Source organism: Croceicoccus ponticola (assembly GCF_004004515.1).
GTDB classification, from domain to species: Bacteria; Pseudomonadota; Alphaproteobacteria; order Sphingomonadales; family Sphingomonadaceae; genus Croceicoccus; species Croceicoccus ponticola.
The window spans coordinates 55682-113352 of sequence record NZ_RXOL01000003.1; the positions used below are offsets into that span (position 1 = coordinate 55682).

The 57671-nt window shown below is 62.2% G+C and carries 52 protein-coding genes and 1 tRNA gene (2 of these 53 running past the window's edge); 28 read left to right on the forward strand and 25 right to left on the reverse strand.

Annotation, left to right across the window (positions count from 1 at the left end; all coding sequences use genetic code 11):
- Together yghU and EKN06_RS08285 are read left to right on the forward strand one after the other, a co-directional pair.
- Positions 1-797, forward strand: partial view of a glutathione-dependent disulfide-bond oxidoreductase gene (gene yghU / locus EKN06_RS08280; protein WP_127612448.1) — the 3' portion only. Its footprint begins 37 nt before the window's first position; the window shows 797 of its 834 coding nt (coding positions 38-834); its start codon lies beyond the left edge, outside the window; its stop codon occupies positions 795-797.
- Between the two features lie 105 nt (positions 798-902).
- The gene (locus tag EKN06_RS08285; RefSeq protein ID WP_127612449.1) at positions 903-2228 is read left to right on the forward strand and encodes a GntP family permease; all 1326 of its coding nucleotides are present in this window, start codon (positions 903-905) and stop codon (positions 2226-2228) included.
- A 16-nt stretch (positions 2229-2244) separates the two neighbouring features.
- Here the strand turns inward: EKN06_RS08285 and dcd are convergent, their stop codons facing one another.
- The 4 genes from dcd to mobA form a co-directional block, all read right to left on the reverse strand.
- A complete protein-coding gene (gene dcd, locus EKN06_RS08290) occupies positions 2245-2799 on the reverse strand; it encodes a dCTP deaminase (protein WP_127612450.1) in 555 nt (184 codons plus the stop codon).
- Between the two features lie 83 nt (positions 2800-2882).
- A complete protein-coding gene (locus EKN06_RS08295) occupies positions 2883-3578 on the reverse strand; it encodes a glycoside hydrolase family 25 protein (RefSeq protein WP_127612451.1) in 696 nt (231 codons plus the stop codon).
- 4 nt (positions 3579-3582) lie between these two features.
- Positions 3583-4065 (reverse strand): UPF0262 family protein, encoded by a 483-nt coding sequence (locus EKN06_RS08300; RefSeq protein ID WP_127612452.1) that lies wholly within the window; start codon positions 4063-4065, stop codon positions 3583-3585.
- Positions 4066-4117: 52 nt separating this feature from the next.
- Positions 4118-4681, reverse strand: a complete 564-nt coding sequence (gene mobA / locus EKN06_RS08305) for a molybdenum cofactor guanylyltransferase (protein WP_240654692.1) — start codon at positions 4679-4681, stop codon at positions 4118-4120.
- Between the two features lie 141 nt (positions 4682-4822).
- Here mobA and EKN06_RS08310 point away from each other — a divergent pair, with 141 nt between their 5' ends.
- Positions 4823-5494: a glutathione S-transferase family protein gene (locus EKN06_RS08310; protein ID WP_127612453.1), complete on the forward strand. Its 672-nt coding sequence runs from the start codon at positions 4823-4825 to the stop codon at positions 5492-5494.
- Positions 5495-5550: 56 nt separating this feature from the next.
- Here the strand turns inward: EKN06_RS08310 and EKN06_RS08315 are convergent, their stop codons facing one another.
- Positions 5551-6498: a complex I NDUFA9 subunit family protein gene (locus tag EKN06_RS08315; RefSeq protein ID WP_127612454.1), complete on the reverse strand. Its 948-nt coding sequence runs from the start codon at positions 6496-6498 to the stop codon at positions 5551-5553.
- Positions 6499-6709: 211 nt separating this feature from the next.
- Between EKN06_RS08315 and EKN06_RS08320 the strand changes: the two genes are divergently transcribed.
- From EKN06_RS08320 to EKN06_RS08335, 4 genes are all read left to right on the forward strand, one after another.
- Positions 6710-6796, forward strand: a tRNA-Leu gene (locus EKN06_RS08320).
- Between the two features lie 224 nt (positions 6797-7020).
- Positions 7021-8577, forward strand: coding sequence for a tyrosine-type recombinase/integrase (locus EKN06_RS08325; protein ID WP_164843998.1), 1557 nt, complete (start codon positions 7021-7023; stop codon positions 8575-8577).
- 258 nt (positions 8578-8835) lie between these two features.
- On the forward strand, positions 8836-12882 hold the full coding sequence (locus tag EKN06_RS08330) for an Eco57I restriction-modification methylase domain-containing protein (protein ID WP_127612456.1): 4047 nt from the start codon (positions 8836-8838) through the stop codon (positions 12880-12882).
- 3 nt (positions 12883-12885) lie between these two features.
- Positions 12886-16266, forward strand: a complete 3381-nt coding sequence (locus tag EKN06_RS08335) for a helicase-related protein (protein WP_127612457.1) — start codon at positions 12886-12888, stop codon at positions 16264-16266.
- 270 nt (positions 16267-16536) lie between these two features.
- Here EKN06_RS08335 and EKN06_RS08340 read toward each other — a convergent pair whose 3' ends face one another.
- The 4 genes from EKN06_RS08340 to EKN06_RS08355 all read right to left on the reverse strand — a co-directional run bounded on the left by EKN06_RS08340 (position 16537) and on the right by EKN06_RS08355 (position 20855).
- On the reverse strand, positions 16537-17763 hold the full coding sequence (locus EKN06_RS08340; protein ID WP_127612458.1) for a hypothetical protein: 1227 nt from the start codon (positions 17761-17763) through the stop codon (positions 16537-16539).
- 339 nt (positions 17764-18102) lie between these two features.
- A complete protein-coding gene (locus tag EKN06_RS08345; protein WP_127612459.1) occupies positions 18103-18648 on the reverse strand; it encodes a recombinase family protein in 546 nt (181 codons plus the stop codon).
- A 494-nt stretch (positions 18649-19142) separates the two neighbouring features.
- Positions 19143-20267: a DUF262 domain-containing protein gene (locus EKN06_RS08350; RefSeq protein WP_127612460.1), complete on the reverse strand. Its 1125-nt coding sequence runs from the start codon at positions 20265-20267 to the stop codon at positions 19143-19145.
- A gap of 6 nt (positions 20268-20273) precedes the next feature.
- Positions 20274-20855, reverse strand: a complete 582-nt coding sequence (locus tag EKN06_RS08355; protein WP_127612461.1) for a hypothetical protein — start codon at positions 20853-20855, stop codon at positions 20274-20276.
- A 605-nt stretch (positions 20856-21460) separates the two neighbouring features.
- Between EKN06_RS08355 and EKN06_RS08360 the strand changes: the two genes are divergently transcribed.
- From EKN06_RS08360 to EKN06_RS08370, 3 genes are all read left to right on the forward strand, one after another.
- Positions 21461-21628 (forward strand): Arm DNA-binding domain-containing protein, encoded by a 168-nt coding sequence (locus tag EKN06_RS08360; RefSeq protein WP_127612462.1) that lies wholly within the window; start codon positions 21461-21463, stop codon positions 21626-21628.
- 345 nt (positions 21629-21973) lie between these two features.
- The gene (locus tag EKN06_RS08365; protein WP_127612463.1) at positions 21974-22933 is read left to right on the forward strand and encodes a TIR domain-containing protein; all 960 of its coding nucleotides are present in this window, start codon (positions 21974-21976) and stop codon (positions 22931-22933) included.
- 14 nt (positions 22934-22947) lie between these two features.
- Positions 22948-24726: a hypothetical protein gene (locus tag EKN06_RS08370; protein ID WP_127612464.1), complete on the forward strand. Its 1779-nt coding sequence runs from the start codon at positions 22948-22950 to the stop codon at positions 24724-24726.
- Here EKN06_RS08370 and EKN06_RS08375 read toward each other — a convergent pair.
- Together EKN06_RS08375 and EKN06_RS08380 are read right to left on the reverse strand one after the other, a co-directional pair.
- Positions 24723-25208: a potassium channel family protein gene (locus tag EKN06_RS08375; protein ID WP_240654693.1), complete on the reverse strand. Its 486-nt coding sequence runs from the start codon at positions 25206-25208 to the stop codon at positions 24723-24725. The genes EKN06_RS08370 and EKN06_RS08375 overlap by 4 nt on opposite strands.
- A 13-nt stretch (positions 25209-25221) precedes the next feature.
- Positions 25222-27585, reverse strand: coding sequence for a serine/threonine protein kinase (locus EKN06_RS08380; RefSeq protein ID WP_127612465.1), 2364 nt, complete (start codon positions 27583-27585; stop codon positions 25222-25224).
- A 90-nt stretch (positions 27586-27675) separates the two neighbouring features.
- Between EKN06_RS08380 and EKN06_RS08385 the strand changes: the two genes are divergently transcribed.
- On the forward strand, positions 27676-28395 hold the full coding sequence (locus EKN06_RS08385) for a PP2C family protein-serine/threonine phosphatase (RefSeq protein WP_127612466.1): 720 nt from the start codon (positions 27676-27678) through the stop codon (positions 28393-28395).
- 122 nt (positions 28396-28517) lie between these two features.
- On the opposite strand, the gene EKN06_RS08390 is transcribed toward EKN06_RS08385, so the two are convergent.
- On the reverse strand, positions 28518-28805 hold the full coding sequence (locus tag EKN06_RS08390) for a DUF2312 domain-containing protein (RefSeq protein WP_240654694.1): 288 nt from the start codon (positions 28803-28805) through the stop codon (positions 28518-28520).
- A gap of 144 nt (positions 28806-28949) precedes the next feature.
- Positions 28950-29297, reverse strand: coding sequence for a DUF1244 domain-containing protein (locus tag EKN06_RS08395; protein ID WP_127612709.1), 348 nt, complete (start codon positions 29295-29297; stop codon positions 28950-28952).
- Positions 29298-29399: 102 nt separating this feature from the next.
- Here EKN06_RS08395 and pyk point away from each other — a divergent pair, with 102 nt between their 5' ends.
- The 3 genes from pyk (at position 29400) to EKN06_RS08410 (ending at position 32866) form a co-directional block, all read left to right on the forward strand.
- On the forward strand, positions 29400-30866 hold the full coding sequence (pyk, locus tag EKN06_RS08400) for a pyruvate kinase (RefSeq protein WP_240654695.1): 1467 nt from the start codon (positions 29400-29402) through the stop codon (positions 30864-30866).
- Between the two features lie 84 nt (positions 30867-30950).
- Positions 30951-31952 (forward strand): threonine aldolase family protein, encoded by a 1002-nt coding sequence (locus EKN06_RS08405; RefSeq protein ID WP_127612468.1) that lies wholly within the window; start codon positions 30951-30953, stop codon positions 31950-31952.
- On the forward strand, positions 31949-32866 hold the full coding sequence (locus EKN06_RS08410) for a DMT family transporter (RefSeq protein WP_127612469.1): 918 nt from the start codon (positions 31949-31951) through the stop codon (positions 32864-32866). Before EKN06_RS08405 ends, EKN06_RS08410 begins: the two co-directional genes overlap by 4 nt.
- Here the strand turns inward: EKN06_RS08410 and EKN06_RS08415 are convergent.
- On the reverse strand, positions 32828-33637 hold the full coding sequence (locus EKN06_RS08415; RefSeq protein WP_205693854.1) for a Rossmann-fold NAD(P)-binding domain-containing protein: 810 nt from the start codon (positions 33635-33637) through the stop codon (positions 32828-32830). The genes EKN06_RS08410 and EKN06_RS08415 overlap by 39 nt on opposite strands.
- 115 nt (positions 33638-33752) lie before the next feature.
- On the opposite strand from EKN06_RS08415, the gene pepN reads away from it, so the two are divergent.
- The 3 genes from pepN to EKN06_RS08430 are packed head-to-tail and all read left to right on the forward strand — an operon-like array spanning position 33753 to position 37604.
- Positions 33753-36404, forward strand: a complete 2652-nt coding sequence (pepN, locus tag EKN06_RS08420; RefSeq protein WP_127612471.1) for an aminopeptidase N — start codon at positions 33753-33755, stop codon at positions 36402-36404.
- Positions 36397-37158, forward strand: a complete 762-nt coding sequence (gene pgeF / locus EKN06_RS08425) for a peptidoglycan editing factor PgeF (RefSeq protein WP_127612472.1) — start codon at positions 36397-36399, stop codon at positions 37156-37158. The genes pepN and pgeF overlap by 8 nt, the downstream gene beginning before the upstream one ends.
- The gene (locus tag EKN06_RS08430) at positions 37155-37604 is read left to right on the forward strand and encodes a protein tyrosine phosphatase family protein (RefSeq protein WP_127612473.1); all 450 of its coding nucleotides are present in this window, start codon (positions 37155-37157) and stop codon (positions 37602-37604) included. The genes pgeF and EKN06_RS08430 overlap by 4 nt, the downstream gene beginning before the upstream one ends.
- Positions 37605-37634: 30 nt before the next feature.
- On the opposite strand, the gene EKN06_RS08435 is transcribed toward EKN06_RS08430, so the two are convergent.
- The 5 genes from EKN06_RS08435 to EKN06_RS08455 all read right to left on the reverse strand — a co-directional run bounded on the left by EKN06_RS08435 (position 37635) and on the right by EKN06_RS08455 (position 40830).
- Positions 37635-37832, reverse strand: a complete 198-nt coding sequence (locus EKN06_RS08435) for a hypothetical protein (RefSeq protein ID WP_127612474.1) — start codon at positions 37830-37832, stop codon at positions 37635-37637.
- Positions 37833-37934: 102 nt separating this feature from the next.
- Entirely contained in the window at positions 37935-38861 is a 927-nt protein-coding gene (locus EKN06_RS08440) for a dienelactone hydrolase family protein (protein WP_127612475.1), read from the reverse strand.
- Between the two features lie 103 nt (positions 38862-38964).
- On the reverse strand, positions 38965-39300 hold the full coding sequence (locus EKN06_RS08445; protein ID WP_205693855.1) for an SMR family transporter: 336 nt from the start codon (positions 39298-39300) through the stop codon (positions 38965-38967).
- Positions 39301-39409: 109 nt separating this feature from the next.
- Complete coding sequence (locus tag EKN06_RS08450; protein ID WP_127612477.1) at positions 39410-39811, reverse strand: VOC family protein; 402 nt, start codon at positions 39809-39811, stop codon at positions 39410-39412.
- 8 nt (positions 39812-39819) lie between these two features.
- Entirely contained in the window at positions 39820-40830 is a 1011-nt protein-coding gene (locus EKN06_RS08455) for an NAD(P)H-dependent flavin oxidoreductase (RefSeq protein WP_127612478.1), read from the reverse strand.
- 210 nt (positions 40831-41040) lie between these two features.
- Between EKN06_RS08455 and katG the strand changes: the two genes are divergently transcribed.
- From katG to EKN06_RS08465, 3 genes are all read left to right on the forward strand, one after another.
- Positions 41041-43236 (forward strand): catalase/peroxidase HPI, encoded by a 2196-nt coding sequence (gene katG / locus EKN06_RS08460; protein WP_127612479.1) that lies wholly within the window; start codon positions 41041-41043, stop codon positions 43234-43236.
- Positions 43237-43376: 140 nt separating this feature from the next.
- The gene (locus EKN06_RS15650) at positions 43377-43547 is read left to right on the forward strand and encodes a hypothetical protein (protein ID WP_164844002.1); all 171 of its coding nucleotides are present in this window, start codon (positions 43377-43379) and stop codon (positions 43545-43547) included.
- Positions 43548-43665: 118 nt separating this feature from the next.
- Complete coding sequence (locus EKN06_RS08465; RefSeq protein WP_127612480.1) at positions 43666-45810, forward strand: TonB-dependent receptor; 2145 nt, start codon at positions 43666-43668, stop codon at positions 45808-45810.
- 59 nt (positions 45811-45869) lie between these two features.
- Here EKN06_RS08465 and EKN06_RS08470 read toward each other — a convergent pair whose 3' ends face one another.
- Positions 45870-47138: an aspartate kinase gene (locus EKN06_RS08470; RefSeq protein ID WP_127612710.1), complete on the reverse strand. Its 1269-nt coding sequence runs from the start codon at positions 47136-47138 to the stop codon at positions 45870-45872.
- 55 nt (positions 47139-47193) lie between these two features.
- Here EKN06_RS08470 and ubiG point away from each other — a divergent pair, with 55 nt between their 5' ends.
- The gene (ubiG, locus tag EKN06_RS08475; RefSeq protein ID WP_127612481.1) at positions 47194-47958 is read left to right on the forward strand and encodes a bifunctional 2-polyprenyl-6-hydroxyphenol methylase/3-demethylubiquinol 3-O-methyltransferase UbiG; all 765 of its coding nucleotides are present in this window, start codon (positions 47194-47196) and stop codon (positions 47956-47958) included.
- A gap of 25 nt (positions 47959-47983) precedes the next feature.
- Here ubiG and EKN06_RS08480 read toward each other — a convergent pair whose 3' ends face one another.
- Positions 47984-48448, reverse strand: coding sequence for a hypothetical protein (locus EKN06_RS08480; protein ID WP_127612482.1), 465 nt, complete (start codon positions 48446-48448; stop codon positions 47984-47986).
- Between the two features lie 110 nt (positions 48449-48558).
- The gene (locus EKN06_RS08485; protein ID WP_127612483.1) at positions 48559-48906 is read right to left on the reverse strand and encodes an ArsC family reductase; all 348 of its coding nucleotides are present in this window, start codon (positions 48904-48906) and stop codon (positions 48559-48561) included.
- 92 nt (positions 48907-48998) lie between these two features.
- Here EKN06_RS08485 and aroC point away from each other — a divergent pair, with 92 nt between their 5' ends.
- The 5 genes from aroC (at position 48999) to EKN06_RS08510 (ending at position 53777) form a co-directional block, all read left to right on the forward strand.
- A complete protein-coding gene (gene aroC / locus EKN06_RS08490) occupies positions 48999-50087 on the forward strand; it encodes a chorismate synthase (protein WP_127612484.1) in 1089 nt (362 codons plus the stop codon).
- A complete protein-coding gene (locus EKN06_RS08495) occupies positions 50078-50593 on the forward strand; it encodes a GNAT family N-acetyltransferase (RefSeq protein ID WP_127612485.1) in 516 nt (171 codons plus the stop codon). The genes aroC and EKN06_RS08495 overlap by 10 nt, the downstream gene beginning before the upstream one ends.
- A 185-nt stretch (positions 50594-50778) precedes the next feature.
- The gene (gene ahpC / locus EKN06_RS08500; protein WP_127612486.1) at positions 50779-51345 is read left to right on the forward strand and encodes an alkyl hydroperoxide reductase subunit C; all 567 of its coding nucleotides are present in this window, start codon (positions 50779-50781) and stop codon (positions 51343-51345) included.
- A 104-nt stretch (positions 51346-51449) separates the two neighbouring features.
- The gene (gene ahpF, locus EKN06_RS08505; protein ID WP_127612487.1) at positions 51450-53063 is read left to right on the forward strand and encodes an alkyl hydroperoxide reductase subunit F; all 1614 of its coding nucleotides are present in this window, start codon (positions 51450-51452) and stop codon (positions 53061-53063) included.
- A gap of 111 nt (positions 53064-53174) precedes the next feature.
- Entirely contained in the window at positions 53175-53777 is a 603-nt protein-coding gene (locus tag EKN06_RS08510; protein WP_127612488.1) for a Pr6Pr family membrane protein, read from the forward strand.
- On the opposite strand, the gene EKN06_RS08515 is transcribed toward EKN06_RS08510, so the two are convergent.
- Genes EKN06_RS08515 through EKN06_RS08525 form a run of 3 tightly spaced genes read right to left on the reverse strand, consistent with a single transcriptional unit; the run spans position 53774 to position 56184 of the window.
- The gene (locus tag EKN06_RS08515; protein WP_127612489.1) at positions 53774-54358 is read right to left on the reverse strand and encodes a Smr/MutS family protein; all 585 of its coding nucleotides are present in this window, start codon (positions 54356-54358) and stop codon (positions 53774-53776) included. The two genes, EKN06_RS08510 and EKN06_RS08515, sit on opposite strands and share 4 nt — an antisense overlap.
- Entirely contained in the window at positions 54355-55497 is a 1143-nt protein-coding gene (gene mltA, locus EKN06_RS08520) for a murein transglycosylase A (protein ID WP_127612490.1), read from the reverse strand. The genes EKN06_RS08515 and mltA overlap by 4 nt, the downstream gene beginning before the upstream one ends.
- A 9-nt stretch (positions 55498-55506) precedes the next feature.
- A complete protein-coding gene (locus tag EKN06_RS08525) occupies positions 55507-56184 on the reverse strand; it encodes a Tim44/TimA family putative adaptor protein (protein ID WP_127612491.1) in 678 nt (225 codons plus the stop codon).
- A 291-nt stretch (positions 56185-56475) separates the two neighbouring features.
- On the opposite strand from EKN06_RS08525, the gene secB reads away from it, so the two are divergent.
- The gene (gene secB / locus EKN06_RS08530; RefSeq protein ID WP_127612492.1) at positions 56476-57006 is read left to right on the forward strand and encodes a protein-export chaperone SecB; all 531 of its coding nucleotides are present in this window, start codon (positions 56476-56478) and stop codon (positions 57004-57006) included.
- 31 nt (positions 57007-57037) lie between these two features.
- Positions 57038-57671 carry the 5' portion of a murein biosynthesis integral membrane protein MurJ gene (murJ, locus tag EKN06_RS08535; RefSeq protein ID WP_127612493.1) on the forward strand. Its footprint extends 962 nt past the window's final position, so 634 of the gene's 1596 nt are visible here — the first part of the coding sequence; the start codon lies at positions 57038-57040; its stop codon lies off the right edge, out of view.

Consider the following 57671-nt stretch of genomic DNA (forward strand, 5'->3'; position numbering starts at 1 on the left):
GGGACGATCAGGATGGGGGTGAATGGACTTCGATCAACCGGCCCTTTGCGGGCGCACGGACTGAAAAGACGATGCCGGTGGGGGACCATCCGTTCCAGCTCTATTCGCTGGGCACGCCCAACGGGCAGAAGGTGACGATCCTGTTCGAGGAACTGCTCGCCGCTGGGCACGACGCCGAATACGACGCGTGGAAGATCGATATTGGAGAGTTGGATCAGTTTTCGTCGGGTTTTGTCGAGATCAATCCGAACTCCAAGATCCCGGCGCTGGTCGATCGCAGCGGGTCCGAACCGTTCCGTGTATTCGAATCGGGGGCGATCCTGATGCACCTGGCTGAAAAGTTCGGCGCGTTCCTGCCGTCGTCTAGTCCCGCGCGGGCCGAATGCCTCAGCTGGCTGATGTGGCAAATGGGCAGCGCGCCATTCCTTGGCGGCGGGTTCGGGCATTTCTTCTCTTATGCCCCCTATCCCATGGAATATCCGATCGACCGGTACGCAATGGAAGTGAAGCGCCAGCTCGACGTGCTGGACAAGCAGCTGGCGACCCGCGAATTCGTCGCGGGCGACGATTACACCATCGCCGATATCGCCATCTGGCCGTGGTATGGCAGGCTTGCGCTCGACCAGTCCTATGCCAATGCGGGCACGTTCCTTCAGGTCAAGGACTACGGCAAACTGCAACGCTGGGCACAAACCGTGGGCAAGCGCCCGGCGGTATTGCGCGGGACAAAAGTGAACGCGCGCGACGGCATCCCCGAACGTCACAGCGCAGAGGATGTCGACGCGTTCTTTGCGTGATCCTGTCCGAATAGGCAGGTCCCGAAAGCCTGGATTTGACCCGAAGGGCCCGGCTCGTCATGAAGTCGGCAAGGACTTTGGGTCGGGGCGCTTTCGGGGATTGCGATGCTAAGCTGGATCGGGCTGATCGGTGGCCTTGCGCTGCTGATCTGGATGACTGTCAGGGGGATCAACATCCTCATCGCCGGGCCGGTGGCCGCTTTGGTCGTGGCGCTGACCGCCGGGCTCCCGCTGTTGCCGCCGCTCGCTGCGATGCTGCCTGACGGGACGGCCGCGCCCGATTTCGCCACCAGCTACATGGCGGGATTCTCCTCGTTTCTCGCCGACTGGTTCCTGATGTTCCTGTTGGGCGCGATATTCGGCGAGGTCATGGCCGCATCGGGCGCGGCCGCGTCGGTTGCGCGGTTCATCACGCAAAAGCTGGGCAGCAAATACGCGCTTGCCGCCACGGTATTGGCCTGCGCGGTGCTGACTTATGGCGGGGTCAGCGTCTTCATCGTTGCGTTTTCGGTCTATGGCCTCGCCGTCGAACTTTTCCGCGAAGCGAACCTGCCCCGGCGGTTCATTCCCGGCGCGCTGGCGTTCGGTTCGGTCACCTTCACGATGACGAGCGCCGGATCGCCCGAGATCCAGAACCTCATCCCCATGCCCTATCTTGGCACTACGGCCTATGCCGCGTGGGAGGTGAGCATGGTCGTGGCGCTGTTCATGGCGACATTGGGCTACATCTTCATTTCGCGGATGGTGAAAAACGCGGTGCTGGCCGGCGAAGGGTTCGACACGCGCGAATCGGACGAACGGTTCGAAATCGACACCACCTTGCCCTCGCCATTGCTGGCGATATCGCCGCTGGCGGGTGTGCTCGGCGTGTTCCTCGTGTCGCAGTCGCTGGGCAAATGGGCACTGGTGCTGGCGCTGGGTTCGGGCGTGGCACTGGCCTGCATGGTGGGGTGGAGTGAGCGGGGAAGGTTTGCCGCGACGTTTTCGCGCGGGGCGACTGGCGCGGTCGTGGCGATCACGAACACCTGTGCGGTCGTCGGGTTCGGTTCGGTGGCGAAGCTTTCGCCCGCCTTCATGCAGGCTCTCGACGCAGTGCAGGCCATTCCCGGCAGCCCGCTGATCGGCGCGGCCATCGCGGTGACGGTGATCGCGGGGCTGACCGGCAGCGCTTCGGGTGGGCAGACGATCGCCTTGCCGCTGATCGCGCCGCACTATCTCGATGCTGGCGCCGATCCGCAGGAACTGCACCGCATCGTCGCCATCGCGTCCGGCGCGCTCGATAGCCTGCCGCACAACGGCTATGTCGTCACCACAATCCGCGCGGTGTGCGGCGAAACCCACCAGGCCGCGTACAAGGCGGTGGCGGCAACGACGGTGGTCGTGCCGGCGCTGGGCACGATCTTGGCGCTGGTGCTGTTCTCGATCTTCTAGCGACGGCAGGCCACCGTTACAGCCGCGGCAGCGTGACCCCGCGCTGCCCCATGTACTTGCCCGCGCGATCGGCATAAGTCGTCTCGCACGGTTCGTTGCCTTTGAGGAACAGGAACTGGCACGCGCCTTCGTTGGCATAGATGCGCGCCGGAAGCGGGGTGGTGTTCGAAAATTCCAGCGTAACATGCCCTTCCCAGCCGGGTTCGAGCGGGGTGACGTTCACGATGATGCCGCACCGGGCATATGTGCTCTTGCCAAGGCAGATGACCAGCACGTCATTGGGCACGCGGAAGTATTCGACCGTGCGGGCCAGCGCGAAACTGTTGGGCGGGATGATGCAACAGTCGGTCTTGCGATCGACGAACGAATTAGCCGCGAAATCCTTCGGATCGACGATAGCGCTGTCGACGTTAGTGAAAATCTTGAATTCGTCGGCAACCCGCGCGTCATAGCCATAGGACGACAGGCCATAGGATATGCACCCGTCGCGGCGCTGCGCCTCTACGAAAGGCTCGATCATCGCTTCGGTCTGCGCCTTTTCGCGAATCCACTTGTCCGAAAGAATCGCCATAACCGCCCTCGTCTCCTCAACAGCGTGGTCCTTGCCCGTTCGCGGCGTCGTCCGGCAAGGGGCGAACGGTAACCGCCGGTGGATTAAGGGCGCACGGCGATCCACGCGACAGGCCCTGCGACAGGGGCGATGCGCAGGGCCGAATTGGCCGTCCACATCTCCCACGGCCGTCCGGCATAGTCCGGCTGAAGCCAGTCCCGCGCCAGCCACAGCCGCCGTTCCGACCGCGCGCCGAAATGATAGGCATCCTCGAACGCCGCCGACGGGGCGAGTATCGCGCGCTTGCCCGCGTGCATCTCGATCTGGTTCAGAAAAACGACCAGTTCGGATTCCAGCTCCTCGGCTCGGACGCGCGGTCGGCAATTCTCGCCCGATCCGCGCAAGATCACGGCCGGGGCCAGCAGGTCGCCATCCCTTGGCACCATCGTGACGAAATTGGCCGACTGGCGATCCGCGCCGATGCAGGGATCGTAAACATGCACCGCGCCCGCCTGCATCCCGGCTGCGCGCGCGCGCTCCACCGTGTCGACGAAGCGCGCGTTGTGCCCCTTCGCCCCGATGCTGGCGGTGACATAGGCAAAGCTTGCGCCATCGCCCGGCAGTTCGGAGATGGACACCGCGCTTTCGTCCCCAGTCAGCCAGACGCCCTGCACCGGCATTTCGGTGCGATCGGGGCGCCAGTGCGACAGTTTCCACCACAGCCCGCCCGCGATGCCCAGAACCAGCACCAAGGCCACCAGCCACAGACCGGGCCTGTGCTTGAACAAGTCGCGCAACATCGGTTCAGCCCCGGATGTGGAGGACGCAGATCAGCGTGAACAGCCGACGGGCGGTGGCGAAATCGGTGTCGACCTTGCCTTCCAGCCGTTCGAGCAGCAGTTCCGCCGCGTTGTTGTGCACTCCGCGCCGAGCCATATCGATCGTCTCGATCTCCTGCGGGCTCGCCTTGCGGATGGCCTGGTAATAGCTGTCGCAGATCGCGAAATACTCGCGAATCGGGCGGCGGAACCGCGCAAGGCCCAGCACCAGCACTTCGAGCGGGGCGCCGTGCTCGTCGGCGATCTCGATCGACAGCCTGCCGTCCACCACCGACAGGCGCAGTTTGTACGGTCCTTCGTTGCCGGCTTCGAACGAGCGAAGCGGCTTGAACGTGTTTTCCTCGATCAGGTCGAAGATCGCGATCCGCCGCTCCTGCTCGATATCGGGATTGCGCCACAGTATCGTCGCATCGTCCAGCGAGATGTCCATGATGCGGGGATCGGTCATTGCACGGCCAGCCATCGCAAATGCCGCGCTGCGGCACAAGCGGGCATTGGTCTCAATCGCGTTTGCCCGGGCCGAGCACTAGTCGGGCAAGGTCGGCGGGCGTGTTGACGTTCGCAGGCGGTATGGCGAGTTCGACCAGCCGCGCACCGGTCCGTTCGGCGAAATGCAGCATCGAACGCCGCTCTCCGCCGGTCAGGATCGTTTCGATCACTGGCAGAGCCGCAACCGGCCACAAGCCGACGACCGGCTGCGCGGCAAGGCACGCAGGCGCGGGCGACAGAATGACCCGCAGGTCATCGGGCAGCCCTATGCTGTCGACGCCGATGGCAAGGACAGCCGCAAAGCCGCCATCGCGCGCATGGCGCAACGCCCCCGCCAGTCCGCCGAGCGGGCCGAGCCCCGGTTCCGGCCAGTCGGCGACACCGGATGCGCCATCATCGCCCCGCCCTGCCACGACGACGGCGGCACAATGCCGAGCCAGAACTCCGACAGCACGGGACAGCAGGGTCTCCCCGTCCAGCAGCGCCAGCGCCTTGTCGCTGCCGAACCGCCGCGATTCGCCACCCGCCAACACGCAGCCCAGCAGCGGTCCATCCGTGGTCAATGTTCCGTTCACCGTCTTAATCCCTCGAATATTGCGGGTTTGCAGTGATCGCGTGTTGACGCGGGGGGCGCGCTTGCGTCAATCGGGTTCAGGCGTCGATCCGGGGGGAACCGATGCGGGGGATCACCATAGAAAGGTAGCGTTCCAAAGGCCATGTGGCGGCTATACCAGTTCCCGCTCTGCCCGTTCAGTCGCAAGCTTCGCCTGTTGCTTGCGGAAAAAGGCGTGCCTTTCGAACTCGTGCGTGAAAACCCGTGGGAAATGCGCGACGAATTCTTCCTGATGAACCCGACCGGCCGCACGCCCGCGATGCGCGAACCGGACAAGAACATCACCCTGTCGGACAGCCGCGCCATCGCCGAATATTTTGAAGAGACGGTGCCGAAAAACCCGATGATCAATGGGACGGCATCGAACCGGGCGGAAATTCGCCGGCTGGTGGCGCTGTTCGACGAAAACTTCTTTGGCGACGTGACCGGGCCGCTGCTGATGGAACGCTATACCAAGCGCGTCGTCACGCGTCAGGCTCCCAACTCTCAGGTGCTGCGCAGCGCCATGCGGTTGGCGGACGATCATCTCGACTACATCGACTATCTGATCGACCATCGCCCGTGGCTGGCGGGGTCGACGATGACGCTGGCCGACCTGACCGCCGCGGCGCAGATTTCGGTGGCAGACTACCTTGGCGGCATCAACTGGCAGGGCCACGAACAGGCGCGCGGCTGGTATTCGGTGTTCAAAAGCCGTCCCAGCTTCCAGCCTTTGCTGGCAGACCGGATGGAGGGCGTTGCACCGCCCAAACATTACGCCGACGTCAACGCCTGACGCCCCCAATCCGCGCCCCCATGAATTACGCGGACGGATTGGGCGCGGATTTTCGTTCAGGCACGCTTTTCGTGAAACCGCCCATGTTTGCGATACTGCACCATCCAGTCGTCGAGGAACAAGCCGATGGGCTTTGCCGCGATGCCAAGCTGCGCGAGCCCGGCATACTGGCCGCTGGCGACGTTTCCTTGAGATAGCATCGCGTACTGGTCCCCGGTGATCGGCGCACCCGGCAGCCAGCCGGTGAATGATGCAATGGCACGCCCCAGGAAGTCGGGCAACGGCAGGAACGCGCGGTTGCGATCCTGCGCCGCGGCGATACGCTCGTTCAGTTCCAGCATCGTGACCGTTTCCGGCCCGGCCAGTTCGTAAGTCTTGCCCGCCAGCGCACTGTTTTCGAGCACGGCGACGATCGCGGCCGAAACGTCATCGACGAAAACCGGTTGCAACTTCGCGGTGGGCGCAAACACCGGCAATGCGGGCAACATCGAAATCAGGCGGCCGAACATGTTCAGGAACTCGTCCTCTTCGCCAAAGATTATCGATGGCCGCAGGATGGTCGCGCCGGGAAATGCCTTGGCCACGGCGATTTCGCCTGCGCCTTTGCTGCGCTGATAGGCGACTTCGGATTCAGGGTTCGCGCCGATCGCGGATACGTGCACGAAAGCGGTCGCCCCGGCCTGCTTGGCCAGTTCCGCCACGCGCCCGGCACCCCTGCCCTGCACCGCATCAAGATCGCCGTCGAACGCCCCGACCAGATTCACGACCGCATCCGCACCAGCGACGGCAGCCGCGACGCTGCCAGGCTTGCGAACGTCGGTCCGCACAAATTGCAACTGGCCCAGGTTGGCGAGCGGCTTCAGATGCCAGCTCTTGTCCGGATTACGGCTCGCCACGCGAAGCCGCGCGCCGCGCGCCAGCAATTCCTGCGCGACGTGGGTACCAAGAAACCCGCTCCCGCCGATGAGAGTGACAAGCTTTCCGGCCAATGCAGAGGACGCCATGTCCTGCCCTTTCTTCAAACCCAAACCCGGTTCCCGGGCGCCCGTAAAGGCGGCCTGCGCTTTGGCACGCCGCCTGCGATCCTGCAACCTGTCGAATGGCCCGGCTTTTGGCGCGTCTCGCGGACCTGAAACGCCATTGACACCATCCAGTCCCCCGTCTAGTGGCGCCCACCTACCCGCAACGGCGAAACACTGTCGCCGCTGCTCCGGTGCCCAGATGGCGGAATTGGTAGACGCACCAGCTTCAGGTGCTGGCGCTCGCAAGGGCGTGGAGGTTCGAGTCCTCTTCTGGGCACCATACACTCCCTAAGCCCCTGAAATAAGAAAAGTTTCAGGTTTTCAGCCATTTGTAAACGCTCTTGTCGTACACACACTCGTACACAGGATCGACAAATGGAAGTGGTATTGATGTTCCTTCAGTGTGACATAAAGAGTGGCATATTGAGCTATCGACGACGGTTCCCAACGGACCTCGTAAGGCACATTCCGAGCAAAAGTCCCGATGGGCGAGGGCGTACCGAATTGAAGGTCTCGCTGCGCGTTTCGGACATGAACTCCCCAGGCGCGATGGACAGCTATCAGGCCATCGAGCGCGAATATGAAGACATCGTCCGCGCTGCACGCAAGCTGGCAACTGGAACCTATGACCGGCTGGATGAGCCGATGATCGCCTTCCTGGCTGAGAAGTATCGGGTGCAGGAGCTAAAAGATGACGAGGATCGTCGTTGGGACCCGAAGGCGAAGGCCCGGGGTGAGATGGTCACTACGGCTGCTGAGGGCGCTGGCTATAGCTTCTCCAATGCAAATCCGAGCGCGAGGTGGTCACAAGGCGTGCGCCTAGCGATTGAGGCTGCGTTGGATGTGTATCGGTCCTTCCGGGCCAATGGCGACCTTGAGGGGCTCGTAGACGCCTGGAGCGAGCATGCCTTTAGCTTGGCTTCTGATGCGGGCTATATCATCGCCGTAGACGATCCCTTCCTTGCGAAGCTCTGCAAGGCATTAAACGACGCTGCGATTGCAGCCCATGAGGCTCAACTGCTCCGTTTTGAGGGCGGTGCTTTCCCGACGCCGCCTGCACCTGAGCCTACGAAAATGGCCAGAGGATCGGCTTTAAAGCAGATCGGCATCATGGATTTGTATGAGCGATATGCGGCCCAGCCCGACCGCCATCCGAAAACAATGGCCCAGTGGCGACCCTATATAAGACGTCTCGCTGAGTTCATTGGCGATGACAATGTGCTTGCCATCGAGCACGACGACATCGTGGCCTGGCGCAACCATCTGCGCGACGAGGCGACATATCGAGGCAAACGCCTCAGCGCCAAGACGATCAACGGGAGTTACCTCGGTGCGGCGAGCGCTCTCTTCGCTTGGGCCAAGGGGGACGGACTAATTCCACGAAACCCAATGCTTGAGGTCACTAAGGTCAAACTTCCGGCGAAAGCTGTCACCCGCAGTAAGGCCTTCACGACAGAGGAGGCCCATATGATCCTGAGGGCCTCGTTAGAGCCATCGGTTTCGCCAGAAGGCGTGCATCTTAGGAATGCGAAACGATGGTGCACTTGGTTGATGGCCTACTCAGGTGCCCGCGTGAACGAAATCACGCAGCTTCGGAAGGAAGACATCTTCGTCAAGGATGGCGTCAATGTCATGCGGATCACTCCAGATGCAGGGACTGTCAAATCGAAAGCGCTCCGCGTGGTTCCACTGCATAGTCACCTAATTGAGCAGGACTTTCTTGAGTTTGTGGCAAGCCGACCTGAAGGACCTCTTTTCTACGACCCAGCGAAGCGCCGAAGTGACCACGCGATCAACCGTCAATCTAACAGGCTCGGGTCTAAGTTGGCCGCTTGGGTGCGGTCATTGGGCATCGATGGAGTGAAGCCGAACCATGCTTGGCGCCACCTCTTCATAAGCCAAGCGTCCAGGCACCAGATTGACCCCAGGGTAACCAGAGCGATCACAGGTCATTCACTCTCGGATGCCCACAGCGAATATGACCATGTCAATGAACATGCAGATGTGCTGTCTCGCGAATTAGAGAAGATGCCGCGCTTTCTTGAACTTACGACTGTTTGAGCTGGACGGCACGCCGAGACCAAGTAATGTCCGCCCCTAATAATTGATACTAAAGGGAGTTATTAGTGGCCGTCAATCTTCAGGACCTCTCCCGTCGCCTATTCCAGGCTGCCAACCAGCTCTGGACCAACACGGCGCTGAGACCTGACCAGTACGCCCTGCAGGTGCTCGCGCTCAGAACTTCTCGTGCTCGACAACCTGCTAGCCCACCGGGTCGCAGTTTGAAGCTGATTGAATCGAAGATCGTGGGGATCCGGCGTGTTTCTTGAAGATCTCCAGGCTCGTCCTTTGAACCTCGCCATTGACGGACTTACTCCAAGGGGTCTTCATCTCGGCAAGGGCGACCTCGGACTCGAAATCGTGGTGCTCGAATCGGGCGGCCGACCCAACGCAGGCAAGCTGGTCGAAGCTTGGAAGGGCCGCCGTGGCAGCCGGGCCTGCCCGGTGCTTGTCGTGGCTCTCCATCAAGACAGTGCCTCTATCGCAGGCCCCACGGGCGAGGACTTGCCCGTTCACCACGACCTCGATCCCTACGTCGTGGAAAGGCTCTGCAAGGTTGCACTCGATCTTCCTGATCGCCACGCAGCCCTGCAGTTTCTGGCCAACGCGCTTCCCTCCCTGGAAACCGCGGTCCCGGGCCTGCGCAACCAGGGACTGTTCGCCCTTCATGAGCTGACCGTCGATGCACCGCGCCAGCCGGACTGGATGGCTGCCGTGCAGCGTGGCCGGAGCATGATCGGCGCGGAAGGCCAGCAGCTCCTAATGCAGCTCGGCTTCGCAGCCGACCGGATCGACAACTTGACCCAGGTGCTGAAGGCGAAGGACCGGCGCGTCGCTCTTGCCATCCTGCTCGACAAATCCGACGTTCCCGAGGCCGCAACCGCCCGCTATGGCAACCTGTCTCCCGTCTCTTACGCCCTCCACAAGGCTGACCAACAGAGCCTCGACTGGGTTGTGACCGTCCAGGGAGATCGGCTGCGCCTCTACCCCGCCAAGGGGGGCAAAGGGGTCGGTCGACGGGGCCGGGCAGAGACCTACCTTGAGCTGCAGACCTCGCTCCTCTCCGAGACACATGCCGGCTACCTGCCTCTCCTCTTCTCATCAGATGCCCTTTTGCCTGATGGGTCGGTCGACAAGTTGCTGGAGGCTTCCGCTCGCTTCGCCTCTGAGCTCGCCAAGGGCCTCCGCGACCGCATTTACACCAGTGTCGTCCCGAGGCTGGCTGAGGGCGTCGCCCGCGCCCGGAATCTGCAGCGGCCGACCGCCGAGGACCTTGATCTCACCTATCGCATGGCGCTCACGCTTCTCTTCCGGCTGCTCTTCATCGCCTATGCCGAAGACCGCGACCTGCTGCCCTATCGCCTGTCGGAACAGTATCGCCGAGCCTCGTTGAAGCAGCTTGCCCAGGACCTTGGTGCTGCCTGGGCCGACCGAACGCCCGTGGGCGATGGTTCAGGGTATTGGGCGCGGGTCAAGTTGATCTGCGACGCAATTGAGAAGGGTGATCCCCGGCTGTCGGTGCCAGCCTACAACGGCGGCCTGTTCACCACTGACCCTCAGGTCAGCCGCGCGGGGGCAACGCTCGACGGCATCACGCTTGCGGATTCGGTCTTTGAGCCAGCCCTTAGGGACCTGCTGCTGGCGCAGGAGGAAGGCGGGCTACAGCCGGTCGACTTCCGTTCGCTTGGCGTGCGCGAGTTCGGCACCATATACGAGGGCCTCCTGGAGTCGGAACTATCCGTTGCAGAGCAAGATCTCGCTGTAGACGCCCAGGGCAACTATATCCCGGCCCGGGGCAGCCAACCGCTGGTGGTGCGGCATGGCGAGGTCTATCTCCATAATCGGTCCGGTGCCCGTAAGTCCTCTGGCAGCTACTTCACCAAGAGTTTCGCTGTCGAGCACCTCCTGGATCGGGCGCTTGTGCCGGCGCTTAATGAGCATCTCAACCGGGTACGGGCCCTCCCGGAGATGGACGCGGCGGAAGCTTTCTTCGACTTCCGGGTGGCAGACATCGCAATGGGGTCGGCCCACTTCCTGGTGGCGGCGATCGACCGGATCGAGAAGGCCTTCACAGGCTATCTGGCGGTGCCTGACGCCCCAGGGTCGGCCGGGATACGACGCCAGCTGCATGACCTTAAGCAGGCGGCCCGGGCCTCTCTGGGGGAGATCGCGGCCGATCAGATGCCGTTCGAGGACAGTCAGTTGTTGCGGCGCCTGATCGCCCGGCGTTGCATCTATGGCGTCGACATGAACCCCATGGCCGTCGACCTCGCGCGGCTGGGCATCTGGATCCACACCTTCGTACCGGGCCTGCCGTTGAGCGTGCTCGACCACAATCTGGTGCTGGGCAACGCGCTGGTAGGCGTGGGGACCATCCAGGAGATCCGGGACGCCATCGAGGCCGAGGGGGTCGGACTGTTTAACGTCAACGCGGACAAGCTGCTGAGCGCCGCGGCCCGTCCTCTCCAGCGCATGGCCAACAGCGCAGACGCAACGCTTGCCGAGGTGAAGCAGGCTCGAGAGGCTATGGCGGAGGCTAAGGCCGCCGTCGCGGAAGCCAAGGCGCTCTGCGACCTGGTGACTGCGCGGGATCTGGTAGAGCCTGATGACCGGGTGCAGTTCGAGGCAATCGAGGACAGCTGGGGACGGCTGGAGCATCTGCCTGAGACCCGCGCGGCTCGGGAGGTCCTCGATGGCCTCAGGCCCTTCCACTTTCCCGTCGCTTTCCCTGAGGTCTTCCTGCGGCCGCGAGCCGGCTTTGACGTGTTGCTGGGCAACCCGCCGTGGAAGGAGGCCACCCTTGAAGATCATGCGTTCTGGGCGAGGCACTTCCCCGGCCTCAGGGGGATGGCTGCAGCACAGATGGAGCAGGAGCGGGAGCGTCTGAGAGCAGCCCGGCCCGACTTGCAGCGCCTGCTTGAGAGGGAAATGGGCACCGTTGCCAAGTTCAGGCGAGCTCTTACCTCTGGCGCCTATCCGGGCATGGGAACGGGCGACCCCGACACTTACAAGGCTTTTTGCTGGCGGTTCTGGAACCTGACGGTCGCCGCGGGGGGGTATATCGGCATCGTGCTTCCGCGCAGCGCATTCTCGGCCAAGGGCTCAGAGAAGTTCAGACTGCAGATGTTCGAAGCCTCATCATCGGTCGACATCTGCATGGTCCATAACAAAGCGGGATGGGTGTTTGATGAGGCAGAACATCGCTACACTATGGCCTTCGCAGCCATCACCCGCGGCGAGCCTGAAGGCTATGCGGTGACCTTGCGAGGTCCCTATTCAGACATGGAGCGGTACAAGGTCGGGATTGAAGGCGTCGGCGCCGATTACACTGTAGCCGACATACTCTCCTGGAACGATACGGCCTCGCTGCCCCTTCTGCCGACTGACGCATCATTGAGTGTGTTCGCCCAGTTGCGTAAGGCGCCGCGGCTGGATTTGAACGATGGGCTCAGCTGGCGGGCGCGACCTGATGGAGAAATGCACGCAACGGCTCAGAAGCCACTGATGGACCAGTCGGGAACCACTCCCGAGGGCTATTGGCCGGTCTTTAAGGGGGAGAGCTTCGAGCACTGGAACCCCGATCGTGGCTCAGATTACTACTACGCCTGGGCGGACCCGGGACCTGCGTTGGCCTGGCTGCAACAAAAGCGCTCAAGGGCTCGGAAGGGCAGCGCTCATGCAGAGTTCTCGCGCTCATGGCGGGCCGATCCGAGAAACCTCCCGCCGAACAGGGCGCGGATCATTTTCCGCGACATTGCTCGCTCGACAGACACCCGGACGCTTATTGCGGCACTTGCGCCGCCAAGGGTCTTTCTAACCAACAAGGCGCCATATCTCCTCTGGCCAAGAGGCGACGAGCAAGACCAAGCCTATCTCCTCGGAGTCATGTCCTCGAGATCGCTCGATTGGTACGCTCGGCGCTTTGTCGAAATCGGGATGAACTTCTACATCTTCAACCCCTTCCCGGTACCGCGGCCCAGTCGGGAGCACCCGCTCTGGCAGCGATGCGTGGCTATTGCGGGAAGGCTTGCTTGCCCCGACGACCGCTTCGTCGATTGGGCGGCAGCAGTCGGCGTCGAGGTCGGTCCGTTGTCGACCGAAGAAAAGAAGGTCATGACCGACGAGCTCGATGCAGTGGTCGCCCACCTCTACGGGCTGACCGCGGATCAACTATCCCACATATTCGAATCCTTCCATGAAGGGTGGGATTACGCCCCGCGGTTGGCTGCCGTGATGCGCCACTACGAGGCCCATTCGCGGGCCGCCGCTGCCAATCGCCATCTGATCCCGCACCTGGTGGACTGACGCATGACCGAGCTCAACTTCGACTTTGTCGACAACCTGAATGGCAATTCGCTGGCCAACGTGCTGGTGCGGGCGTTGCGCTATGGCGTCCCCCATGGCGAGCTGCTTGGTCAACTCACAGAGCGCCCAGCCCGGCTCGACATCGCTTCGGCCTACTTCAGCCCAGCAGGCTTCGCCCAGATCGCTAACCATCTCGAGGATCTGGAACGCATCCGCCTGATGATCGGCGCAGAGCCCCCACGGGACGCCAAACCGCTTCAGCGTCGTCTAGACGAGACCGAGGCGGCCTTCCAGAAGCGGTTGATCCGGGAGGGGCTCGACGAGCTGGATCAAGGCCTGCGGCACGAACGCGACCATTTCCCCTTCACCAAGGCCGGACGGGCTTCGCTAAAGAAGTTGATCGAGGTGCTGCGGGCTGGCCGCATGGAGGCGCGGCGCTATGAGAAAGCCTTCCTTCACGCCAAGGCCTACATACTTTCCAATCGGGAGGGCGCCGACGCGACGGGCGCAGGGTTGTTCGCCGGCTCCTCCAACCTGACCCGGGCGGGTGTCACCAGCAACCTCGAGCTGAACCTCGGTCGCTTCGATCCCATAATCCATGGCCAGGCGACGGCCTGGTTCGAGAGGCTATGGGACGAAGCGGTCCCGGTCGACCTCGCTGCCCTCTTCGAGGAGGTCTTCGCGGAGTACACTCCTTGGGAGATCTACCTGCGCGTCCTCTGGCGCATTTATGGCTCGGAAGTGGCGCAGGAGCAGGATAACGACTCTGGCCTGCCGTTGACCAACTTCCAGAAGCACGGAGTCGCCCGGGCGATGCGCCTGATGGCGGAAAATGGGGGCGCAATCGTTGCCGACGAAGTGGGCCTGGGGAAGACCTTCATCGCAGGCGAGATCCTTCGGAGCTACAAAGAGCGGCGGTTACGAACGCTTCTGATCTGCCCGGCACAACTGCGGGATTCCACCTGGGCCAAGTTCCGCACGAACAACTTCCTGATGGACGTTGAGTGCGTTTCCTACGAGGAGCTTGCGATAGACCGCCAGATTGCGATGGCGGATCCCAACCAGTTCCAAGACAAATTAAAGCGTCCACTGGACGAGTACCAGTTGGTGGTGGTGGACGAGGCCCACAACTATCGGAACCCGGACGCGCCGACCCGAGCCCGAGTGCTCCGAAGGTTGCTATGGGGGCAACGGCGCGACGTGCTGCTGTTGACGGCGACACCCGTCAACAACTCGCTGTGGGATCTCTACAACCTGATCCGCTACTTCATCCGGCAGGACAGTCTCCTGGCGGACCGAGGGATCCTCTCGATCCGGGAACGTTTCGAGGAGGCGGCCCGGGAAGAACCAGACCAGTTGTCACCCGACATGCTGTTCCCAGTGATCGACGCGACGACGGTGAAGCGCACCCGCCACTTCGTGAAGAAGCACTATGGCGGGGACACGATCACCTTCGCAGGTCAGACGATGACGATCGTCTTCCCGGAGCCAAAGCCGATCACGGTACGCTACCCTTTGGCCGCGCCTATGCCGGAGCTTTTCGACCTGGTGGAAGCCGCGCTGGATCCGGCCGAGCTCGATGCCGGTAACCCGCAGGCCATGACGTTCGCCCGATACGCCCCGGGTCTCTATCCAAAGCGCCTCGACCTTCAGGATCAAGAGGAACGCGCCCGCGCGTCTGCCACAGTCGGCTTGTTGCGCTCGGGTCTTTTGAAGCGGTTCGAATCCTCTACCTTCGCCTTCGGCCGAACGCTCGCGAAGCTGATCAAACAGCATGAGGATTTCCTTGAACTGCTGGGCCAGGGGCATGTGGTGAACACTCGATTCCTGAAGGACCTTGCGGCCACCGATGATGACGTGGAGGGCTTGCTCTCTAACCATGACGGGGTGGAAAGTACTGCCTTCTATGACGTCCCCGGCCTGCAACAGGCTGTCGAGCGCGACCTTGCGACTCTGAGAGGTCTTGCCGGAAAGATCGCGGCTGTCGGCCCCCAGAACGATCCTAAGCTCGAGGCTTTGGTTCGCACGTTGAAGGAGATCGCCGCGGAAGCCGAGGCAGAAGCGAGCAGCGAAGACGACGCCCGACAGAAGCGGAAGGTGCTGATCTTCTCATTCTTCGCCGATACGGTGGGATATCTTCGCAATGCGCTTGCCGACGTGGCCCGCACGGACCCCGAGCTTGGGATATACGCCGGACGGATCGTGGCCGTAGCCGGATCGGTCGACGTCGAGGAGGACGAGATCGGCCGCAGGACGGCGGTGGAGGGTTTCGCGCCCATCTCGTCGGAAGCAGTGGACGGGAATGACCGGTTCGATCTGCTCATCACCACGGACGTTTTGGCGGAGGGCGTCAATCTTCAGCAGTGCCGCCACATCATCAACTACGACATCCCCTGGAACCCCATGCGCATGGTGCAGCGCCATGGCCGGATCGACAGAATCGGCAGCCCGCATGCGCGCGTGTTTCTGCGCACCATTTTCCCGGCTGATCGACTGGATGCGCTGCTGAACCTCGAGCAGCGGATCCTGCAGAAAATCGCCCTGGCGGCTGCGAGCGTCGGCGTAGTGGCTCCGGTGGAAGGGGCGGCCGACGGCTCCCAAGTCTTTGCGGAGACTCGGGAAGAGATCGAGCGCCTGCTGGCCGAGGACCCAACGCTTTTCGAGCGGGGGCTTGCCGGTAGCGCAGGCCAAACGGGCGAGGAATACCGCCAGACACTGCGCAAGGCCCTGGAGGCTGGAGGATCGCGGACGCAAACGCTGCCAATGGGCATCGGCTCGGGAATGGTGAAGGGCAAGGAGCAGGGCGTCTTCTTCTGCGCTTCGGTGGGAGACCGCACCTACCTGCGGTTCATCCCTTGCTCCACAGACTGGATCTACGATCCCGAACGCCCTCTTCATCGCGAGCTCGGCCGCTGCCTGCGTATTATCGAATGTGAACCTGGCACTGCAAGGCATGTGCCGGAGGCACTCGAAGCGAATGTGTTCGATCTCTGGGAGGTGGCAAGGGCATCAGTGCACGAGGCGTGGATGGCCGAAACGGATCCAGCTAACCTGCAGCCGAAGGTGCGCCCGCTCAACCTTAGGGTAGCGGAGTTCATCCGTCAGAACCCTCTACCCGACGGGGAGGCCCAGGATGTGCAGAAAGCCCTCGACATCTTAGAAGCCCCTTGGCCGCGGCGGGAGGAGCTTCTGCTGCGCGAATGGTTCGCAAACGAGGCGATGCAAGGGGCACCAAAGACCAAGGACCTGGTGCGGAAAATCAACGACAGCGGCCTGCCGCCGTTCAGCCAGCCGCCCGTCCTCCCCCCCATCACGCCCAATGATGTCCAACTGGTGTGCTGGATGGGCATTGTGAACGAGGCGGTACTCTCGGCCACATCATGATCTCCTATTTGCCGCTGTGCGGGCCATCATCGCCCACTGCTCATAGCGAACTGGGCAACCCTACAACTACCCTTCGCCTTTCGTCTGGCGGGCTTTCGATCGGGCAGTGAGTCGATTCCACATTTCTGTCCCAGTATGCTGTAAGTCCCCTGGCGGAGAGAAAGCAGGGCACCAAAGCCTGGGCGTAGGGGTGGTGTCATCGTCACCACCTAAGGGCACCGAGGGACCCATAGCGCAACACCGACGGTGGCAGGCCTATGGCCCCCTCGGCTACTTCAGGGTCACCAAGGGTAGGAATGGGTGAGGACACCCAACCACGTCCTGTAGGTGATCGTAAAAGGCCTGCTCGAGCACCTGCCGACCAACGTCTGCCATCGATCGTGGGACCACAATGCAGTCGTGAACCGGCAGGGCCGCAACACCATGGCTGTCTCGCATGACCTCGACAGCCGACAGGATGATTTCGCTCTCGTGATACTGAAGGTCGGCATTGGTCAGCCCGCAGGTCTCGAGGCTCTGGAGGATTGGGTGCCGTTCGATGAAGGCCTTCTTGACTCGGCTGAATGGCCTGCCTCCCGCAGACAGCTTGAAGCTGCCCAAGGCTATCGTGCACCAGGCCTTGGCTCGCTCAGTGCTGATCCCGTCTCCGATGTCGTATGGGGGCCGATGGTTATCGAACGGCTCCCCCAAGAGCCCGTATAGGATCGTGAGAAACGCGGCAGAGATGTCCGCCTCCATTACGGGTTCGCCCTCCAGTTCGATGATCTGTCTTCGCGTTTGTGCGCCACCCTTCCAGCTTTCGTAGGCGTCCCATCCAGGTAGGGTGTTTAGGCGTCCTCCCCATTGCCATTGAAAGCCCGGCAGGTTGGCGTTGGAGAAGATACGGCGCAGGCCCCCGAAGCTGAGCCCCTCGACCCTACCGGGTTCCAGGAGGAAGGCGTTCATGCGCTCCATGCGTGCAGCGATCTTGCAGGCCAACGGGTCTGAGGGGTCCCAGTCGAGATCCTGAGGCGGTGGTCGCTGTCCCGCTTGGTCTTTTTCGATCTTCTTTCGAGCCACGACCACTTGTGCTCCGTCGGATAGGTCGCGCTTCCCATGGGTGAAATCGGAACTGGTCTGCTTAGCCCGAAGGAGCTCGTGACCATCAGCAAGCTCCAGAAGAGCGGGGGTGGCCTGGAAGAGCGAGGGCACGTCGCGCTCAGTGCCGAACGGCCCTTCCTTCACGCGATGCCCCTTGCGGTGGTCGATGAGCCCCTCGGCGATCAGCGCGTTCATGACCCTACGAAACGCCAGACGCCCGACCGGGCATGGCGAGGAGAAGCTACCGTTCCGGACGCTTCGGGAGGACGCTCTTTGCTGACGGGTCGCATTGATGACATCCGCCATGATCGCCCCGAGCGCGTCGCCACACTTCTTCGCCGAAGCCGAGGTCAGCGTGCCCTCTGCTTTCAAGATCGAGGGCAGGACCCGAGAGGACATCAGATCGGCCACGAGCATCTGCGCCTCTGGCGTTCTGGCTCGGCCCTGTAGAGACATGAACCGCGCCCTCTCTTGCAGCGAACGACGGTCAGTCAGATCGAGATCAGAAAAGCGCAGAAAGGAAGCCTGGGCTCGTCTCGAAGCCGTGGCGAACTCTGACGCGGAACTTGATGAGGTGTCCAAGGGCAATGACCTGTACAAACGAGTTGCGCTCCATAGGTCTCCCGCAGCACCCACTCCAGCGCAATCGAGCTGATAGCCTCAACGCCACGGCCAAAAACCGGCTCAAGGAGGAGAAAGTAGCGGTTTCTGCGGCCTCAAAGCTGTTCAGCTTACCCGATTATTTCCTCATGCAGATCAGGCAGCCAACGCACGGTAAACCGAAGCCCTGCCGATCTTGAGCTGCCTGCTGATCTGGGTCGGGTTGAGACCCTCCTCCTTCAGCCGCCGTACGTCTTCCACCGGCACCGAAGGCTTCCTGCCCTTGTAGACACCGGCAGCCTTGGCCTTGGCTATGCCTTCCAGCTGACGCTCCCTTCTCAGGGCCGTCTCGAACTGGGCGAACACGCCAAGCATCTGGAGAAACGCAACGCCTGCTGGTGTGGTGGTATCAATTGGCTGCTCTGTGGCTTGAAGGTGGGCTTCCTTGTCCCGAATGACCTGTGCGATGGCCTCCAAGTCCTTCACAGAACGCGCCAGGCGGTCGATGCGGGTCACGACCAAGGTATCGCCCTCGTGCAGGAACTCCAGGATCGTATCCAGCTGATCGCGGCCTTGCCTGGTAGTGCCACTCTTTTTCTCTGAGCGGACGATGGTGCAGCCAGCCGCCCTGAGCGCGTCCTCTTGAATGGTGCAGTCCTGATCTTCGGAACTTGCCCGTGCATAACCGATCTTCGTTGTCATGATGAATGTGTCTCAATAGCTTCTTAGACCATTTCCACTAAATGTCCGAAATGCCAATGTCAATGCTAATGAGACGCTGGAACTGTCTCAGATAGGTGTGTCGGTGAGGTAAACCCTGCGGACGCCAACAAGGCCTGACGATGCCAGGGCGTAGTCAGGTTGTCGTGCGTTCAATGGGTCCCCTTCGGTCACACAGATGGTACCAAGAGTGTCGATGGTAATGCAGACTTGAAACAGGCGGCTTCGCTGCAAATCGTATATGCAGGCCGGACCTTGAGTGCTGTCGGCGGTGGCTCGCACAATGTAAGCCAATGCTTCGATTTGGATCCAGCGCCCCGCGAGGAGCTCTTAGCGAAATGCATCAAACCCAAGTCTTGCCCCGCTCACGCCGTTGACGGTGCTTATAGCAGCCATTTCCCACGCCAAATTACAGAAAGGAGCAAGCCTTTAGCCTTTCTATGTTTCCTAAACATGAAATCTGCTTTCAGTATCAATCAAGGCAAAGGTGCCTCCAGTGCCGAACGAACCATTTCCCCCCTCAAATCACGCTGTGCCCTGTTGTTCACAGCTTCTCGTGCTGCCAAACTGTACTCACTCGACAGGTTCTGCTCCATCACCTGGAGCTTTATTCCCGCGTCAACCGGTGCCTGCTCGCGCAATTTTGGTAGCCTCGCTAATTCAACCACCAAGGTGAAGAAGTTGGCCTTGTTCCACCACATCGACGATTTATTGAGGTTCATTTGGACAATGAAGTCGGCGGTCGCATTCAAAACTGAAAATAGTTCTTTCTTTTCAGGAAATACTTCTGACTTCTCATCGAGAAACTTACGAACTCTGTCGTTTCTATTGTAGTAGCCAGCGAGGTAGGTGCAGATAACGTTTAAGGAAAACATTAACGGAACTTTACGGTCAAACTCAAAGGTAGTGAATATCGCTTCAGTGCGGATTAGCGTGGCGAACGACCCTTCCGCATTCTCAACGATCCAATCCCAGGTGGCTTCCTCAATTCCCGGGTCCCTACTGAACATGTTGCCTGGAATGGTTTCGGCATCATCCTCACTCCCGACGTCGCCTAGTTCCTCAATCGGTACTTCAGTCTTTAGAATTTCTCCAGCCAGTGCCCTGGCGACGAGCAAGAATTCTGAGGCTGAGTATTCAGAGGCTAGCTTTTCGATAGCTGATAGTGCGTAATAAGTTCGATTTAGCCGATGAAAGACGTCTTTTAGTCTCGGATCGCCCGCCTCAAGGTCAAAGTCTATCACAGGGACTTCATATTTAAGGAAGTCTTCTTTTTGCCTTGAAGTGAGGTCCCGGAATGATTTCCCATCCACCTCAAGCTTACCGTCAATAAATTCTCGAATGGCATTCAAGCGTTGTTGACCGTCCACGACCGCCTGGCTGGATGTCATGTTCTCAACATCAATCTTTCCTCTAGCTAAGAAGATTTGCGGGAAGGGGTAGCCCCTTAAAATCGTGTCAATGAAATCGCGTTTATGAGCGTCCCTCCACACTAGATTTCGCTGGAAATAAGGCGAAAGCGTCAGGCTAGAATTCTTCATAGCTGTCGCAAGGTCAACGATTTCTCGTGATCTAACAGTATATTTCAATTCATTCTGCATGACATATTACCTCATCACGGTTGCTAGAGAACTGTCTTGTTTCCAGCAAAATGCATATTCGTTTAAGTAAATCGCCAGCGATATGCGTTTAAATAAATCCGTGTGTTTGCGGCTAACTCTCCCTTGGAAAGTTGACCAAGCAGTCTTAGTTTCAGATAGTGGCATAGCGTCTACTCTGATCATCCCGCGCTTGACAATCTGCTCACGAAAAACGTTAATTTCATCTGTCGTACGATGGCCAAATGGCGTGAGGTCGGTGAAAGCCCTCGTCGTCTCTATGACATCGATCCAAGCTCGCTGGAACAACTGAGCATCGATGCAGGCAGCATCCAGATCAGAGACCCCTGGTTGGAAGAGCTGGTCCTTATGGACGCTAAAACCAATTTGGGCTGATCCGCAGAAGCTTACAGCTGTATAGGGAATAGAAAATTGCTGTGAGATTTCCGTTTTGATACGGAATTCGCGATCCTGGTCTCTTGATAAAGAGGCGGGGCGCTCTGTTATGAAAAGGCGTCGAGCTCTTTCCTCGCGGTTTGGGAACCGCTTGCCAATTGACCGGACTTCGCCCTTCAAAATCTCTAGTGTCACTCTGCGCTTACCCCAAATTTCCGGTCTTCATCCGGCTCCTTAGGCCAGCTCACGGTAATGGGCACGTAAAATACTTAGCGAAGTGGCGTAATAGTATAGGAAACTTCCGCCTGCCTTAACTCTGTCGGATCGTCCTACTCATACCGGTTGACCGTTCGGATCTGATTTTCCCATGGTTCATGCTAGGCATTTGATGTGGGTCCCTGTTTAGGACCCGAATTGAGCCAAAGGCTTGAAACTTGTACACACAGGTAGTACACACAGCGTCGATCAAGAGTACAAGAAATAGCTGATTTCTGCGGTTCTTAGAGTCTACTATGGAAGTCCTCTTCTGGCACTCGAACCCGCCCCCTCTGATAAATCAGGACAAAACCCAGCCTTGGACGAGGACTCGAACCCGGAGCCCCCGACCTCTCCTCTTCTGGGCACCATTTAACTACTTCTGGACATAGCTGTTGGCAGCAATAAACTACTGTTACTCGGTGGCTTATTGTCTCTTTTGGACTCTGGCTGCCTCACTGTGTTTCTCGATAATCCACCCGATTCGGGCGCATCATTGGGGGCATTTGGCGAGTTTTAGGGTCCTCCTTCAGAAGAAGCGGCCCATGCCTCTCACCGACAAAGGAATTAAAGCTCTTTCTCCGCGTGCAAAACCATACAAGCGCGCTGATGAGAAAGGGCTCTACGTCGAGGTGATGCCTAGCGGGTCGAAGCTTTGGCGCCAGCAGTACCGATTTGCTGGCAAGGAAAAGCGGCTCAGCCATGGCTCCTAACCACTGCTCTGCGAAGATTTGAGGGGCCTGGGGATCACCGTCCGGTTCAGCGCGGATCCTGTCAGTGCCGTCCAAGCGGCAAGGTCGATGTGATCGTCGATCGGGCAATGCCTTGATAAATCCACCATGTCCCGCAACGGGAATGCCCTTCGATAAAGGGTTACCGCACTTGCGAGAAAGGCTCTTTCAGTTAATATTGGGTTTAGTGAGGGGTATGACCTATCCCTCGGGATCAGTTGAAGTCATTGTTTTGCTTATTGTTACTGCGATTTCACGTTTTGGCCCCGGACTAGACGGATCGGTTCGGCGGTCTTGATTCGCAGGTGGGGCGGCCAAGAGGGGTTTATGTTGTCTGAGCCGGACATTTTCATTTCCTATAGTCGCGAGGATCGACCGATCGCGCGCCTCTTCGCCGATGCACTCGGCGACGAGGGCTTTGATGTGTGGTGGGACGCTGCGCTCCATTCGGGCGAAACTTTCGACGAAGTGATCGAACGCAACCTTCGCGCGGCCAAGGCCGTGGTCGTGCTGTGGTCGCCGCGCTCGGTCGCATCTCGCTGGGTGCGGGCGGAGGCGACGCTGGCGGATCGCCGTGGCCGACTGGCGCCGGCGATCATCGAAGCGTGCGACCGGCCGATCATTTTCGAACTGACCCACACTGCGGAATTGTCGCATTGGGCGGGTGACCGCAACGACAACACCTGGGGCCAGTTCGTCGCGGATCTGAAGAGGTTGGTGAGCGAGAATTCGGTCGCCGAATCCCGCATCGCGACAAAGACAGTCAAGGCGACCATACCTGCCGCGCCCGAACCCGCGCCCCAACCCTCTATCGAGGTTCCCACGCCGCCTGTTTCCGAAGCACGGGCCGAACCGCTTTTCGGCGGTCGCACATCTTCGGCCTTTCCGCGCTTTACGCGCCAGGAGCCGGATGAGGATGACGGAAGCGATCAGACGCAGTTCTTCAGCCACGCCGACAGCCCATTCAATCAGGCCGAGCAACATGTGCTCGAACTGCTTGACGAAGGGGAGGATGCGGACAGCTACGCGATCGGTCCACTGGGCGTGCGGATTGGCCGGACAGCGCCGGCGGACGTGGTCCTGCTCGACCCCAGAATTTCGCGCACCCATTGCGAGGTGGTCTTCGCCAATGGCGAAGTGGTCGTGTCCGATCTCGATTCCACCAACGGCACTTTTGTCGACGACGAGAGAATAGAAGGCACGGTCGCCCTACCCGTCGGTTCGATCCTGCAGGTTGGCGGCATCCGCCTTGTCCACGAAGTTCGCGCGCCCGTCGCGGCACGCTAGGGATTCTTGAAAACTTGACGGCAACGCACCCACCGCGCCCGCGCCTTACCCTCAATGTAGGTATTACCGGCCATCGCGGAAACGCGATCGACGGCGATATCGTCGACGATCTTGGCATCCGCCTCGACACCGTGCTCGGATCGTTGCGAAACGGGGTGAGCGCCATGAGCGACGATGCACCGAGCTATTTCTCGCGCGAAGCGCCGCTGCTGCGGTTTCACACGGCGTTGGCCACCGGAGCTGACCAGATCGCCGCGAAATCGGCTCGCGGGCTCGACTATCAGGTGCGCGCGGTGCTGCCGTTTTCGGAAGCGGAATATACTCACGACTTCGCTTCGGGCGAAGAACATCGGGAGTTCAAGCGTCACGTTTTGGCGGCGGACGAAGTGTTTTGCCTGCCGGGTAGGCGCGCGCACGAAGACGATGCCTATGTCCTGGTCGGCAAGGCAATCATCGCAGCCTCCGACGTGCTCGTCGCGGTATGGGACGGCGAAGAAGGGCGCGGTCGCGGCGGCACGGCCCATGTCATCGAATTGGCCCTGCTGGCGTACGTGCCGGTCATTCATATTCAGGTCGATCGCGAAAACAGCACAATTGCCAACGCACGCCTTCTGGTCGGCGGCGACGTGATCGATCCGCTGGTCGAACCGATCGACGCTCCGTCAGACTACCTTCGCCTGTTGCAGCGCACTCTGGCTCCTCATTCGGAAATCGAAAAGGAACAGATGGGGGAATATCTCGAAGAGATCGAACGCCGCACCAACTGGCGCATCGAATATCCGGCGATGCTGGCGTTGTTGGGCGTAAAGCGAATGCCTAGTCGGCCCTGGCATCAAGGGCGCGTCGTCGATGGCCATGAATCGGGCAACGGAAAATCGGGCGATCTCGACACCCGGAACCTGGATGAGGCCTACGATTGGGCCAACTTCCTTGCCATCCGCTACGCACAGCTGTTCCGCAGCGGGCACGTTACCAACTATGGCCTGGCCGCGTTGGCCGTAATCGTCGCGTTGACCGGGCTGATCATGCCCACGATCAAGATCTACCTCGTCATGGTGGAACTCTCGATCATCGGGTTGTTGTTTTACAATACGCATATCGGCGGACAGGGCGAATGGCATCGCAAGTGGCTGCAATATCGCCACCTTGCCGAATCGCTTCGCCCCCTCGCCTATCTCAAGCGCACCGGATTGGCCGGACCGCCGGTTCGCGCCGATTTTACCGGACCCATAGGGCGGCATTTCGAAAGCGCCGACTGGACCCGGTGGTACGCTACCGCGATCTGGCGTGAAATGGCGGCGCCTGTCGGCACGATGACCGATGTGACGATCCGGCAGCTCGCTGACGACGTGCTGGAAGAGCAGGTGCGCCCACAGGCCGCCTACCACGAGGTCAACGCCAGCCGCATGCACAAGATCGACCACAAGCTGCACGAGGTGGGCAACTTCCTCGTCGGCGGGGTGATCGCAGCATGTACGCTATATATCTTCGTCTATTTCTTCCTGCACGACTGGGTAAAGCCGCTGACCGCGCCGTTCGTGTTCGTCACCGCAGGGTTTCCCGCGCTGAGCGCCGCCGCCTTTGGCCTGCGCGGGCATGGCGAACATCTCGTGACGGCAAGCCGATCGCACAACACCGTCCGTGCACTGGCCGCGAACGAGGCGAGGCTGGCCGAAATCAGGGAAATCGACGACCTGACCGCCGAACTGCGCAACACTGCCGCGATCATGCTTGCCGACCTCAACGAATGGTCGCTGGCCTATCGCGAACGCACCTTGCAGGTACCCGGCTAGTCTTCTTTTTCCATTTCGGTTTCGGTCTTGGTCGGCAGACGGTCGGACCATAGTCGTTCCATCATGAGGTATGTGAACGAGGCGCTCCACGTCACGAGCACCAGTCCTGCGAGCGCTTCCAGTCCCGCGACCATCCGGATCGCGCCATGCGGCACGATATCGCCAAGGCCAAGCGTCGTGTACGACGCGATGGAAAAGTAGAAATGGTCGACGAACCAGCCGGCCCCGCCATAAGTCGCGCCCATCAGCCTGCCGAAGCCCCCCGCTTCGATCAGGGCAAGCAAGATCGCGAAAAGCAGAACTTCGACAAGATGCAGCGTGAAGATCGTGAACAGCACGACGAGCAAGGGGCGTCGCACCTTCGGCTCGCGGTGCTGGACCAGCCAGGCCAGCCACCGCAATCCGAAGAAGTGCATCTCGATGCTAAGCGCCACGCCGATAAACGCGGCGATCAGCCCGACAACGGCGTCGGTCAGTATCAACGTGCTGATCCGGTCACTTCGCCGCCTTGGACCGGTTCAGCAAGGCCTGAAGATAGGCCTTGGTCTGCGAAGCCTTGACTACGGAATTGCGCGCTTCGGCATCGCTGGTCGTACCTCGCATCGACGCCTCCAGTGTGTCGAGGTAGCCTTTGTACTGTTTGGCGCTCTGCGCGCTCGCCTCGCGGATACGGTAGTTTTCCTTCTCTACATCGCTTGCGCCCGAACCGGGCTTCTTGCCGACCAACCTGTCGACTTGACGGGCGACGTCGCGCGCATCGCCGATCGTCCGTTCGAATTCGCGTTTGGTCGATCCCGACACGCCCGCCGTATCGACCGCCGAGGCGCTCGCCGTTGGCGTATCGCGAACTGCAGGACTTGAAGGAGTGGCCGCTGCGGTCGATGCAGCAGCGGTCGCCGCCGCCGTCGTGGCAAGGGCTGCCTCCGTCTGTGCGCCCTTCACCCGATAAGCGCTGGCAGCAAGAGTTCGGAACGTGCTGAACGCCGCCATTTCCTCGCGCACCGCCAGCAACGTGTTCGCGATGCCTTCGGCTTCTTCCACGGCGCCTGCCTTGACCTTGATCTCGGCAAGGCTCGCCTTCAGGTTGTCGGCAACCTTGCGCCGTTGCGGAATTTCCTTGCTGGCCGAATTGGCTTTCGAGGTGTTTGCCCATGGCAGGTCCCGAGCGACCGCGCCGGCTTTCGCATCACCAGCGGCCAGCGCAGCCACGCCGAACGCGCGCAGGCGCGCAATTGCATCGTCCTCGGTCTTCACGTCGCCGTCCTCGAGGACGAGAGCCTTGGTCGCGTCTGCGCCAAGACCGGCATTGGTCGCCTCTTCCAGCAGGGCCGCGAACATTTCAGGATATTGCGAGGCATCGGCCGGCGCCGATGCGATCGCGATGGGTGATGAAGGCGTCGGCCCCGTATCCTTCGAACCGCCGCTGAACATGACGAAGCCGGCAACGCCAAGAATGGCCAGAACGGCAACGATCGCCATCGCCGGCTTGGCGAGGCTTTCCTTGGCATCGTCCTTGCCGGCATCTGCCTTCTTGGCAGGGACCGGTTTGGACTTGTCGACAGGCTTGGCAGTGTCGGTCGGCTTCAAAGCAGTGGGATTCGGGGTGGCGGCGGCGACTGCCGCAGAGGCGCCTGCAGCTTTGTCCGCATCAGACGTCGTTGTCTCGGGCTCCGGCTTACGCGACAGCAGTTCGGAACTCGGCACTTCGGGCTTGGCAGGGGTCGACGCAACTTCCGGTGCCTTGGCGGTGGGCTTGGGCGCTGGCGTCGGGACAGGAGCTTCGGCCTTGACGAATTTTGCGTCTTCGGGCGCATCGGGCACGCCGGTGCTGACGACTTCCCCGTCGCCGAAACCCTTCGCCACCGGGGCGACCGGGACGATCTTGTCGGAACTCTTATCGAAATACGCGATCTTCGTCGCGTCGTCGTCTTCCTCGTCTTCTTCGATGGGAGGCTCGGCAACAGTGCCGATGTCTTCCGCATCGAACATGGACAGCCAGTGGGCGATCGAACGGGGACGTTCGTCCGGGCGGATCGTCATCGCGGTGTCGATCGCCTTGAGGAACGCGCGGCTGAAGCCCGGATAGTTGCCATCGGAAAGGGTCTTGCCCAATCCACCGTGCAGCCGCTCAAGCACTTCGGGCGGCTTTTCGCCAGTTACGCATTCGTACAGCACGACGCCCAGCGCATAGATGTCGGTCCACGGTCCTTGTTCGTAAGTCCGCACATACTGTTCGATGGGAGCATAGGGCGGCGTGTGGAACGTGACCTTCGTGCTTGTCGCATCGCCCGATTCAAAGCGCGCGGACCCGAAGTCGATCAGCACTGCCCGGTCGTCGTCGCCGACCATGATGTTGGGAGGTTTGATATCGCGGTGAAGCACGCCGACCCGGTGCGCACGTTCGAGCCCCTGTGCGATGGGCAGCATCATCCTGGACAGGGCGGACTGGTTGAATTTCGTGCCCTGCTTCAACAGGCGGGACAGCGGAGTCCCGTCTTCGAAGTCCATGACCATGTAGGCCGTGCCGTGAATTTCGAAAAGGCTGCGAACAGAAACGATGTTCGGATGGCGTGAAGGCGTGGAAAGATTCCACAGCAACTTCGCTTCTTCCACGAATTTCTTGAGGCCCAGCGCGTGGACCTCCTCCGCATTGGAATCGACGGGAACAACGGTGTCGTCTTCATCCCGTTCGCTGATCGAACTGGGGAAATATTCCTTTATCGCAACGAGTTCGTCGAAATAAATACCGCGGCCTTTATAGACGATGCCAAAGCCACCGACGCCAAGTACTTCCTCGAGGCGCCATTCGCGCAAGACGGTCCCGGGAGGCAATGCCTTGGTGCTATACGCCTTGCTCATTGCCCATTAGTCCATGCCGCTGTAGGTAAATGCCAATTCACACGGAAATGCGCGACTATTCAACCCACAAAGGCAGGTAGCTGGCCACTTATGAGCCCCAAATTCCTAAGCGCCTGCCAGACAAACGTGGGTCTTCGTCGAAAAGCCAACGAAGACAATTACTTGGATCGTTCGAACGATGGCATCTGGATCGTTGCCGACGGCATGGGCGGACACGATGCCGGTGAAGTCGCCAGCGCGATGATCATTGAGGCGATGCGAGGAATTTCGGCAGGACCCGATCCCAAACGCACCGCACAAGCCGCAATGGATGCCATTCAGGCGGTGCAGGTCGAACTTGTCGAGCTTGCCCGCGACGGCGTAAAGCCGCGGACAATCGGTTCCACGGTCGTGGGGCTGGTCATCGCATCGGGTCAGTACGTTTGCTTTTGGGTCGGTGACAGCCGCATCCTGTTGGTGCGCGACGGTGCGATCACGCGCCTGACCCGAGATCACAGCCTTGTGCAGGATCTTATCGATGCCGGGCTGCTTGCTCCCGCCGATGCGGAAGCGCATCCTGACTCGAACGTCATCACCCGCGCGGTGGGTGCGGACAAGGAACTGGTCATCGACAGCGCATCGGGCACGGTCAAGCAGGGCGACCTGTTCCTGCTGGCCAGCGATGGCGTCACCAAGGTAATGGCCGAGGAAGAAATGCTGCAGCTGTTGTCGACACGCAATGCGAAGCAGGCAACGTCGATCATGGGCGAAATGATCCTTGAGCGGGGTGCGCCGGACAACTTCACCTCGATCGTGGTCCGCATCCTCTAGCGCGCAGAAACCGCCGGACCGCAGGCCACCACGGACGGGGCCGCGGCGAACCTATCCCTGAAAATGAACGAAAAAAGGGGCACCATGACAGCGCCCCCGTTCTTACCGGATCGAATGTCCGATCAGATCATGCCGAGTGCGGCCATATAAGTTTCGAGCACGGCTTCCTCATGCTCGAAATCTTCCTTCTTCTGCTTGCGGATGCGCATGATCTTGCGCATCGCCTTGGCGTCGAAGCCGCGGGCCTTGGCTTCCGAAAATACATCCTTGATGTCTTCGGCGATGCCTTTCTTTTCTTCTTCCAGCCGTTCTGCACGTTCGATCAGCTGGCGCAGTTCTTCTGCGGTGACGTTGCCCTTGCCGCCCATGGCGGCATCGGCGGAACCGATGGTGTTGATTTCTTCGGACATGCTTGGACCTTCCCGATCTTGGATGAAGCGCGGATCGGCACGATGCGACCCGGCGCGAGAATCACGTGACGGCGCTGATAGCGGCGAGCGGGTCCGCGGTGAAGGGCACGACGGCGATTTCCACCGCGCGCCTTCATTGCTCCGTCAGTCCGCGTTTTTCCTGACGCTTTCTTCCATCAGCGCCAATTGCGCGGGCGTGGCCGGGGACTGGTGGCGATCTTTCCACTCTTCCATCCCCATGCCGTGGATCAAGGCGCGCGCCTCGGCCTTGTCGCCGGCATATCCCGCGTCGCGGGTCCAGTCGGCCAGGCAATTGCGGCAAAACCCTGCCAGGCCCATCAGGTCGATGTTCTGCGCGTCATGGCGATGGCGCAAATGGCGCACCAGCCGGCGAAAGGCAGCGGCCGCCACCGCGTCGGACAAGGCGTCGAGCGGATCGTTTTCGGCTGCGGGGAGGTCGGAATCGCAGGACAAGTCGTATTCTCCGTTCATCATCGCGTCGTCGAGGTTGCGTGCATGGAAGCTTGCGTGCAAAAAACCCAGCCAATAGTTCCCAACGACGCTCCCTCCCTCCCGTCGCAGGTAATCCCTTACGTGAACAAATTCGACCCCCGTGGCCGCAAGGTCAAGATTCTCGCCACTCTGGGCCCCGCCAGTTCCGATCCCGAAATGATCGAGCGGCTGCTGAAAGCGGGCGCCGATGCGTTTCGCGTCAACATGAGCCACGGCGAACACGCTATCCACGCCCAGACCATCGCCACGATCCGTGCGCTGGAGAAAAAGACGGGCCGCCCGATCGGCATCCTGTGCGATCTGCAGGGGCCGAAACTGCGCGTCGGCAAGTTCCGCGAAGGGCGGGCTGTCATCCCGCACGGCCGCCATTTCACGCTGGACCGCAACGAAGAGCCCGGCGACGAAACGCGCGTGCAATTGCCGCACCCCGAACTGTTCGGCCTGCTGCAAAAAGGCCAGCGTCTGCTGATCGACGACGGCAAGATCCGGTTGCGGGTCATTCGCGCGGACAAGGAAGAGATCCTGTGCAGCGCGGAAGTCGGCGGAGTGATTTCCGATCGCAAGGGCGTGAACGTGCCCGATGCCGAAATCCCCATCCCCGCAATGACCGAAAAGGACCGCCGCGACCTCGCCTTTGCCGTGCAGCACAAGGCGGACTGGGTCGCATTGTCCTTTGTCCAGCGGCCCGAGGACGTGGCAGAGGCACGGCGACTGATGGGCGGTTACGGCGCGTTGATGGCCAAGATCGAAAAACCGCTGGCCGTGCGCCATCTCGACGGCATTCTCGAATTGTCGGACGGCATCATGGTCGCGCGCGGCGATCTTGGCGTCGAACTGAATCCCGAAGAAGTGCCGCCGCTGCAAAAACGCATCGTTCAGCAGGCGCGCGCCGCGGGCAAGCCGGTGGTCGTCGCGACGCAGATGCTCGAATCCATGATCGAAAGCCCGGCCCCGACCCGCGCCGAAGTGTCCGACGTGGCCAACGCGGTCTATGACGGCGCCGACGCGGTGATGCTGTCCGCCGAGACCGCGGCGGGCAAATGGCCCGAAGAAGCCGTTTCGATCATGCACCGCATCGCGGCGCAGGTCGAAAACGATCCCGGTTACGACGAACGCATCCGGCTGACAGGGGTGGAACCGGACGCGACGACATCGGACGCGCTGGCCGCCGCATGTTCGTCCATCGCCCGCACGTTGCGGATTTCCGCGATCACCGTGTTCACCGCATCGGGCAGCAGCGCCCGCCGCGTGGCGCGCGAACGTCCGCGAGTCCCCTTGCTCGTGCTCACCCCGCTGCAATCGACGTCGCGCCGACTGGCGCTGTTGTGGGGAGTCCACGCCGTCCACACGCGCGACATCGGCAGTTTCGAAGAGATGATCGGCAAGGGCAAGCGCATGGCGCTGCGCAACGGGTTCGGCGAAGCCGGAGCCAAGATCGTGGTGCTGGCGGGCGTTCCGTTCGGCACGCCGGGCGCGACCAACCTGCTGCATGTCGTGACCTTGGCCGGGAACGAGCTCGAACGGTATGACGGCGATGCCGATGGCTGATCTGACCGACTGACCCGATCGCCCGGTGAAGGTTGCGCTCGCAACCGCTTGACGCAAAGGCTGCGCGCTGGAAAGGCGACTGCCATGCAATTCCTTTCGGACAATGCCGCCCCCGTGCACCCCAGCGTGTGGGAAGCCATGCGCCGCGCTGATGCAACCGACGCGCCGTATGACAACGATGCGCTGTCGCAGTCGCTCGACGCCGCGTTTTCGGACTTGTTCGGGCGCGAATGCGCGGTCGTCTGGATTAGCACCGGGACGGCGGCCAACTGCCTTGCGCTGGCCACATTGGTGCCGCCCTATGGCGGGGTGGTCTGCCACGACGATGCGCATATCGAACAGGATGAGGCGGGCGCGCCCGAATTCTTTACCCACGGCGCAAAGCTGATGCTGGCCCACGGGCCCCATGCCAAGCTGACGCCCCAAAACGTTGCCGCCGTGATCGATCCGATCCGCGACGACGTGCACCGGGTCCAGCCCACCGCCATCGCGATCACGCAGGCGACCGAACAGGGCTGCGTCTATGCGCCGGGCGAGATCGCCGGGCTGGTCGACTACGCCCGCTCCAAGGGGTTGAAGGTCCATATGGACGGCGCTCGGTTCGGCAATGCGGTCGCGCATCTGAACTGCACTCCGGCCGACGCCGGTCCCGCGCACGGCATCGACACGCTGTCGTTCGGCATGATCAAGAACGGCGGCATGGGGGCAGAAGCGCTGGTCCTGTTCAACCCGGCCAGCGCGGCAGAGGCGAAGCGGCGGCACAAGCGCGCGGGCCAGTTGCAGTCGAAAGGCCGCTACCTTGCCGCTCAACTGCTCGCCATGCTGAAGGACGATCTTTGGCTGGCCAACGCGCGCAACGCCAATGACGCTGCCGCCCGTATCGCGGCGGCGGCGGGCTCACGCCTGCTCCATCCCTGCGAGGCGAACGAGGTTTTCCTGCGCCTCTCTGTCGCAGAAAGCGAACGGCTGCGGCAACAGGGCTTCGGGTTCTACGACTGGGGGGTGGGCGCGGCGCGCTTTGTGACCGCGTGGAACACCGACGCCGATGACGCCGAGAGGCTGGCCCAGGCCATCGCCGCGCTATGAATGAGACCGCCGTTCCACGCGAGCGCCTGCGGTTTTCGGACCCTCGCGCTTTTGTGCCGTTCGTTCTTGTCGCGCTGATCTGGGGATCGACGTGGCTGGTCATAAAGGACCAGATCAGCGTCGTCCCGCCAAGCTGGACGATCGCCTATCGTTTCCTCGTGGCCAGCGTCGTCATCGTGCTGGTGCTCAAAGTGCGGGGACAACGCTTGCGCGTATCGCGGCGGGCATGGCCGGTGGTGATCATCGTCGGGGTCACCCAGTTCGTGATGAATTTCCACTTCGTCTATCGGTCCGAAGCGACGCTGACGTCGGGCATCGTCGCGCTATTCTTCGCACTGATCATGATCCCGAATTCGCTGCTCGCGCGGGTCGTGCTGGGCGAACGGGTATCGAAGGGCTTCGTTTTCGGATCGGCCATTGCGATTGCGGGCGTGGCGCTGCTGCTCGCGCAGGAATACCGCGCGGCCGGGGCGTCCGATGGCGTGATGCTGGGAGTCCTGTTCGCGATCCTGGCGACGGTCAGCGCATCGATCGCGAACGTCACGCAGGCTACCGACCGGGCGCACGACGAACCGTTCATGCCCCTGCTTGCCGCCAGCATAATCGTGGGCACGCTCGTGAACGTGGTCCTTGCCCTAATGCTCGACGGGCCGCCGGTCTGGGACTCGCGCCCATCTTACCTTGGCGGCATTGCCTATCTTGGCATTATCGGGTCGATCTTGACCTTTCCGCTTTATTTCATGCTGATCCGCAACATGGGCGCGGGGCGTGCGGCTTATATCGCGGTGGCGACGCCGATCCTTGCCATGTTGCTTTCTTCGCTGTTCGAGGGATACGACTGGACGCCATTGGCCGTCGGCGGCTCGCTGCTGTCGTTAACGGGCCTCGTGATCGCGCTCAAGGCACGCCACTAACCCTTCGCGATAAGTCGGGTATTGCGGACGCCAGCCCAGCAAGCGCTTGGCCTTGCCGTTCGCGACCCGGCGGTTTTCGGCATAGAAACCGCGCGCCATGGGCGACAGGTTCGCCTGTTCGATCGTCTGCATCGGCGGCACCGGCGCGCGCAGCATCCGGCAGGCGTATTCGATCACCTCGTTCTGGCTGCACGGATAGTCGTCGCCAAGGTTGTAGGCTCCGGATGGTGCAGACGACGCCGCGTTCAGAGCCAGCGTCACCCCGGCAGCGATATCGTCGACATGGACGCGGCTGAACACCTGGCCCGGAATGTCGATCCGGTGCGCCCGCCCTTCTCTCACCCGGTCGAGCGCCGAACGGCCCGGACCGTATATGCCCGGCAGGCGGAAGACCCGCGCGCCAAGCTCCAGCCAGCGCAAGTCGGCATCGCTGCGCGCGCTGCGCCTGCCGGTGCCGACCGGCGTGCTTTCGTCCACCCACGCACCGCCAGCATCGCCATAGACGCCGGTCGACGACAGGTAACCGAGCCAGCGGTCGGACCTCGCCAGCGCCGCGCCATACCGGTCGAGCACCGGGTCGAACCCTTCGCGGTTGGGCGGGACCGAACTCAACACCGCGTTCGCACGAGACAGTGCGGCATGGACCGCGCCTTCGTCTTCGAACGGGACGGTGCCGTCGCTGCCCGTCGCCTCGACCCGCCAGCCATCGCGCGCCAATCGGGCCGCGATGCCCTTTGCCGAATAGCCAAGACCGAAGATGAAAAGGTTCATGGCCAAGCGCCTAACCCGCGACAAGGATGCAACGCCACGTCTTTTTTGCACGATGTGCAGCGGCAATCCCGGATTTGGCCTTGTCTAAACCGCGAACAACCGCATCTATTCCGGCATGGACATCGCAAGCACCCCATCGAACCCGGCCGGCAATCCCGAAATGGCAGATGCCGCCGTCGAACCCCACGATCCCGCCACGACGATGCGGAAGAATTACCAGCCGCCCGCATGGCTGGTGTCGGAAATCAGGCTGGAGTTCGAACTCGGACTCGAACTGACGAAATGCGTCGCGACGATGCGGGTGGAACGCAATCCCGATGGCGACGGCGATCAGACGCTGCACCTTTCGGGCGACAATATCGCGGTCATGAACCTGAAGGTGGACGACGCCGATGCCGAAGGCTGGTCGATGTCCGGCCCGAACCTGCTGCTGCCGTTGAGTGGCGATGCGCACAAGGTGACGGTGGAAACCCATCTGCACCCCGCCACCAACAGCCAGCTCATGGGCCTCTTCGCGTCCAACGGCATGCTGTGCACGCAGTGCGAGGCCGAAGGGTTCCGCCGCATCACGTTCTTCCCCGACCGGCCCGACGTGCTGTCGCGCTACACCGTGCGGATGACGGGCGATAAGGCCACCTTCCCGGTGCTGTTGTCCAACGGCAACCTCGTCGAAACCGGCGAAAACGGCGATGGCAGCCACTGGGCCGTGTGGGACGATCCGTGGCTGAAGCCGAGCTATCTGTTCGCGCTAGTCGCGGGCCAGCTGGTTGCCAATCGCGATACCTTCACCACGATGTCGGGGCGCAAGGTGGATCTTGCCGTCTGGGTCCGCGAAGGCGACCTGGAACGCACCGATCACGCGATGCGCAGCCTCATCAATTCGATGAAATGGGACGAAGAAGCGTTCGGCCGCGAATACGACCTCGATCAATTCAACATCGTCGCCGTCGCCGATTTCAACATGGGCGCGATGGAGAACAAGGGCCTCAACATCTTCAACACCCGTTACGTGCTGGCGGACCCGGAAACGGCGACCGACGGCGATTACGACGGGGTCGAAGGCGTTGTCGGGCACGAATACTTCCACAACTGGTCGGGCAACCGCATCACGTGCCGCGACTGGTTCCAGCTGAGCCTCAAGGAAGGCTTCACCGTCCTGCGCGACCAGATGTTCAGCGCCGACATGGGCTCCGAACCGGTCAAGCGGATCGAGGATGTGCGCGTGCTGCGCGCCGCGCAGTTCCCAGAGGATTCCGGCCCGCTGGCCCATCCGATCCGACCCGATTCCTATCAGGAAATCAGCAACTTCTATACCGCGACGATCTATAACAAGGGCGCCGAAGTCATCCGCATGATGCACACGATGGCCGGGCCCGAACGTTTCCGCGAAGGCACCGACCTCTATTTCGATCGCCACGACGGCGAGGCGGCGACGTGCGAGGATTTCGTGAAGTCGATGGAGGACGGCGCCAAGCTCGACCTGTCGCAATTCCGCCTTTGGTACGAACAGGCGGGGACGCCAAAGGTCACGATGCACGCTACTTTCGACCAGTCCGAAGGCGCGGTTACGCTGCACTTCACGCAAAAAGTCCCGGCGACCCCCGGCCAGCCGACGAAACAGCCAATGCCGATCCCGATCAAGGTCGCACTGTTCGACCGCGACAGCGGCACGCACGGCGGCGAACAGCTGCTGATGGTGGACAAGTCAAAGGCGGACTTCACTTTCAAGGGCTTTACCCGCCCTCCGGTCATCAGCGCGAATCGCGGCTTTACGGCCCCGATCCAGCTAGATGCGGAGAACAATGACGACGATCTCGTCTTCCTCGCCGCGCACGACGACGATGCCTTTGCCCGCTACGAATCCTTGCAGCAGCTCGTCACCCGCGAACTGCTTGGCTCGATCGAAAACGGCCCTGACGAAAAGCGGCGCGGCGCGATTGCCGACGCCATGGGCGCAGTGATCGACGATGCGCAGATCGACGACCTCATGCGCGGCGAACTGCTGATGTTGCCGACGCTGACGTTCCTGCTCGAACTGGCTGCTCCGGCCGATCCTGTCGCGCTGCACCATGCCCGCGAACGTCTGAAGGCGCACATCGGACTGCGGCTGCGCGACAAGCTGATCGCGCTGCACGAACGGGCTTCGGCAATCCCCTATGGCCTCGACGCACGGGCGCGGGGCGCGCGCAAAGTAAAGACGCAGGCGCTCGTCATGCTGACCGCCGCCGATCCCAAGGAAGCCGCCGCCCGCGCCGAAGCGCAGTATCGGTCGGCCACCAACATGACCGACCGTCAGGGCGCGCTGATGGTGCTGGCAGGCATCGGTTGCCCGGCACGGAGCGAGCTTCTGGCCGATTTCCATGCGCGGTTCGACGGCAACGCGCTCGTCATCGACAAATGGTTCGCGCTTCAGGCGGGCTCGCTCGACCCCAAGGTGCTCGACCGAGTGGAAGCACTGGCACAACATGCCGACTTCACGATTAAGAACCCCAATCGCGTGCGCAGCCTTTACATGACGATGGCCGGCAATATGGCCGCGTTCCATGACGAAAGCGGGCGCGGTTATCGCATGATTGCCGACCTCGTGCTGCAACTCGATCCGCTCAACGCCCAGACCGCGGCCCGGTTCATTCCGTGGCTGGGTCGGTGGCGCAAGATCGAGCCAAAGCGCGCCGCGCTGATGCGGGCGGAGCTGGAGCGAATCGCCGCCGCGCCCGACCTGTCCAAGGATACGCGCGAACAAGTAACGAAAAGCCTCGATGCCTGATATCGTCAGATCCGCCGCGATTGCCGGGATGCCGCATGGTTTCCTTGGCCGTCGCGGCGGCGTTTCGACCGGGGAATACGCGGGCCTGAACGTCGGCACCGGATCGGACGACCTGCCCCGCGCAGTCGAAGCGAACCGCAGCATCGCCGCCGACGCCGTCCTGCCGGGCGCCGATCTTGCCACGGTTTATCAGGTCCATTCAGCGGACGTGGTGCGCATCGAAACACCGTTTCCGCTGGACGCGCGGCCCCACGCCGACGCGATGGTGACGAACCGCCCCGGCACACTGCTCGGCATTCTGACCGCCGATTGCGCGCCGGTCCTGCTGGCCGACGAGCAAGCTGGCGTGATCGGCGCGGCCCATGCCGGGTGGCGCGGCGCGTTTGCCGGGGTGTGCGGCAATACCGTTGCGGCGATGGAAAAGCTGGGCGCCGACCGCGCGCGCATTGCGGCCGCCATCGGCCCCTGCATCGCGCAATCAAGCTACGAAGTCGATGAAGGCTTCTATCTCCGCTTTTTGGCGGAACAGGATGCTTTCGAGCGCTTTTTCAAGCCCGGGCGATCCGGCCACCACCAGTTCGATCTGGCCGCATTCGTCGCCGCCAGCCTTGTCGACGCGGGCGTGACGCGGGTCGAAATCACGGGTCAGGATACTTATGCCGACGATACCCGCTATTTCTCCTATCGCCGGGCGACTCAGGCCGGGGAAAGCGGCTATGGCAGGCAAATCAGCCTGATCGGGCTTCCCCTTTGACCGATCCGGCCGACATCCGGGCATGGCAACGGATCGATGCCTCGACCACGACTTCGGGTCGGCTGCTTGCCGCAGACATCGACCGGTTGGCGGGCATCGGCGTGCGACACGTCGTCAACCTCGCCATGCCGGATCACCCCGACGCCCTCGCGGACGAAGACGCGCTTTGCGCTGCCCATGGCATTGCCTATACCGCGATACCCATCCCGTTCGATGCGCCGGTAGAAGCGCACTACCAGATCTTCCGCGCAGCGATCAGCAATGCCGCAGGTCCGGTCCATGTCCATTGCATCCTGAACTGGCGCGTCTCCGCGTTCTTCTACCGCTGGAATCGCGAAAACGGCATGGCTGAAAGCGGAGCGCGTGGGTTGATGGCGCAGCATTGGGATCCCGATGAAAACGACCATCCCGCCGCAGCAATCTGGGCCGCGCTGATCGGACGCTAGATCGTCGCGAACGATCGGGCGTCCGGTCTTTCAACCCATTCCCGGAACGAGCAGTGTGGTCAGGCAGGTCGTCGACATCACCAGCGTGAACACGATCCGCAAGCGCAAAAGCTGACGCGCCAGTTCGCGCGCGGGCGACACCGCCGTAATGCTCAACATGTAAAGCGCAGCCAATAGCAGCGGCAAGGCGGGCAGCCCGCGAATGAAGCTGCTTATCAGGATTTGCATGTATTCCCCCCGAAATCAGGGAAAGACATTACCTCACATCCGTTAATCCGCGCCCGGCGCAGGCTAGGCAGATCTACCTAGCCCACGTTATTCCGGCCACGGTCAGACCGCGACGATCTTCAACCCTTGCACCATCGCCAGAAACGCATCGTAAGCGCGTTCGGCCTGTACCTTGTCGTAAGCGGGGCCGTCGGGAACGGTCCAGCCGTGGTCGGCCGGATAGACTTCCACCGAACCCAGTGCGCCCGATGCGGACAGTGCTTCGCGCAGTTTCGTTTTTGCTTCGGGCTCCTTGACATCGTCGTTCTGCGCGATGGCGAACAAGTAATGCGCGCGGCCTTTCAACATCTTGTGCGGACTATCCGCTGCTTCGGTCACCAGCCCGCCGCCATGCATGGACGCCGCGACGGTGACCCGTTGCGACGCATTTGCGGCAAAGATGGTCCACGATCCCGTCATGCAGTGCCCGCGCGCGCCCATCCCCAGCGACTTGTCGACGACATCCTGCTGATCGAGCCATGCGACGATGGCCTTGGCGTCGGCCATGATCGTTTCGGCGCTGAACCGGTTGCGATATGGCGTGACTTTGGCAAAGCCGTCGTTGGCCATGAAATCGGCGAAATCGGTAAACGTCGCATGGCCCGCATCGCGCCAATACGGATCGGGCACGATCACCGCGAAACCTTCGCCCGCCAACCGCTCGCCCATCGCTTTTGCCGCCGGGCGTACCCCTGCGATGTCCGGCCACATGATGACGGCGGGGTGGTTACCGGCAGAGGGGTGATAGAACCATCCGCCGATCGTGCCGCCTGCGGTCGGGATGGCGACTTCACCGCCCAGCACGCCGCCCTGTGTTGCGACGGCCGTGCTGGCTTCCGCTTCCGCTCCGCCACTGGCGTTGCAAGCCGCAAGCATCGCGCCCCCGCCCGCTGCCGCCACGGCGGCGTTGAAACTGCGGCGGCTAGCCTTTCCATTTGGCTTGCTGCAGTCGTTGCGGCGAAAGGCGTCCAGTTGGTCCTGATCACACATGGCGCTTTGGAATTCCTCGATAAACTACCCGTCAGCGCCACACGATAGGGCCGCCCGCGCGCAGCACAAGGGCGCAACGCGGGCGGAAGAGGGAAAGGCCCGATCAACCAACGGCTGCGGCGATCCCGATAAGCACGCAAGCGCCGACCAGCAGCGCGATCTTCATCGCCGATGCCGCTTCGCCATAGAAGAACACGCCAATCATCACGCTGAACAGCGGGACCGTCGCGGCCAGGATCGGCAAAAGGATGTTGAGCTTTGCCCCGTTGTTCAACAACCATGCGAGCGAAAAGAACGAGGTGATCAGGACGACGATCGTCGCCGCGGTCCAGCCCGCGTGGGTAAAGCCGCGCGTCTTGACGAGGAAAGTGACGCCGACGACTTGCGTGATCACCGCGAAAAGAAACGCGCCGATCTGCGTTCCGGTCAAGGCACCCATAGACATTCTCCCATCCCCGCCCGTTTTTCGGTCGGTGTGGCAGCATGGCTAGGCGGCGGGCGGCATGTTTGCCACGCACCTTTCTATCAGGTGTCGTGAAACGAAACCATCAACCGCGAAAGTTCAGTTCCAGCAGGACATTGTTGGGATCGCGGACGAACAGCTGCGTCAGCCGAATGCCCGATACGCCGCTGACCCGGTAGTCCAGCCCCGCTGCATCCAGCCGCGCCTTCATGTCGTCGAGCCCGTCGCAATCGAAGGCGACATGGTCGATGGAACCGGTGGGATTACCGACGTTGTCGACGAAATATTCGCGCCGTTCCATGAATTCGCGGCGAACCATGTGCACGATCGGTCGCCCTTCGGCATCATTCAGCCACCGGATATCCTCCGGCTTCAGCGGTTCGGGCGGATCGGAAGGGATCAGGCCCAGGATATCGCGATAGAACGCCACCGCTCCCGACAGATCGGTCGTGACGATGTTGACGTGATCGAGCGTCCTTACAGACATGGCACCCCTTACCTTCTGCTAAGCGCAGCCTCGCTTTCGGCCAACAGTTCGGCGATGATGTCGGCGACCGGCTCTTCCTTCTTGACCATGCCGACCGACTGGCCTGCCATCAAGGAGCCGTTTTCGATATCGCCGTCGATCACTGCGCGGCGCAGCGCACCCGCCCAATAATGTTCGATCTGCAACTGCGCTTCGGACATCTCGATGCCTTCGCCGTCCAGCAGGGCCGCGACTTCGCGCTGCTTGGCGGTGAACAGCTCGGTGCCCTTGTTCTTCAACGCGCGGACCGGAATGACCGGAAGGCGTGGATCGACCTGCACGCTGGCGATCGCGTCGCGCGCGCCAGCGCGAAAAAACGCCTTCTTGAAATCGGGGTGCGCGATGGATTCGGTGGCGCACGCAAATCGCGTGCCCAGCTGCACACCAGCCGCACCCATTTCAAGGTATCCCGCAATCGCCTCGCCCCGCCCGATGCCGCCCGCGACGAATACGAGGTGCTCTTCGGCCAGTTCGGGCAGGAATTCCTGCGCCAGCACGCTGGTCGCGACGGGGCCGATGTGACCGCCCGCCTCCATCCCCTCGATTACCATGGCGTCCGCGCCCGAACGCAGCAGCTTCTTGGCCAGTGCCAGCGTGGGGGCGAAACAGATGACCTTCGCCCCGCTGCCTTTGATCTTGTCGACGCTGCCCTTGGGCGGCAATCCGCCGGCCAGTACAACATGGCCCACGCCATGTTTCGTGCAAACGTCGATCAGTTCCATGATCTGCGGATGCATGGTGATCAGGTTCACGCCGAACGGCTTAGCCGTCAGCTTTTTCGTTTCGGCGATTTCGTTGTCGAGCAGGTCAGGCGACATCGCGCCGCAGGCGATCACGCCGAAACCGCCCGCATTGCTGATCGCGGAAACGAGCTTGCGTTCCGAAACCCAGCTCATCGCGCCGCACATGATCGCGTGTTCGCTACCGAGGAATTGGGCGCCGCGCCGCATCAGCGCATCTGTTTTGGGATTAGTCGTCATGTCCGCGGCGTTAGGCTGCGTCAGCGCGCCCGGCAAGTGCGATACGCGCGTCATGAACCGGCGATTCGCGGCCCTTGACTGCGGAATGCGGTTCAATGCGTACATCCCCTAATCGCTTTTTTCTGTCTGGCTATGCAAGTTTGATCGTTTCAGCCGTTCGTTCGCGTGCGGTATGTTTCTCTATCAGTTAAAAAAACCGGAGGATGCGAAATGGACGTAGCGACAGGTTCAACGGCCGGCGGCGGCTGCCCAATGCACGGCGATGGCAGGGTTCGCGCGCTCTTGGGGCGGACCAACCGTGACTGGTGGCCCGACGCGCTGGCCGTCGACATTCTCAGCCCGAACGGCTCCGCCAACCCGATGGGCGAGGATTTCGATTACGCGGAGGCATTCAATGCACTCGACTATCACGCCCTCAAGGCTGACCTCACCGCCCTGATGACCGACAGCCAGCCTTGGTGGCCGGCGGATTACGGCCACTACGGGCCGTTTTTCATCCGCATGGCCTGGCACGCGGCGGGCACCTATCGCACGGGCGACGGCCGCGGCGGCGCCAACAGCGGCCAGCAGCGCTTCGCGCCGCTTAATTCGTGGCCGGACAACGGCAACCTCGACAAGGCCCGCCGCCTGCTGTGGCCGATCAAGCAGAAGTATGGCCAGAACGTCTCGTGGGCCGACCTGTTCATCCTGGCCGGCAACGTCGCCATCGAATCGATGGGCGGACCGATATTCGGTTTCGGTGGCGGCCGCGCCGACGTCTACGAGCCCGAGAAGGACATCTACTGGGGCGACGAGGACAAGTGGGTCAACGAAGGGGTGCAGACCCGGATCGACCCGGATCGCGGACTGCAGGACCTCGACGGGCCGCTGGCGGCCATCCAGATGGGCCTGATCTACGTCAATCCCGAAGGGCCAGGCGGAAATCCCGACCCGCTGCAATCGGCGCGCGACATCAAGGCGACGTTCGAGCGCATGGCGATGAATCACGAGGAAACCGTCGCGCTCACCGCCGGCGGCCACACCTTTGGCAAGGCGCACGGGAACGGCGATCCCTCGCTGCTCGGCGCTGCACCGGCTGGGTGCGATCTCGCCTCGCAGGGTTTCGGCTGGGTTTCCTCGCATGAGAGCGGCGGGATCGGCGAGCACACCGTCACCAGCGGGCTTGAAGGTGCGTGGGTCAATACGCCGACGCAGTGGAGCGAGAACTATTTCCGGCTGCTGCTCGACTACGATTACGAACTCGTCCACTCGCCAGCCGGCGCACAGCAATGGCAGCCGATCAACCAGAAGCCGGAGGACATGGCCCCCGCCGCCTGGGATGCGAGCATCAAGGTGCCGACCATGATGACGACGGCCGACATGGCGTTGAAGATGGATCCGGAATTCCGCGTGATCAGCGAAAAGTTCCGTACAGATCACGAATCGTTCAAGGACGCCTTCGCCCGGGCGTGGTTCAAACTGTGCCACCGCGACATGGGGCCCAAGGTCCGCTACCTCGGCCCCGAAGTGCCGGCCGAAGACCTGATCTGGCAGGACCCGGTTCCGGCGGGCACGATGCCGTCGGATGCCGATGTTGCGGCGGTGAAGGCGAAGATCGCGGCCAGCGGGCTAACCGTCAGCCAGTTGATCAAGACTGCCTGGGCTTCGGCCAGCACCTATCGCAAGTCCGACCATCGCGGCGGCGCCAACGGGGCGCGCATCCGCCTGGACCCGCAAAAGGACTGGGACGTCAACGAGCCGGCGATGCTGGCGAAGGTCCTCGCCAAGCTGGACGAAGTGCGCGGGCCGCTGTCGATGGCCGACGCCATCGTCCTGGGCGGCGTGGTCGGCCTTGAAAAGGCGATCCGGGATGCGGGCTTCGACGTCGAAGTGCCGTTCACGGGCGGCCGGGGCGATGCGACCGAAGCGCAGACCGAAGCCGACAGCTTCGCCGTGCTGGAGCCGCAGGCCGACGCCTTCCGCAACTACCTGCCGCGCAAGCTGCGCGTGAAGACCGAGGAAATGATGCTCGACCGGGCGGCGCTTCTCGGCCTGTCGGTGCCCGAAATGACCGTCCTGGTCGGCGGCCTGCGCGTCCTGGGCGCCAACCACGGCGAGCGGGGCCACGGCCACTTCACCAAGCGGTCGGGCCAGTTGACCAACGACTTCTTCGTCAACCTGCTCGAAATGACCAACGTCTGGAAGGCAGTGGAAGACAGCGATGACGAGGAATATGTCGCGACCGACCGCGCCGGCGGTCACGAGACCTGGCGCGCAAGCCGGGCCGACCTGGTCTTCGGCTCGAACGCCGAATTGCGCGCCGTGGCCGAGGTCTATGCCGAAAAGGGACACGAGACGAAGTTCGTGAAGGATTTCGTCAAGGCCTGGAACAAGGTGATGAATGCGGACCGTTTCGACGTGAAATAGACCTGCTCATACTCCCCAGTCATTCCGGATTGGGGAGTTTCAGGTTTGATGGCAACGGGTTACTGCGTTAACCGTGTTTGTCGACGTGACGGAAACCATGATGCGATAGGATTGACCAGCATTCTATTGGGAGACAATGGATGTTTGTTCTTTGCATCATGGTCCTTGCCGTCGGCGCGTTGCTTCTGTGGTTCCTGCCAATCCCGCGCGACCGGACGAAGCGCATGGCTTCGCAAGCCGGCGGGACAGCGCTGTTCGGGATCGGCCTTTGCGGCTTGGTGCTGCAATTGATGGGGCCCGTCGCGGCCTGATCCGCGCGAAAGACACCACGAACCTGATCGGATCGATTGACCGCGCAACAACGGCAATCGGTCGCTGAACTCAAACAGACGACTTGACGATGCAGCTACATCGGCTAACGGCGATGTAATGTTATATCATGCACGTATTGCCATCTTGGCGTCCACGACCATTGCCTCGCTAGCCCTGACCGCTCCAGCCCTCGCACAGGAACGCGCTGGCGATGCGCAACCTTCCGCGCAGGCCACCGACGACGATTTCCACGATTCCATCGTCGTGACCGCGAGCGGCATCGGGCGGATCGATTTCCTGGCGGGCACCACCGTCCTTGGCGGAACGGATCTTCAGCGCAATCTCGATGGGCAGATCGGCGAAGTGCTCGAAGGCCTTCCCGGCGTTTCGGCAAGCGGCTTCGCGCCCGGTGCCTCGCGCCCGATCCTGCGTGGCTTTTCGGGCGACCGCGTTCGCGTGCTGGTCGATGGGATCGGCGCGATCGACGCGTCCAACGACTCCGCCGATCATGCGGTCAGCGTCGATCCCCTGACAGCCCAGCGTATCGAAGTGCTGCGCGGACCCGCGACGCTGCTTTACGGCAGTTCCGCCATCGGCGGAGCGGTCAACGTCATCGACAAGCGCATCCCGTTGAAACTCCCCGACGAACCAATCCACGTCGACGTAATCGCCTCTGCCGACAGCGCAGCCAATGCTCGCGAAGCCGGCGCCTCGGTCGATGTGCCCTTGGGCGGTGGATTTGTCGTCCATGCCGACGGTTCGTGGCGCAAGACCGACGACCTGCACGTTGCGGGACCGCTGTTGGCGGACCCGCTGCGCATTGAGGTGTTGGCCGAAGCGGCGGAGGACGAGGCGCGAGACCCGGATCACGCGGCAGAGCTGCGCGCGCTGGCCGACGCGCAAGGCATCCTGCCCGACAGCGCGACGCGAACTCATTCGGCGGGCGCGGGCGTCGCATGGCTCGGTGGCAAGGCTGACCTTGGCGTTTCGGTTTCCTATTACGACACTTATTATGGCGTCCCGACCCGCCCGGGCGTCAGCCATGCGCACGATGCCGGACCGGATGAGCCCGGAGCCGGGGAAGAAGAGGAAGGCGCAGTCGCCATCGACCTGCAGCAAAAGCGCGCGGACCTGCGCGGCGGGTTGCGCTTCGACCGCGGGCCTCTTGCCGAAGTGCGCACGCGCTGGGGATACAGCGATTACGAACACGTCGAGCTGGAAGGCAGCGAAATCGGCACGCGCTTTCTGGTCGACGGCATCGAAGGCCGGCTCGAACTGGTCCAGCGCCAGCGGGGCGGCTGGTCCGGCACGGTGGGCGCGCAATATTTTCGCCGCGACCTCGAGGCTATCGGCGCAGAAGCGTTCGTACCGGCGAACCGTAGCGAAAACGCCGCATTGTTCGCCTTGCAGGAGATCGCTTTCGGACGAGCCACGGTCGAATTCGCGGGCCGCTTCGAACACGGCAAGGCGCAAGCCCCGGACGTATCGCTGGCCCGCAGCTTCGATGCTTTTTCCGGCGCGATCGGCGCATGGCATGAAACCGGCTCGGGCCTGCGGTTCGGCATCAACGCCAGCCGCACCGCGCGCATTCCGACGCCAGAGGAACTGTTCGCCGACGGACCCCATGCCGCGACTCAGCAATACGAAGTTGGTGACCCTCTGCTCGCGCTTGAAACCGCGTGGGGGGCAGAGGCTTACATGCGCGGTCGCGTAGGACCGTTGGACCTGTCCCTGACCGCCTATGCGAGTTGGTTCGACGATTACGTCTATCTCGCCGCGACGAATGAACAGACGGATGGATTGCCGGTCTATCGGCAGCAACAGCAGGACGCAACTTACAAGGGGTTCGAGGCCGAAGCCACCGTGCCATTGGGCCGGGCCGACGGCTTTTCGCTGTCGGCACAACTTCAAGCCAGCTACACCCGCGCCACGCTGGGCGACGGCACACCGGTGCCGCGCATCCCGCCGATGTCGCTGGGCGGGGCGCTGATCGGCAAGTCGGATCGGGTGGAAGCCCGGGTCGAGATCGATTGGAATTCGGCGCAACGGCGCACGGCCGCGTATGAAACCGGGACCGAGTCCTTTGCCATGGTCGACGCGTCGGTCGCGTGGAAACCGATGCGCGGCAACGAAAACCTGTCGATCATCGCCGCGATCGAAAACGCCTTCGACGCCAACGGACGCCGCCACGCAAGCTTTACCAAGGATTTCGTGCCGCTGGCAGGCCGCAACTTCAAGCTGAGCGCGAGGCTAAGCCTTTGACCTGAGAAATCCCGATGGCGCCACGGACCACTTTCGGCCCGTAGCGCCAACCGGACGAATCAGGCCGCGCCAGAAGCGTCGTCGAGTTCGTAAGCAGTGTGCAGGATACGCACGGCGAGTTCGGTTTCGTCCTCGTCGATCAGCACCGATACCTTGATCTCTGACGTCGAGATCGCCTGGATGTTGATTCCGCGATCGGCCATCGCCTTGAACATCGTGGCCGCGATGCCCGCGTGGCTGCGCATGCCGACGCCGACGATGGAAATCTTGGCAACCTTGGCATCGGTGATGATGCGGTTGAAGCCGATCGTTTCCTTGTGTTCTTCCAACAGTGCCTGTGTGCGCACCAGATCGGCACTGGGCACGGTAAAGGTCACGTCGGTTTCGCCTTTTTCGCGGCCGACGTTCTGAATGATCATGTCGACGTTGATGTTGGCGGCGGCAAGCGGGCCGAAAATGCTCGCCACGGCGCCGGGACGGTCGGGCACGCGGGTCAGGATGACCTTGGCTTCGTTCTTGTCGGCGGCGATGCCGGTGATCAGCTGGCTTTCCATTTCGATTCCTTCGAGCTCTTCATCGCTCACAATCAGGGTTCCGGGCAACTCGTCGGCCAGCGGCGCGTCGTCGTCCACGAATGACGACAGGACCTGCACCCGCACACCTTCCTTCATGGCGAGGCTGACCGAACGGGTCTGCAACACTTTCGAACCGACCGACGCGAGTTCGAGCATTTCCTCGAACGTCACCGCCTTCAGCTTGCGCGCCTTGGCCACGATCCGGGGATCGGTGGTGTAGACGCCGTCGACGTCGGTATAGATGTCGCAGCGATCGGCACCGACTGCCGCCGCGATGGCCACCGCGCTGGTGTCCGAACCGCCACGGCCCAGCGTCGCGACCCGCCCGTCGTCGCCGATGCCTTGAAAGCCCGGGATGACCGCGATTTCGCCCGCCTGCATCGACGCGATCAGTTCGTCCGCGTCGATTTCGCCGATGCGCGCCTTGGCATGGGCGTTGTCGGTGTGGATCGGGATCTGCCAACCCAGCCACGACCGCGCCTTGCAGCCCAGCGCCTGCAGCGTGAGCGCGAGGAGGCCCGCAGTCACCTGTTCGCCGCTGGCCACGACGACGTCGTATTCGGCCGGATCGTACAGCGGGTTCGCCTCTCGGCAAAAATTCACCAGTCGGTCGGTTTCACCCGCCATGGCCGAAACGACGACCGCGACTTCGTGTCCGGCGGCCTGGTGGCGGCGCACGAGATTGGCGACGCGACGGATGCGTTCCGTCCCTGCCATCGACGTGCCGCCGAATTTCATCACGATGCGGGCCAAGGCCACGCTCCCCTTCGTTGTGGAATCGCTACGGGCGCGCTGTTAGGGGTAGGTTATGACAAGCGCAACTGTAACTGGCGAAACGATCTCGCCCCTGCCGCCCACGGCCACGATCCGACCCGACGAGGCCGCCCATTTCGGCAGGTTGGCCGCCGAATGGTGGGACCCCAAGGGTTCGTCCGCAATGCTGCATCGGCTTAACCCGGTGCGCCTGTCGTTCATCCGCGACGCGATCGATTCGCACTGGGGCGGCGACGTAATGCTGCGCACGCCGCTTGGTGGAAAGCGAGCGCTCGATGTCGGCTGCGGCGCGGGACTTCTTTGCGAACCGCTGGCGCGGATGGGCGCGGCGGTGACAGGCGTCGACGCGGCGGCGGAAAACATCGCGGCGGCGCGGCATCATGCGGCGGGCATGGGGCTGGATATCGCCTACCACGCGGGCGAACTGGCATTGATGGAGCCGGGGACCTTCGACCTCGTCACTTGCATGGAAGTGATCGAGCACGTCGCCGACAAGCCCACGTTTCTGCGCGACCTTGCCACGCGGCTGGCGCCGGGAGGTTTGATGGTGCTGTCGACGCCCAATCGCACGGCGGCGGCCAAACTGTTGGTCGTCGAAGGCGCGGAGCTGCTGGGACAGGTGCCGCGCGGCACGCATCACTGGGACGATTTCGTCACGCCCGAAGAATTGTCCGAATTGCTGGCCGACGCTGGGCTGGACTCGGGGCCGCCCAAGGGCATCGCCTTTTCCGCGATGAGGGGGCTGCACCTCTCCGACAATCTAAAGCTGAACTACATCGCGACCGCCACGCACGTCTGAACGAGTCGAATGAACGGGTGGGGGATCAATAATCCTCCGATTCATTCGGTTCCGCTTCGTCGTCATCGCTCGTCCCCGACGGCGGAGCCATCTGCGCCGTCATGCCGCGCACCGCTTTGATCAGCGCTGGCATCGCCTCCATCATGCGCGGGAGGGTTTGTTTCATCCGCGCCATCGCCGCCGGGTCCATCCCCGCCAGCATGTCGCGCATCGTGCCCTGCCCCAGTTCGTCGATGTCGCCTTGGCCAAGCCCCATCCGGCCGACGAGTTCGCGCAACGGCATGTCCATCATCGGGCTGGCTATCAGGGTTTCGAATTTTTCAGTCATCTGCCCGGTCAAGCCGTGCATCGTCTCGTCCGAATCGTCTGCCATGGCATCCGGGTCCATTGGGCCAGCCGGATCGGCATATTCCACGTCGCCCATATCCTGAGCGGCGGCGGGCACAGTCGCGACAAGCGCGAACGCAGCGGCGGCAAGAATGGCTTTCACGATCGGGATCTCCCATGGCGGCGAGACCGGATAATATCCGACAAGTCGCTAAAAGGAAAGGAAAACCCCGGCATTCAGCGTGGCACCAACTATGCCGCGCCGACCAAGGCCTATTTCAACGCACCTTCCCAATCGGCTTCATCGAACCCGACCAGCAGGCCGCCATCGTGTTCGACGACCGGTCGCTTGATCGTGGACGGGTGCGCCAGCATCAAGGCTATTGCCTTGTCCGCGTCGATATCGGCCTTGTCCGCATCGTCCAGCCTGCGAAACGTCGTGCCCCGGCGGTTCAGCAACACTTCCCATCCCTTGTCCGCGACCCATTTGCGCAAAGCCGCTTCGGGCACGCCCTGTTTCTTGTAGTCGTGAAAGGCATGATCGATGCCATGGGCGTCGAGCCATTGGCGCGCCTTCTTTACCGTGTCGCAGTTGGGGATGCCGTAAAGGGTCGCGCTCATCGAATTCGGTCCTGCAAGTTGCCGCCGCACCCCCTCTAGCAACTGGACATTTGCGCGCAATCCGACGAAGAGGCGCGCAAAGGGGCCATGCCATGAGTTTCAACACGTTCGGCCGCGTGCTGCGGTTCACGACCTGGGGCGAAAGCCATGGCCCGGCGCTGGGCGCGGTGGTCGACGGGTGCCCGCCCGGTATTGCGTTGAGCGAAAGCGACATTCAGCCATATCTGGACGCGCGCAAACCCGGCACCAGCCGCTTCACGACGCAGCGGCGAGAGGCCGACGAGGTCCGCATCCTTTCGGGTGTTTTTGCCGGAAACGACGGAATCCAGCGCACGACCGGAACGCCGATCAGCCTGATGATCGAAAATACCGATCAGCGGTCGAAGGATTATTCGGACGTCGCGCAAAGCTATCGTCCCGGTCATGCCGATTATGCTTATGACGCAAAGTACGGTTTTCGCGACTATCGCGGCGGCGGGCGTTCGTCCGCGCGCGAAACCGCAGCGCGGGTCGCGGCAGGCGCGGTGGCGCGGTTGATCGTGCCGGGCGTCGCCATTCGCGGCTGGGTCAGCGCCATCGGCGGCGACGAAATCGACGCCGCGAACTTCGATGCGAACGAAATCGGCAACAACCCGTTCTTCTGCCCCGATGCCCATGCTGCCAAACGCTGGGAAGCGATGGTCGATGCCGCCCGCAAGGATGGATCGTCGCTAGGTGCAGTGGTGACGTGCGAGGCAACGGGCGTTCCGGCCGGTTGGGGGGCGCCGCTCTACGCCAAGCTGGATGCCGATCTAGCCGCCGGGATGATGGGCATCAACGCGGTAAAAGGCGTTGAGATCGGTGACGGTTTCGCCGCCGCCACCCTGCGCGGTGAACAGAACGCAGACCCGATGCGGCCTGGCGCAGATGGTTCGACGCCCCAATTCGAAGCGAATCACGCAGGCGGCATCGCGGGCGGCATTTCGACCGGACAGCCGGTGCGGCTGCGCGTGGCGTTCAAGCCGACCAGTTCGATCCTCATCCCTGTGCCCACCGTCACACGCGACGGCCATGCCAGCGAGATCGTCACGAAAGGCCGCCACGATCCGTGTGTCGGCATTCGCGGCGTGCCGGTGGTGGAAGCGATGATGGCGCTGGTGCTGGCCGATCATTCGATGTTGCACCGGGCGCAATGCGGCTGATCCGCGAAGCGGTGAGCGATGCGGACCGCAATGCCTTTGCCGCCAATTGCCGTGAATTCATCGATTGGTGCCGCAATCGTTATTCCGACCGGACGGACCTGATCGAAGCATACTTCGTTCCGCGTGACGCGGCGACGGAACTGGCCGAAATCGCGGCAACGTACCGTCCACCCGAAGGCCGCATCTTCCTGCTCGAACAAGATGGCGCCGTTGTCGGCGGCGGAGCCTATCGCCGCTTCGACGAACGATCTTGCGAATTGAAGCGCATTTACGTCAGTGCGGCGGGCAGAGGCAAAGGGGCAGGTCGCGCGCTAACCGAACGGCTGGTCGCGGCGGCTACAGCCGATGGCTTCACGCGTGTCATGCTGGAAACCGGGGACCGACAGGACGAGGCGATCGCGCTTTACCGGTCGATGGGCTTTCTCAGAATCGAACCCTATCGGGCCCATCCGGAAAATCTTGTTCCCCATCTGGTTTCGATGGTGAAGTGTCCGAACCCGAATTAGATGCATATCACGCTGCGTTGCGCCATTCACAAGGCAAGATAATCGGGGTTCCGTACAGGATTCATGCGGTTGATCGGTTTTCTCGATCTTCGCAATCGCAACATTGCACTTCAATCCTTGGCGCGATGCCTTATTTCCCCCAAGCGAGTTTCGAATCCCGCAATCCACACAGGAGCAAATATTACATGGGTATCATCGGCAGCACGATTACGCCGTTCAAGGCAACCGCGTTCCAGACCGGCAAGGATTTCTTTGACGTGACCGAAAAGGACATCGCCGGAAAGTGGGCCGTGTTCTTCTTCTACCCCGCCGATTTTACCTTCGTCTGCCCGACCGAGCTTGAGGATCTGGGCGAGCATTACGACATGCTGCAGAAGATGGGCGTCGAAGTGTTCGGCGTATCGACCGACACGCATTTCAGCCACAAGGCGTGGCACGACACGTCGGAAAAGATCAACAAGATCAAGTACGCCTTCCTTGGCGACCAGCTCCACACGCTGTCGAAGAACTTCGGCGTATTGCGTGAGGAAATGGGCCTTGCCGATCGCGCAACTTTCGTCGTCGATCCCGATGGCGTGATCCAGCTGATGGAACAGACCTGCGAAGGCGTTGGCCGCAATGCCAACGAACTGGTCCGCAAGATCCGCGCGGCACAGTACGTGCGCAACAACCCCGGCCAGGTCTGCCCGGCAAAGTGGGAAGAGGGTTCGGACACTCTCGCCCCGTCGCTGGATCTCGTCGGCAAGATCTGATCGCAAATACGGCTCCTGTCTTGCAGGGGCACCGATAGAACAGTGGCCCGGGGTGCCTTCCCGCGCCCCGGGCCGCTTTGTCTTGAAATTCCGGAGAATTCCCGATGCTCGACGCCAACCTGAAGCAGCAGCTGCAACAGTATCTCGGCATGCTGCGCGAGCCGATCGAGCTCGTCGCCTCGCTTGGTGATGGGCCGAAATCGACCGAAACCCGGCAGTTGCTAACCACGATTGCCGAACTGTCGGACAAGGTCACCGCCAGCTTCGACGGCGAAAATGCTCGCAAGCCCAGCTTCGTGATCCGCCGCGCATCCGACCACGACGTCGCCGTGACGTTCGCGGGCGTACCCCTGGGCCACGAATTCACATCGCTCGTCCTCGCCTTACTGTGGGCCGGTGGCCACCCGCCCAAGGTCGATGAAAAGCTGGTCCAGCAGGTGCGCGAGCTTTCGGGCACCCACGAATTCGACATGTACTTCTCGCTGTCGTGCCACAACTGCCCCGACGTGGTGCAGGCGCTCACGCTGATGAGCCTGTTCAACAAGGGCGTCACCGCCACCCTGATCGAAGGCGGCGCATTTCAGGACGAGGTGGAGCGCCGCGGTGTGATGGCCGTCCCCGCCGTCTTCAAGGACGGCGCGATGTGGGCCAGCGGCCGCATGGGGCTGGAGGATATCCTCGCCAAGGTCGACACCGGCGCTTCTGCCCGCGCGGCCGAGGAAATGGGCGCAAAGGCCCCGTTCGAAGCGCTCGTCATCGGTGGCGGTCCGGCGGGCGCGGCGGCGTCGATCTATCTTGCGCGCAAGGGCTTTCGCACCGGTATCGCGGCGGATCGCATCGGCGGCCAGGTTCTCGACACCATGGGTATCGAGAACTTCATCGCCACCAGCTACACCGAAGGGCCCAAGCTTGCCGCCCAACTGGACGCGCACATCGCCGATTACGACATCGACGTGCTGAAACCCGTCCGCGCCGCAAAGCTGACCCCGGCGACTGAGCTGGGCGGGTACCACACCGTCGAACTGGACAACGGCGCGCAGGTCAAGGCGCGCAGCCTGATCCTCGCCACCGGCGCGCGCTGGCGCTCGCTCGGCGTGCCGGGAGAGGCGGAGTACCAGAACAAGGGCGTGGCCTATTGCCCGCACTGCGACGGCCCGCTGTTCAAGGGCAAGCGCGTGGCGGTGATCGGCGGCGGCAATTCGGGCGTCGAAGCGGCGATCGATCTTGCCAACATCGTCGGCCACGTCACCCTGATCGAATTCGACACCCAGCTTCGCGCCGATCAGGTGTTGCAGGACAAGCTGCGTTCGTTCGCGAACGTCGACATCCTGACGAACGCGCAGACCACGCAAGTCACCGGCGACGGAGACAAGGTCAACGGTCTCGTGTGGAAGGACCGCGCAAGCGGCGAGGAAGCGACCGTCGCTCTCGAAGGGGTGTTCGTCCAGATCGGGCTCATCCCCAACACCGAATGGCTGAAAGACACCGGCCTCGATCTCACGAAATTCGGCGAGATCAAGGTCGACGAACGCGGCGCGACCAACCTGCCCGGCGTGTTCGCGGCAGGTGATGCGACCACTGTTCCTTACAAGCAGATCGTGATCGCCATGGGCGAAGGGTCGAAGGCGGCGCTGTCGGCATTCGATTACCTGATCCGCAACGAACCGGTCGAGGATATCGCGCAGGCCGCCACCACGCACGAGGCGCAGGTCGCCTGATCGGGCTTAGGTGGTAACAACCGAACGGGCGACCCCGGGCAACCGGTGTCGCCCGTTTCGCATTTGCCCAATTGCATTTTCAGGCCGGGCGACCTGCGCTAGACTTTCGCCATGACGCGCAGCATCTCCGCCGACCGCATCGCGGCAATCATCATCGCCATCGTCGGGCTGACGAATTTCGCGCTGCAGATCGTGTTGAGCATCGAAAAAACCGGATCGCTGGTGGGGGCCTTCCTCGTACTCACCCGGTTTTTCACCATCCTTACCAATGCCGCAGTCGTCTTCGTCATGCTGCGCATAGCAAACAGCCGTCATGTCGGCGGCGGCGTCCTGCTGGCGCTGGTCACCGCCATCGCGATGGTCGCGCTCGTCTATCACGCGATACTGGCTGACCTGCAGACGTTCACCGGGCTGAACATGGTAACGGATCAGGGTTTTCACACCGTCATCCCGATCCTCACGCTTTTGTGGTGGGTCGCGTTCGGTGGCCGTTTGGCGGCGGGCTGGCGCGATCTGGTCTGGGTCCTGCCGTGGCCGATCGCCTATTGCGCCGTGGCCTTGGTTCGCGGCGCGGCGTCGGGCGTCTATCCATATCCTTTTCTCGACCTGCCGAAGATCGGCTGGACTGCGTTGCTGATCAACGTCGTCGGGCTGGCCATCGCGTTCCTGATCACCGGTGGATTCATCCTCGGGATCGCAAGGTTGCGGCGCTAGTCCCCTCGCCCCCGGCGCAGGACGAGATAGAGCGCACCTTCGCCGCCGTGCCGCCGCTGTGCATTGCGGACCACCGCAATGTCCGATCCATGCGGCCCTGCGGCCAGCCAGTCGAGCACCTTGGCCCGAATAGCGCCGCGCCGCTCTCCCCTGTCCGCCGATTCGACCGGGCGCGATCGCCCCGTGACCAGCAATACGACCCGCGCGCCCATCGCCTTGGCCTGCGCCAGCCCCATGTCGAGCCGCCGGTGCGCCTGGTCCAGCGTGTGCCCATGCAGGTCGAGCGTGAAGTCAGGTTCCAGCACCCGGCGAGACAGACGGCGCTCCCAATGCGAATCGAGGCCGGGTGCGGGGCCCTGCGGCGGCGGTGGCGGGACGGCGGGACGCGGCGGTGGGATGCGGCCCTTGGGCTTGGCCGGGGTTGGCGGGGGACCGGCAACCTTCGCCGGCGCGACCTTGCGCAAGGGGGTGGGACGGATCGCGCGATCCTTGAACGGCGTCACCGTCTGGGCAACCTGCGACCAGAGCGCGGCTTCGGCCTCGCTCAACCCTTCGGGCGTGCGGACGCGGGGCGGTTTCATCGCGACCCGATGCGCGCAAGCGTACCCTTGGGCAGGAGGATCAGCGCCCTGCCATCGCTGCTCATCCCGCCGGCGATTCGCTTGGCATCTTCGCCCGCGCCCCAGAACGTGTCGAAGCGGTTGGCGCCCTTGATCGCGCCGCCGGTGTCCTGCGCGATCCACAATCCGTCCGCTTCGTCATGCGCGGCGTCGATGAAAACCGGCGCGCCCAGCGGCACGAATTTCGGGTCGGCGGCAACGCTGGCATGGGCCCGAACCGGCACGCCCAATGCGCCCAGCGGTCCGTCGCCCGTCAGTTCCTTGAAGAAGACCCACGACTTGTTTTCGTTCATTACGTCCGCGGCAGCGGCAGGATTGGCGTGGAGCCATGCGACGATACCCTGCATCGTCGCCTCTCCGGGCTGGAACACGCCGCGTTCGCGCAGCACCTTGCCGATCGCGACGTATTCGCGGCCGTTCTGCCCGGCATAGCCGATGCGGGTGACTTGCCCGTCGGGGCCGATCAGCTGGCCCGACCCCTGAATCTGCAAAAAGAAGAAGTCGATCGGGTCTTGTGCCCAGCCGATCACCGGCGCGCTGTCGGCGATGGCCCCCGACACGATCTCGGACCGTTCGTAATAGGGTACGAAGCGTCCGTCGGCGCCGATGCGGCCCTGCGGTCCGCGCCCTTCGCCAGTATAGGCCGGATCGCGGATCAGGTCGTCGGGAACTCCATAAACCGGCACGTCATAGCCGGTGCGCGCGGCTTCGACGCCCGCGATCTGCGGTTCGAAATAGCCGGTGAGGAAGGCATCGCCGCTGCCAACTTGCACGGTTTCGAACCATGCGTCAAAAAAACCAACCGGATCGCCAGACCAGAGCGGCGCCGCCTCACAAACCGGGGTCCAGTAAGCGCCGATACCGCTGCCGTCGTTGCGCGACAGGAGTTTCGGGCACGATTCGATGAAGGACAGCCGCGCCGCTTCGGCATCCGGGCGGGTAAGCCCGAGCGAAGCCACGCCCGGTCCGGCGGTCAGTCCGGTTTCAACTGCGTTGGTCGGTGTCGGCGCCAGCGGCGCTTCGGCGGGCGGAGGCGCGGCGCAAGATGCAAGCAGGGACGCGCCGAGCGCGATAGCAATCCGGCGCGCGACCCGCTTCATGTGCGAAACTTAGCCCTGGTCGGTTTCGTCGAGCAGCCAGTCGGGCCGCATCGCGGTCACCTTGCGGCTGAAGGTCCAGACATCCTGGCTTTCGACCGCATCGTCCAGCGACCCGGCAATCATGTTGCCGTCCTTGTCCTTCGTCAAAGCCGCAATGTCGCCTGCGAAACGCACGGTGATGCGGGCCATCGGCGAATCATAATCGGCAGACGTGATTTCCGCCTCATTGATGCGGATCAGGCGATTTTCCACCGTTTCGCCGGCGGCTTCGCGCGCGTCGATCGCGGCGGCAAAGCTGGCATAGACATCGTCGTCGCAAAGGTGGTTCAGGGTTTCCTTGTCACCCTTCCAGAATGCTTCGAGGATCATGCCATAAGCAGCCTTGGCACCTTCGACAAAGGCTGCGGGCGTGAAGCGGCGGTCGGCGGCTGCGATTTCCCGAAGCGCGCGGTGCGCCCCGGTGGGCACGCCGACAAGCGCCCGATCCATGACCGACCCTGCATCAACGACGCGCGCCGCGCCCTGATCGCCGGCGCGTTCAGTTGCCGGCTGTCGCGGGTCGGCTGCGCGCGGAAGATGGCCCATCAATGTTTCTTCCTCGTGCTCCGCCCTGCGACCCAGCACTGCATAGAGGCGCAGGCCGAGAAAAGCGGCGATCATGGCGAGGATGACAATTTCAACTATCACTGGGACCTGTCCCGTTGCGAGCGTGTGGCGCCATTATGGCGATTAAGTATGAACCTGCCCCAAATAGGAAGGAAACACAATTCGACAACTGTCGAATGCCGTACGGTATCCCGCAATTTGCGTAGGCATTTCCTCGCGGAACCGCCCGCAGGCCGGTTGCCGGGCCGTAGCAGCGGTGCTAGGCGCGCATGCGGGACCGCGTCCCCGCCCTGTTCCTTGGGGCCGGCGGATCGAATGCCCGAATTTTTCCTATCCCGTTCGACCCATATCCCAGCGAAGCGAAAGACTATCATGGCCGACGAAGGCAACATCATCACCGATCTTGGCGACAACGCAGGCCCGCAGCCCAATGGTGCCGATACCATGCCCGCAATCGGGCTGATATCGCAGTACATCAAGGACCTGTCGGTCGAAAATCCCAATGCGCCGCAATCGTTTCAGTGGCAGGGTCAGCCGAACGTCGACGTGCAGTTCAACATCAACGCCACGCCGATCGATGGCGAGGTGAACGAAGTCACGCTGAAGATCACCGTCACGACAAAGGCCGATCAGGGCACCGTCTACATCGTCGATCTCGCTTATTGCGGACTGATCGGCATGCGCAACGTGCCGGACGATCAGGGGCACATGTTCCTCTATTCCGAAGCGCCGCGCATCCTGTTCCCGTTCGCGCGCCGCATCATTGGCGACGCCGTGCAGGACGCAGGCTTCCCGCCGATGCTGTTGGACCCCATCGATTTCCAGGGCATTTACATCCAGCAGCTGAACCAGCGCCGCGCCGAACAGGACGATGCGCCGTTCGCTCCGGGCGGCGAAGCCTGAGCGCCAAGCCTTAGGCGGGCCGCAAAACCGCATGAGCCTTGTCCGCAATGTCGGAACGATCGGGGGGCTGACCGCGATCAGCCGCGTGTTCGGCTTTGCGCGGGACATGCTTCTGGCGCGAGTGTTGGGCGCGGGACTGGCGGCGGATGCCTTCCAGCTCGCCTTCATCTTGCCCAACACGTTCCGGCGTTTGTTCGCCGAAGGGGCGTTCTCGGTCGCCTTCGTCCCGATGTATTCGCGCCGCCTGCACGATGGCGATGCGGGCGAGGATGGCGCGAATCACTTCGCGCAGGACGTGCTGTCCATCTTCGTGTGGGTGCTGCTGGGCTTTACCGCCATCGCGATGCTGGCCATGCCGGGCATCGTCTGGTTGCTGGCCCGCGAATATCAGGCCGTGCCCGGCAAGTACGAACTGTCGGTCATGCTCAGCCGATTTACCTTCCCCTATCTGGGGCTGGTCAGTCTTGTCGCCATGTTGTCGGGCCTGCTCAACGCGCGATCGCGGTTCGCGCCGGGCGCCTTCGTGCCGGTGCTGTTGAACCTGACGCTAATCGGCGGGCTTGGCGCGGGATATTGGATCGGACACCACGGTGGCAGCGATGCCGACATCGCGACGGCGCTGGCCATCTCCGTGCCTGTCGCAGGCGCGGTGCAGCTCGCCTACA

Coding starts and splice junctions, on each gene's coding strand:
- EKN06_RS08285 (WP_127612449.1), top strand. CDS start 903: ATGCTAAGCTGGATCGGGCTGATCGGTGGCCTTGCGCTGCTGATCTGG.
- dcd (WP_127612450.1), bottom strand. CDS start 2,799: ATGGCGATTCTTTCGGACAAGTGGATTCGCGAAAAGGCGCAGACCGAA.
- EKN06_RS08295 (WP_127612451.1), bottom strand. CDS start 3,578: ATGTTGCGCGACTTGTTCAAGCACAGGCCCGGTCTGTGGCTGGTGGCC.
- EKN06_RS08300 (WP_127612452.1), bottom strand. CDS start 4,065: ATGACCGATCCCCGCATCATGGACATCTCGCTGGACGATGCGACGATA.
- EKN06_RS08310 (WP_127612453.1), top strand. CDS start 4,823: ATGTGGCGGCTATACCAGTTCCCGCTCTGCCCGTTCAGTCGCAAGCTT.
- EKN06_RS08315 (WP_127612454.1), bottom strand. CDS start 6,498: ATGGCGTCCTCTGCATTGGCCGGAAAGCTTGTCACTCTCATCGGCGGG.
- EKN06_RS08335 (WP_127612457.1), top strand. CDS start 12,886: ATGACCGAGCTCAACTTCGACTTTGTCGACAACCTGAATGGCAATTCG.
- EKN06_RS08340 (WP_127612458.1), bottom strand. CDS start 17,763: ATGCTCGTGGCCGATCTGATGTCCTCTCGGGTCCTGCCCTCGATCTTG.
- EKN06_RS08345 (WP_127612459.1), bottom strand. CDS start 18,648: ATGACAACGAAGATCGGTTATGCACGGGCAAGTTCCGAAGATCAGGAC.
- EKN06_RS08350 (WP_127612460.1), bottom strand. CDS start 20,267: ATGCAGAATGAATTGAAATATACTGTTAGATCACGAGAAATCGTTGAC.
- EKN06_RS08360 (WP_127612462.1), top strand. CDS start 21,461: ATGCCTCTCACCGACAAAGGAATTAAAGCTCTTTCTCCGCGTGCAAAA.
- EKN06_RS08365 (WP_127612463.1), top strand. CDS start 21,974: ATGTTGTCTGAGCCGGACATTTTCATTTCCTATAGTCGCGAGGATCGA.
- EKN06_RS08380 (WP_127612465.1), bottom strand. CDS start 27,585: ATGAGCAAGGCGTATAGCACCAAGGCATTGCCTCCCGGGACCGTCTTG.
- EKN06_RS08385 (WP_127612466.1), top strand. CDS start 27,676: ATGAGCCCCAAATTCCTAAGCGCCTGCCAGACAAACGTGGGTCTTCGT.
- EKN06_RS08390 (WP_240654694.1), bottom strand. CDS start 28,805: ATGTCCGAAGAAATCAACACCATCGGTTCCGCCGATGCCGCCATGGGC.
- EKN06_RS08395 (WP_127612709.1), bottom strand. CDS start 29,297: ATGAACGGAGAATACGACTTGTCCTGCGATTCCGACCTCCCCGCAGCC.
- EKN06_RS08405 (WP_127612468.1), top strand. CDS start 30,951: ATGCAATTCCTTTCGGACAATGCCGCCCCCGTGCACCCCAGCGTGTGG.
- EKN06_RS08410 (WP_127612469.1), top strand. CDS start 31,949: ATGAATGAGACCGCCGTTCCACGCGAGCGCCTGCGGTTTTCGGACCCT.
- EKN06_RS08415 (WP_205693854.1), bottom strand. CDS start 33,637: ATGAACCTTTTCATCTTCGGTCTTGGCTATTCGGCAAAGGGCATCGCG.
- pepN (WP_127612471.1), top strand. CDS start 33,753: ATGGACATCGCAAGCACCCCATCGAACCCGGCCGGCAATCCCGAAATG.
- pgeF (WP_127612472.1), top strand. CDS start 36,397: ATGCCTGATATCGTCAGATCCGCCGCGATTGCCGGGATGCCGCATGGT.
- EKN06_RS08435 (WP_127612474.1), bottom strand. CDS start 37,832: ATGCAAATCCTGATAAGCAGCTTCATTCGCGGGCTGCCCGCCTTGCCG.
- EKN06_RS08440 (WP_127612475.1), bottom strand. CDS start 38,861: ATGTGTGATCAGGACCAACTGGACGCCTTTCGCCGCAACGACTGCAGC.
- EKN06_RS08445 (WP_205693855.1), bottom strand. CDS start 39,300: ATGGGTGCCTTGACCGGAACGCAGATCGGCGCGTTTCTTTTCGCGGTG.
- EKN06_RS08450 (WP_127612477.1), bottom strand. CDS start 39,811: ATGTCTGTAAGGACGCTCGATCACGTCAACATCGTCACGACCGATCTG.
- EKN06_RS08455 (WP_127612478.1), bottom strand. CDS start 40,830: ATGACGACTAATCCCAAAACAGATGCGCTGATGCGGCGCGGCGCCCAA.
- katG (WP_127612479.1), top strand. CDS start 41,041: ATGGACGTAGCGACAGGTTCAACGGCCGGCGGCGGCTGCCCAATGCAC.
- EKN06_RS15650 (WP_164844002.1), top strand. CDS start 43,377: ATGTTTGTTCTTTGCATCATGGTCCTTGCCGTCGGCGCGTTGCTTCTG.
- EKN06_RS08465 (WP_127612480.1), top strand. CDS start 43,666: ATGTTATATCATGCACGTATTGCCATCTTGGCGTCCACGACCATTGCC.
- ubiG (WP_127612481.1), top strand. CDS start 47,194: ATGACAAGCGCAACTGTAACTGGCGAAACGATCTCGCCCCTGCCGCCC.
- EKN06_RS08485 (WP_127612483.1), bottom strand. CDS start 48,906: ATGAGCGCGACCCTTTACGGCATCCCCAACTGCGACACGGTAAAGAAG.
- aroC (WP_127612484.1), top strand. CDS start 48,999: ATGAGTTTCAACACGTTCGGCCGCGTGCTGCGGTTCACGACCTGGGGC.
- EKN06_RS08495 (WP_127612485.1), top strand. CDS start 50,078: ATGCGGCTGATCCGCGAAGCGGTGAGCGATGCGGACCGCAATGCCTTT.
- ahpC (WP_127612486.1), top strand. CDS start 50,779: ATGGGTATCATCGGCAGCACGATTACGCCGTTCAAGGCAACCGCGTTC.
- ahpF (WP_127612487.1), top strand. CDS start 51,450: ATGCTCGACGCCAACCTGAAGCAGCAGCTGCAACAGTATCTCGGCATG.
- EKN06_RS08510 (WP_127612488.1), top strand. CDS start 53,175: ATGACGCGCAGCATCTCCGCCGACCGCATCGCGGCAATCATCATCGCC.
- EKN06_RS08515 (WP_127612489.1), bottom strand. CDS start 54,358: ATGAAACCGCCCCGCGTCCGCACGCCCGAAGGGTTGAGCGAGGCCGAA.
- mltA (WP_127612490.1), bottom strand. CDS start 55,497: ATGAAGCGGGTCGCGCGCCGGATTGCTATCGCGCTCGGCGCGTCCCTG.
- secB (WP_127612492.1), top strand. CDS start 56,476: ATGGCCGACGAAGGCAACATCATCACCGATCTTGGCGACAACGCAGGC.